The following is a 57671-nucleotide window of genomic DNA, read 5'->3' as shown; positions in this document are numbered from 1 at the left end:
GGAGGAAGCCGCCCGCATCATCGACGACAGCTGCACCTGGCTGGCGATCCACGACCCCATCCACGGGGTGCCGCTGTTCCTGGGCCGCACCCGGCGGCTCGCGGGTGCCCACCAGCGGTTGGCGCTGTGGCTCCACCAAAGCACCTGCGCCTACCCCGGCTGCGACGTGCCCGCCCACCGCTGCCAGGTGCACCACCTGCGCGCCTGGAAAGACGGCGGCGGCACCGACCTCGACAACCTCATCTACGTGTGCGCCCACCACCACGGCTACGTCGATGACTCCCGCTCCAAACCCCACCGCGGGTACTTCGCCCGCGACCCCGTGACCCGCAGACCCGTGTGGGTGACAGACGGGCAGCGTGAAAACACGCACCCCGCCACCCGCACCGCCGCCGCACGCCGAGTGTAGCCCCAGGGGCCCCTGGGGCTCCTCGGCATACCCTAGTGTGGGGGCCATGGACATCACGATGGTCGGCACCGGCTACCTGGGTGCCACCCACGCCGCCTGCATGGCGGAACTCGGCCACCGCGTCATCGGCATCGACACCGACGCCACCAAGGTGGAGGCACTGAACTCCGGGCGCAGCCCCTTCTACGAGCCCGGCCTCGACGAGCTCCTCGCGAAGCACACCACTACCGGGCGGCTGCGGTTCACCACCGACCCCGCCGCCGCATCCGCCGCGCGGCTGCACTTCCTCGGGGTCGGCACCCCACAGCACCCCGGCAGCGACGAAGCCGACCTCAGTGCCCTGCACGCGGCCGTCGCATCCCTCGTCCCCCACCTTGAGGGCGAACACACCCTCGTCGGGAAATCCACCGTGCCTGTCGGTACCGCCCGGGCGCTGGCCGCCACCCTCCCGCCCACCATCACCCTGCTGTGGAACCCCGAATTCCTCCGGGAGGGGCACGCCGTCGCCGATACCCTCCGCCCCGACCGCATCGTCATTGGCGGCGACGGCGACATCCTTGATGAGCTGTACGCCCCACTGGGGCGGCCCATCATCCACACCGACTGGGAAACCGCCGAACTCGTCAAAGGGGCAGCCAACGCGCTGCTCGCCACCAAGGTGTCGTTCATCAACGGGGTGGCCACCATGTGCGACGCCGTCGGCGCCAACATCACCGAACTCTCCCGCGCCCTCGGACTCGACCACCGCATCGGCCCCCACTTCCTCGCCGCCGGCCTTGGCTACGGCGGCGGCTGCCTGCCCAAAGACACCCGCAGCTTCCGCCACCAAGCAGCCAGCCTCGGCGCCGAATCCACCGCCCACCTCCTGCAGGCCGTTGACGCCATCAATACCGAACGCCGCACCCGCGTCATCGACCAGATCAGGGCCCTTCAGCCCCAACGGGTCGCCATCCTGGGGGCCGCATTCAAACCCGGCTCCGATGATGTGCGCGACTCTCCCGGGCTCGCCATCGCCGCCGCCCTTGACTGCGACGTCGCCGTCGCCGACCCCCTGGCCCCCGGATACCTCGACGTGGACTGCGCTCTCGACGGCGCCGATGTGGTGGTGCTCGCCACCGCCTGGCCCGACTACGTCAACCTTGACCCGGAATGGGCAAAGAAAAAAGTGCGCAGCCCCCGCATCATCGACGGGCGCTACGCACTCGACGCCACCGCGTGGCGCCAGGCCGGCTGGATCGTTATGTGACCTCGGCGAGGCGGCGACGACCCACCACCACAAACGACGCAATGAGCGTCGTAATCGGCACCGCCAACGCCAACGCCAACGCGCCAATCGCACTCCGGAGAAACTCCGTCGCCATGACATCAGACGTCAACACCTGGCCCATGGGGCGATCCGCCACACTCACGAGCAACAGCAGCGGCAACGCGGCACCCGTATACGACAACACCAGGGTGTACACCATGGAAGCAATGTGGTCGCGGCCCACCGTCATCGCGCCCTTAAACAGCCGCCACGGGTTCGCCTCCGGCTCAATCTCGGCAAGCTCATTGACCGTCGATGCCTGCGCGATCGTCACATCGTTGAGCACGCCCAGCGCACCAATGATGAAGCCGCACAACATCAGGCCCGTCACCGTGACGTCCGGCAAGTACAGCTGGATGAGCAAATTATCCTCATTGCCCAAACCACGAATATGGGTCGAAGCGATCGCATACTTCGCCAGCAGCGCCGCCGAGCCCATCGAAATCAGCGTGCCCGCCAACGCGGCCGACGTCTTCCACGAGAAGCCGTGCACCAGGAACAACACCAGGAACAGCACGGAAGAACCACACACCACCGCCAACAGCAGCGGGTCGCCGCCCCGCAGCAGCGCCGGCAGCAGGAACACCGCCACCGCACCCAACGTGATCGCCAGACCGATCAGCGAACGGGCACCCCGCCACGCGCCGACCACAATGATCGCCAGCGCCGTCAATGCCGCCCAGAACCACATACTCGGGGCGCGAGAATAATCAGTGAACGCGTAGCCCACCTGCCCGTCAGCGGTCTGTTGCTCCGACAGGCGAACCTTCTGCCCCTCCTCCAGCTGCGGATCGCCCGGGTGGTTACCCACCAGCAGCAACGTGCGCTTACCCGCATTGGGGCCGGAGGTGATGTCCACGATGGCGCGGCCACAGGACTCACCCACCGCCAACGGCGCCACCGGGGACGTATCAAACACGCGGCCCACCGACGGGGACTGGCAACTGCCCTCATCGCGCACCGCCACCACACCATCAACCTGCGCCTGCGGCAGGGGAGACGTGGTGGCGAACTCGGGCGCGACATTCGCCGGGGCATCCGATGGCCACAACGCCACCACGCCCACCGCCGTCGCAATGCCCGCAAGAAGCAAAAACAGACTCAACGCCCACTGCACCGGAGTAAACGGCTCCCGGTACTCCCGGCCCGTGGCACGCGCAGTGAAAGGGCGCCACTGCGTGGAACCCCACTCCGGCATATCCGGCCCGGCTGCCTTATGGTGGCGACCCATCGACCTGCTCCTTTATTGCTTGTACGAGGCGAGGAAGTTACCCAGGCGATCAATCGCCTTCGACAAATCATTCGCCCACGGCAACGTCACCACCCGGAAATGATCCGGCGTCGGCCAATTGAAGCCCGTGCCGTGCACCAGCAGAATCTTCTCCTGCCGCAGCAAATCCAACATCATCTGGGCATCATCATGAATGTCATAGACGTTGAGGTCCAGCTTCGGGAACGCATACAGCGCACCCATCGGCTTCACACAACTCACGCCCGGGATCTCGTTGAGCTTCTGCCACGCCACATCACGCTGCTCCAGGAGACGACCTCCGTCGGAGGTCAACTCGTAAATCGACTGCCGGCCACCCAACGCCACCTGAATGGCGTGCTGCGCCGGAACATTCGGGCACAGACGCGTCCCCGCCAACAACTCCAAACCCTCAATGAAACCGCGCGCACGGTTCTTCGGGCCCGTGAGAATCATCCAACCCGCACGGTAGCCCGCCACCCGGTACGCCTTCGACAGGCCATTAAACGTAATGGTCAAGATGTCGGGGGCGACCTGCGCCATCGAAATGTGCTCCGCACCGTCGTACAGAATTCGGTCGTAGATCTCATCGGCGAGGATCAGCAAGTCGAACTCGCGCGCCACCGCCGCAATATCCTCCAACACCTGGCGGGAGTACACCGCACCCGTCGGATTATTCGGATTAATGACGACGATGGCCTTCGTCTTCTCCGTCACCTTCGAGCGAATGTCCTCGATGGAGGGATTCCAGTCATTGTCCTCATCGCACAAGTAGTGCACCGCTTTGCCGCCCGCGAGCGACGTCGCCGCCGTCCACAGGGGATAATCCGGCATCGGGATGAGCACCTCGTCGCCGTCGTTGAGCAGCGCCTGCGTCACCATCGAAATGAGCTCCGAGACACCATTGCCCAGGAACACGTCATCGACATCAAACTCCGGGAAGCCCGGAATCACCTCGTAACGGGTGACGATTGCCCGGCGCGCCGGGATGATGCCCTTGGAGGTGGAGTAACCCTGGGAGGTGGGGAGGGCGGCGATCATGTCCCGCATGATGACGTCGGGGGCGTCGAAGCCGAACAGGGCGGGGTTGCCGGTGTTGAGCTTGAGGATGCGGTGGCCGTCGAGTTCGAGGCGTTCCGCTTCGGAGGCCACGGGTCCACGAATTTCGTAGAGGACGTCCTTCATCTTCTCCGACTGGTCGAAGATGCGGCGGGGCCGAAATGCGCTGTCATTCATCGTTCTAGTGTGCCACGTCGGGTGAGCGTCAGTCACACAACTATGATGAAAACCTATGTCTAGTGGTTGGCCGTGGCGTGGCATGCTTCTCTGCGCGCTGGGGGTGCTGTTCCTGGTGGTTGCGGGCACGAATACCGCCTACTGGTATGTGCGGCCCGCCTACTGGTGGGTGCTGTTGGCCGCCGGGTTCGTGTTCCTGATGTGGGGTGTGGTGGACATGCCGGGGCGGCTGCGGCCGCTGCACGCGGTGCTGGTAGTTCCTGTGGCTGCGGGCGTGCTGTTGCCGGGGCCGGTGTTGCCGGGCCCTGTCACGGCAGTGGAGGCCGGCACGGATGGTGGCGGCATTGTTGAGGTGCTGCGCCGCGACGCCGCGGGTATTGATGTTGCCGGCCCGGCCACCCTGGAGGGGCAGCTCCTTGCGCGGGATGGCTGGTGGCTGACCCGCGTTAGGATCGTCTGCTGCGCTGCCGACGCCACCACCTACGGCATCCGGCTGTCGACCCCACCACCGGTCGGCCTCCACTCCGGCGATTGGGTGCGCGTCACCGGGCAGCTCAGCACACAGCCGCTGCTTCTCACGGGCAGTATTGAACCCATCCCTCCACGTCAGCGGCCCTACCTATGAGCCGTTACTACACCGCTTTCTTGGCGGTCGCTGTCCTCGGCTTCGCCCTCGTGTGGCGCACCACCGCCCCGCCCGTGCACTCCCAGTGGCTCACTCTTTTCCTTGCCCTGTTCCTCCAGGCCGCGCCGCTCGTTCTCCTCGGCCACGGGCTTGCCGCACTGCCCTGGCGGTGGGTGCCTCGCAGCGTGCCCGCCGCCGCGGCCGCCGGCATGCTGCTGCCCACCTGTGAATGTGCCAGCGTCCCCGTCGCCCGCGGACTCATCGACAAAGGAGCCCCACCCCGCGCCGCCGTCGCCTTCATGCTCGCAGCGCCCTCCATCAACCCCCTGGTGCTGCTCTCCACCTGGCTTGCTTTCAACGACTGGCGCATCGTCGCTGCCCGTTTCGTCTGCGGCGCCGCAGCAGCCCTCATCATCGGCAGCTTCTGGCGCAGGCCCCTCGACGGCCACCACCACACCCCCGACATCCTCGACACCCTCTCTTTCGTGGTGATCGGGTGCGCCGCAGCCGCCACCCTCGCCGGCATTCCCCAGCCCGCATGGCCAGGAGGCATCGCCGTCGCCGCAGCCATGGCACTCGCCATCCTCATGAGCGTGTGCTCCGAAGCCGACGCCTTTGTCGCCGCCACCCTTCCCACAAGCGCCCTCGCCCAACTCGCGTTCATGGTCATCGGGCCCCTCGTCGACATCAAACTCATCGCCGTCCACTGGGGAACCTGGGGCCCACGCGCCGCCCTCCGCATTGTCGGCGCCTCGATTCTCACGGTGGCACTCCTCATGGCCATCGCCAGCATCTGGATATAGAAAAACTCCCGAGGTGACACACCCCGGGAGTTCAGCTCTACTCCTCGTCCGCAGACTCCGGCACGGCTGGTGACGGAACAGCGGCACCCGGTGCAGGGGGAACCGCAGCACCAGGAGCGGCAGGAACGCTGACACCCGGGGCAGAGGGAACTGCAACGCCCGGGGCGGCTGGAGTACTTGCTCCAGGAGCTGTCGGGGCGACAGGCTTCGGGGCTACCGCGCCGGGGGCCTGAGGAATGACAGAACCCGGAGCCTGCGGCGTAGCAATACCAGGGGCAGCCGGAACGCTGACGCTAGGAGCACCTGGGGCAGGGGGAGTTGCAACGCCCGGGGCCGCAGGTACAGCTGGGGTGGCTGGCTTCGGGGCTGCCGCGCCGGGGGCCTGAGGGGCAGCGGGCTGGGGAACCGCAGCGCCAGGGGCAGCTGGAACGCTAACACCAGGGGCAGCCGGAGTACTTGCTCCGGGAGCTGCCGGGGCGGCGGGCTGCGGAATAGTGTTGCCTGGAGCCGCCGGCGCGGGTGCACCTGGGGCAGGGGGAGTTGCAACGCCCGGGGCCGCAGGCATAGCCGGGGTGGCTGGCTTCGGAGCTGCCGCGCCAGGAGCCTGGGGGACAGTCGCACCGGGGGCGGCGGGAACACTGATGCCCGGGGCCTGCGGGGAAGCAGGCTGGGGAACCGCAGCACCCGGGGCAGCGGGAGTACTCGCTCCAGGAGCTGCCGGTGCGACAGGCTTCGGAGCTGCCGCGCCGGGGGCTTGAGGAATGACAGAACCCGGAGCCTGCGGGGCAGCAGCACCAGGGGCCGCGGGGATGGCGACGCTCGGAGCTGCCGGGGCCGGGGGAACCGCAACTCCCGGAGCCGCAGGGGAAGCAGCACCCGGGGCGGCAGGCACAGCAGGCTGAGGAACAGTGTTGCCGGGAGCCGCCGGTGTAGCCACCCCAGGGGCAGGGGGAGTAGCAACGCCCGGTGCCGCGGGCACACTGACGCCCGGAGGAGTAGGCGCAGCCGTGGCCTGGGGAACGACTTCGCTGGGGGCGGAGGGAACGCTCGGGGCCGGAGGAGCTGCCGGTGCGCTGTCCTGCGGCGCAGGCGTGTCGGCCCGCTTCGGCTCCCGGACGAGGGGTTCCAGGGGCTGCAGCGGCAGCGGAGCCGGGAGTGCGCCGTCGACGCGGACAGCATCGCGCATGAGCACCGCAACATCCTTGATCGCGACGCCTTGCGCGCCGTTGGCTTTCATCCCGCCGGTCAGCATGGTGTGGCAGAACGGGCAGCCCACCGCCACAGTGGTTGCGCCGGTGGATTCGAGCTCCGCGGCGCGGGCATCCGCGACGCGGGTGCCGAGCTTTTCTTCCATGAACATGCGGGCACCGCCGGCACCACAGCACATGGCATTGTCGCGGTTGCGGGGTGCTTCGGTGAGCGGCTCAATCGTGTCGAGCAGTTCGCGCGGCGGATCGAACACCTTGTTGTGGCGGCCCAGGAAGCACGGATCGTGGTAGGTGATCGGCTGCCGGTTGGCATCGGTCCGCGGAATAGGAGTCAGCCGCCCTGCCCGCACGAGACGGTTGAGGAGCTGCGTGTGGTGGAAGACATCGAAGTGGCCATCGAAGTCGGGGTACTCGTTACGCAGCGTATTGAAGCAGTGGGCGCACGTCGTGATGATTTTCCGCTGCCCGGCGGGCACACCCTCGAAGGCCTCGTTGAGGGTGGCGACGTTCGCTTCGGCCAGCATCTGGAACAGGAACTCGTTGCCCGCGCGGCGCGCCGGGTCACCGGTGCAGGTTTCCCCGTCGCCGAGGACAGCGAAGGGGACGCCTGCGGTGTTGAGGAGTTCCACGACAGCGATGGTGGTTTCTTGAGCGGCGTCGTCGTAGACGCCGGCGCAGCCCACCCAGTACAGGTACTCCACCTCGTCCATGGGGGTGTCCTCCACGAGGGGGACGGTGAGCCCGCGGGCGCGGGCGGTGTCGATCCAGGTGCGCCGCTCGGAGGCGTTGCGCCCCCATGGGTTGCCCTTGTTCTCGAGATTCTTGAACAGGCTGGTCAGCTCCTGAGGGAAGTCTGCTTCCTCGAGGACCTGGTAGCGGCGCAGCCCGGCAACGTGGTCAATGTGCTCAATGTCGACGGGGCATTGTTCCACGCAGGCACCACAGTTGGTGCAGGACCACAGTTCGTCGGCGGAGATGTGGTTGCCGACGAGGGTGAGGGAACTGCCGCCGGTGGCGGCGTCCCGCTCCGCCATGATGAGTTTCTTCGGCGACAGGGGTTTGCCGGTGTTCCAGGCGGGGCACACGTCCTGGCAGCGGCCGCACTCAGTGCAGGTGCCGGAGTCGAGGAGCATTTTCCAGGAGGCATCGCGAACGGTGCCCACGCCGACGGGCGACTCTTCCAGGTTGGGGGTGCTGAGCTTGCCGAGGGCGGGCGCGCCGTCGGGGTTGCGCTGGAAGAAAATGTTGAAGAAGGCGAGGAAGCGGTGCCAGGCCACACCCCAGCGGAGTTGCTGGCCGACGATGAACAACCACACCATGCCGGTGAGCAGTTTGATGAGGGCAAACAGGCTCACCAGGGTGGCGTTGGCGGGCAACAGCCGCGCCAGGTGGATGGTGAGGAAGTCAGTGTGGGGGTTGCCGAACAGCAGCGGCCAGGTGGCGATGCGGCCCGCTTTGACGGCCAGCATGCCGAGCCCTTCGAGGAGGACGACAGCTTCGACGAAGTGGGCGGCGCGGGCATTGGAGCCGTAGAAGCGGCTACCGCGGCCCCGTCGGGATGCGAGGAGGCGGATCGCGATGAGGACGAGGATGCCGACGACGGTGCCGATGCCGAGCAGTTCATCGACCAGGTGGTAGGCGTGCGTATCGCCGATCAGCGGCCAGGAGCCCTGCGGGTTGAAGGTCTGAATGTAGGCCTCGAACCACACGATGCTGCCCAGCAGGAACCCCACCATCACCAGCCAGTGCGCGGCGGCTACCACGGGGCGGCGCGCCAGCTCGGTGTGCAGCGCCACCTCTTTGACGAGGGTGCCGAGGCGGCGGGGCAGCTGGTTGGTGCGCGGCATGTCGGCGGGCCGGCCCGCCCGGATGAGGCGGAGAAGTTGGGCGACTCCGCGCAGAAAAAACCCCCATGCGGGGGCCGAGAGCACCACCCCTAAAATCCCCAAGGTCATCGTCTGTGCGGTGATGGTGGGGCAGGTGGTGAGCTCGAACATGCCCACAACTATATGGGCAGCGCAAGGGGGTGAAGAATCAAGTGAGACCTAAGGTCTACTTGGTGGTGCGGTCCTGTCGGGACAGGTTCGCGAGCTTTCCGCGCAGAGCATCGAGGCCCTGGGTGCCGCCCTTCGTGGAGTTGCGGGTCGCCAGCTCAATGTCCTCCAGGGTTTTCTCCCCGGCGCGGAGGCTGACGAGGTCGCCGTGGTAGCGCAGCCACACCGCGATGGTGGCGGCGACAGGCACCGCGAGGAACGCGCCGACGATGCCGAAGAGTCCGCCGCCGACGGTGACGGACAGCAGCACGATGACGGGGTGGAGGTCCATCGCCTTCGACTGCAGGATCGGCGACAGGATGTGGCTTTCCAGCTGCTGCACGGCGACGATGAGGATGAGCACCCCGATGGCGGAGGTGACACCGTTGGACACCAGGGCGATGAGCACACTGATGGCGCCGGCGGAGATCGCGCCGATGATGGGGATGAAGCCGGCGAAGAACGTGATGACGGTGAGCACCAGCGCCAGCGGCACCTTCATGAGCAGCAGGCCGATGCCGATGAAGATGGCGTCGACGAGCGACACAGCGGCCTGGGCGCGGATGAAGCCCGCCAGGGTGTTCCAGGTGCGGGTGAGCACCTCAGTGAGGTGCCAGCCCCAGGTGGAGCCGGTGGTGCTGCGCACCCACGGCAAAAAGCGGGGGCCGTCCTTGAGGAAGAAGAACGACAGCACGAGCGCGATGACGGCGGTGACGATGACCTCGGAGGCGGTCGACACGCCCGACAGCACACCGGTGGCCAGGTCGGAGGAGGAGCTCTTCAACTTGTCGACGAGCTCGTCGAGGGCGTTGTTCACCTGGTCGGTTTTGATGTTCAGCGGCGGGCCCTGGATCCACTGCTGCAGCTGGGTGATGCCGGCGAAAGCCTTGTCGTAGAGCTCCTTCGACTGGGCGGTCACCGAGGAGCCCATCGCGGAGAAGATCGCCCCGAAGGCGGCGAACACGCCCAGCAGGGTGGTCAGCACGGCGAGCGCCGGGGGGAACTTGTGCTCCGTCAGCCACCGCACCGGCGGCCACAGGACGGTGCACAACAGGATCGCCAACAGGATCGGCAGCAGGCCGCTCCACACCTTCCCCAGGCCGAGGAAGGCGATGTATGCGGCGATGGCCAGCACGATGAAGCGCAGCGCCCAGGACGCCAACCAGCGGCCATCGCGGCCGATGATGGTCATCCGGTCGATTTTTTCCGCCCCGTGGGCAGACTCTTGGGTCATGGTGGTCCTCAGAAAATACCTGCTCTATGGATATTGGATGGCGTTCACCCTACCGGGGTGTGCGGACGTTGACTAGCTGCACCTGCACTAACGCGGGCGCACGTCACAGCGATAGAAGGTTTGAGGCCTCGCCCACTAGGGTTGATGGCACAAACCATTCACTGGGAAGTCAGTAAAGGAAGACAATGACACTGTCGACACATTCGCGGCGTACCGTCCTCGCGGCGGCCGTCGCCGCGACCACCTTGTTGGGCGTGGTGCCGGCACCGCCGTTGATGCAGACGGTGGTCGAAGCCCACGCTGAAGACACCGCCCTTACTCTGGTGGGGCAGGGGGCCGCCGTGGGGGATCAGGTGACTGCGACGGCGGACTTCGGCCAGTCGTCCGGCACCGTGCAGTTCTACCTGGATGGTGTGCCGCAGGGGGAGCCGAAGCCCGCAGCGGAGGCGACGGTGACGGTGACGGTGCCCTCCCTGGGGGAGCACGTCATCACCGCCCGCTACATTGACGCCGCGGACAAGAACCCGCTGCCCGACCGGCGGGCGACGTTTGCGACGACGACGCTGCCGGAAGCCACCAACGGCAAAGAAGACTTCGGCACCTACAGTGGTACCGCCGGCGGGGAGGAACGCTCCCTCGACGAGCCGCTTGTCGTCACCCCCGGCGAGGAAGTCGTCCTCACGGTCAGCGACGTGGAGCCATCGCGGAGCGAGATCTATGAGGCGGGCATTAACCCGGCCCCGGGCCTTGAATATGTGGAGGATTCGGCGCAGCGGACCGACACGAAGGGCGTGATTGCGACGACCGGGGCGACGTACAGCAGCCCTGGTTTTGGCTACTACAACCCCCGCTGGGGTGGGGATGTCACCCCAAATGAGCAGTACCGCGGGTTGCACAGCACCGTCTCTTACAGTGTGAGCGCCGACAAGCCTGTGGGCGTGCAGGCCACGTTCACGGTGGGGGACCTCGCGCCCGGTATCTACGTATCCCAGATGGCCGTGTACAAGTACTACAGCAAGTCTGTGCTGGCGCTCGTGCCCGTGCCGGGGACCGCAGTGAAGGTGGAGCCGAAGCCGATTCCGCCGCGCGTTGATGCCAGCGGCAAGGAAGTGGAAACCTCCACCGCGGTGGTGACGTCGACGAAGACGACGACGGCGACGGAAACCACCACGAAGACGGTGACGACGACCCTGAAGGAAACCTCCACGGTTACCGAGACGGAAACCACCACCGTCACCCGCACCGCGGAACCCACGGCGGAACCCACCGCCGAACCGAAGCCCACCGACCCGGCGGAACCCACCCCGGCGGAGCCGTCGACGGCAGTGAACAAGGAAGTCCAGCTGCCGGGCGTGTGCTACACCAACGATGCACCCATGGGGCAGGACAGCCAGTTTGATCTCGCGGTCCGCCTCGACACCTCCGCCCCGTCGTCTGTGGCCCCGGGTGAGGAATTCGAGGTGGTGCTGCAGCCAAAGCCGATGACGATGGAAGGCCGCCAGGGGCAGGCCGAACTGAAGACCATTGACCGGTTGAAGTTCGACATGGCACTGCCCGAAGGTGCGGAGTTCCTCTCCGCCGAGGTCCTCGACACGGCCGTCAACGTGGGCGGCGCGCCCGCCACCGTGCAGCGCATCAACGCCGCCGGCGAGCCGGACGCCCAGGGCGGGTTCCTGCGCCTGTCGGGCGCCGGGCAGACCGTTGATCAGGAGAAAGCCCCCGGCGGGCTCAGTGTCTCCATCGACGGCAAGACGACCTCGTTTACTCTGCCGGGCGTGAAGCTGAAGCTCCGCGCCGGTGCCGCAGGCACCGACATCGTGGGCCGGATCCGCCAGGACGCGGAGAAGAACAACCCGAACAACTTCCTGTCGATGCACGTCACCGCGAAGGCGGAGGTGTTCTTCGTGGAGGTGCCCGTCGATCTGCGGGTGTTCTGCACCCCCGATGCCAAGGCTCTCCAGGCGGCACTGTTCACCACCGCCGTGGTTGATACCAACACCCCGGAGCCCACGACCCCGGACCCGGAGCCGGCGAAGCCGACCGTCACCACCGTCACCGAAACCGTGACTGTGACGCCGCCGCCCGCGGAGAAGGAAACCGTGACGACGACGGTGAAGGAAACCGTGACGGAGACCGTCACCGAGCAGGCCCCCGCCCCGGGCGCCCCGCCGGTGATGGTGCCGCGCGCGGCGAAGATCCCCACCGAGTGCACCACCAATGGCGCGCCGGAAGGCCAGGACCAGAGCTTCGCGGTCGACGTCAACCTTGATACGGAAGCCCCGAACAAGGTCGTCGCCGGGGAAGAGTTCTCCGTGGTGCTCAGCCCGCAGGCCATTGAGATGTCCGGCAAGCAGGGGCCGGCTGATGTGCTGGCGCTGCAGCGCCTCAAGGTGGACCTGCAGCTGCCGGACGCGGCCCGCGCCCGCCTGGTGCGCGCCGAACTCCTTGACGGCGGGCAGGGCCTGAGCGGCACCGCCCCCACGGTGGAGCGCGTCAACGCCGCCGGCGAACCCGACGCCCAGGGCAGCATTCTGCGCCTGTCGGGCGGTGGCGAAGTCACCGGCAACGGGCCCGCAGGAAAGGTCGCCGACGCGGAGGGCGGCATGACTGTCGCCTTCGACGGCAAAGACACCTCCTTCACCCTGCCGAAGGTGAAGCTGACGTTTGAGGCCACCGGTAATCCCGGGGACAGCATCGTCGGCACGGTGCGCAACGATGAGGCCTCCGCGCAGACGAACGCCCCGGAGAACTTCCTCACCATGCGGGTGTCCGCCCAGGTGGATCTCGGCGTGGTTATCGGGTTCCCGCTCGTCGTCAACTGCACCGCCACCCCGGCGGGGCAGAAAGCCACCCTGTTCAGCACCGCTATCGTCAAGGACCTGAGTGAGGATGCGCCGGCGACGGTGACTGTCACCCCGGAGCCGACGACGGTGACGGTGACGGAAAAGCCCGAGCCGACGAAGGATCCCGAGCCGACGAAGGAGCCGGAACCCACGAAGGAGCCCGAGCCCACCACGGACCCGGAGCCGGTGCCGACTGAGGTCGACGGCGCAATCGTTGACAAGCGCAGCGTCGTGGCCTCCGAGTGCACCACGAATGGTGCGCCGATGGGCCAGGATTCCAGCTTCGACGTCAATGTCCGCGTGGATACGAAGGCCCCGAAGCAGGTCGCCCCGGGCGAGACCTTCGACATCATCTTCCAGCCCGACGAGATGGAGATGGAAGGCAGCCGCGGCGCGGCGACCCTCAACCGTATTTCCCGGATGAAGGTGGATCTGCGCCTGCCGGACCCGGCGGTGGCCACCTTCGTCGGCGCGGAGATCCTGCCGACCGCGAAGAACGTGTCCGGCACCCCGACGGTGGTGCGCGTCAACGCCCAGGGCCTGCCGGATGCGCAGGGTGAGTTCCTGCGCCTGTCGGGTGACGGCCAGGTCGTCGCCAACGGGGCGGATGCCGCCCGCGCTGATGGTGGCATCACCGTGAACTTGAATGGCCAGGCCACGAAGTTCACCCTGCCGGGCGTGAAGCTGACGTTCACTGCCGGCGACAAGGAGCACAATGGCGAGTTCATTGTGGCGGCCCTGCGCGACCAGGGCGAGGACGGGAAGAAGAATCAGGAGACGAACTTCCTGACCATGCGGCTGAGCGCGACCGCCCACGTGTTGGGTCAGAGCCTGCCGGTGAACTTGGGCGTGTACTGCGCGCCGAAGGAGGGCTTCAGTGGCCTGAAGTTGGCGCGGGTGCGGATCGTCGCCCCGGGCAGCACCCCGCTGCCGGATGTGCCGGATGAGCCGCAGCCGTCCGTGCCGCCGACGACGCAGCCTCCGGCCGATCCGGGCCTGGGCTCCATCGGGGACCTGGGCGGCCTGGCAGGGTCGAGTGACACGGGTTCCTCCGGGGAGATCACGGGCAGTTCCGCGAAGCTCAACGGTGGTTTCGTCGGCGTGCTGGTGACGCTGCTGGGCCTCATCGGCCTGGTCGGTGTCGTGGGCCAGGTGCTGCAGAACCTGGGCTTCCGTTTCCCGGCCCCGGGTGTGCCGACTGTGCACATTCATCATTTCCATCACCACGTCTAGGTGACGTTGCCCCCACAGGTTCGCCTGTGGGGGTCTTTTTTGTCGGTTTCCCCAGGCCACAGCATTTGTGATGTAGCTCACGACAAAAAGTTGAGTCGAGTGGGAACAACTTTGGGGGCGCGCGAGTTGGGCTTAGTAGAAAGATTGAGTGGCCCACACTCAAGGCGGTTGCTATAGTGGCGGCAGTTGAGTGGGGTGCAGTCAACTTCCACTCAAAGAAACCAAGATTCAACACATAAGGAGAACATTCTCATGGGACGTGCAGTAGGCATCGACCTCGGTACTACCAACTCTGTCGTTTCCGTCCTCGAGGGCGGCGAGCCGGTCGTCATCGCGAACGCTGAAGGCTCCCGGACCACCCCGTCCGTCGTCGCCTTCGCCAAGAACGGTGAAGTCCTCGTCGGCCAGTCCGCCAAGAACCAGGCGGTCACCAACGTCGACCGCACCATCCGCTCCGTCAAGCGCCACATCGGCGAAGACTGGACCGTCGGCATCGACGACAAGAACTACACCCCGCAGGAAATTTCCGCCCGCACCCTGATGAAGCTGAAGCGCGACGCGGAAGCTTACCTCGGCGAGGACGTCACCGACGCCGTCATCACCGTGCCGGCCTACTTCTCTGACGCCCAGCGTCAGGCCACCAAGGAAGCCGGCCAGATTGCCGGCCTCAACGTGCTCCGCATCGTCAACGAGCCCACCGCGGCCGCCCTGGCCTACGGCCTGGAGAAGGGCGACAAGGAGCAGACCATCCTGGTCTTCGACCTCGGTGGCGGTACCTTCGACGTCTCCCTGCTGGAGATCGGCGACGGTGTCGTCGAGGTCCGCGCCACCTCCGGCGACAACAGCCTCGGTGGCGACGACTGGGACCAGCGCATCGTCGACTGGCTCGTCGAGAAGTTCAAGGCTGCTCACGGCATCGACCTGACCAAGGACAAGATGGCCCTGCAGCGTCTGCGCGAGGCCGCCGAGAAGGCCAAGATCGAGCTGTCCTCCAGCCAGAACGCCACCATCAACCTGCCGTACATCACCGTTGATGCCGACAAGAACCCGCTGTTCCTCGACGAGACCCTGTCTCGCGCCGAGTTCCAGCGCATCACCCAGGACCTGCTGGACCGCTGCAAGGCACCCTTCAACCAGGTCATCAAGGACGCCGGCATCTCCGTGTCCGACATCGACCACGTCGTCCTCGTCGGTGGCTCCACCCGTATGCCCGCCGTCACCGAGCTCGTCAAGGAGCTGACCGGCGGCAAGGAGCCCAACAAGGGCGTCAACCCGGATGAGGTCGTCGCCGTCGGCGCTGCCCTGCAGGCCGGTGTGCTGCGCGGCGAAGTCAAGGACGTGCTGCTCCTCGACGTCACCCCGCTGTCCCTCGGCATCGAGACCAAGGGTGGCGTGATGACCAAGCTCATCGAGCGCAACACCACCATCCCGACGAAGCGCTCCGAGACCTTCACCACCGCTGAGGACAACCAGCCCAGCGTGCAGATCCAGGTCTTCCAGGGCGAGCGCGAGATGGCCGCAGCTAACAAGCTGCTCGGCTCCTTCGAGCTCGGCGGCATCGCACCCGCTCCCCGCGGCGTGCCCCAGATCGAGGTGACCTTCGACATCGACGCCAACGGCATCGTGCACGTCACCGCCAAGGACAAGGGCACCGGCAAGGAGAACACGATCAAGATCCAGGAAGGCTCCGGCCTGTCCCAGGAGGAGATCGACCGGATGATCAAGGACGCCGAGGCTCACGCCGAGGAGGACAAGAAGCGCCGCGAGGAGCAGGAAGTCCGCAACTCCGCCGAGACCATGGCGTACCAGACCCGCAAGTTCGCCGAGGACAACGCCGACAAGCTGTCCGAGGACCGCAAGAACAAGGTCGAAGAAGCCGCCAAGGCTGTCGACGAAGCCCTCAAGGGCGACGACATCGAGGCCATCAAGACCGCTGTGGACAACCTGACCAAGGAGTCCCAGGAGATGGGCACCGAGATCTACTCCGCCCAGGCCAACGAGGGCGCCACCCAGGCCGAGGCCGACGACAACGTCGTCGACGCTGAGGTCGTGGACGAGGACGACAAGTAATGGCCGAGGACGAACTCGACATCGAGATCCCCGACACCCCCGAGGGTGCCGAGCCCGAACAGGCCGAGCAGACCGAGGACACGAACAGCGTCGAAGAACAGCTCGCTGAACGCACCGAGGACCTGCAGCGCGTCACCGCCGAATACGCCAACTTCCGGCGGCGGACCGAACGTGACCGCGCGGCCACCATCGAGCAGGCCAAGGGCGCAGTCCTCAAGGAACTGCTCCCCATCCTCGACGACCTCGCCCTGGCCGCCGACCACGGCGACCTCGAAGGCCCCCTGAAGAGCGTGAGCGACAAGCTCAACCAGACGCTGACCCACTTCGGGGTGGAAGCCTTCGGAACCCCGGGTGACATCTTCGACCCGGAACGCCACGAGGCGGTCCAGGACCAGTCCACCGGCGATGACAAGGTGTTGGGCCTCGTCATGCGCAAGGGCTACGCCCACGGCGAGCGCATTCTGCGCACCGCCATGGTGATGATCTCCGATCCGGAGAACTAACCCAACGACGAAGGGCCGGCGCAGCCGGCCCTTTTTTCAACGTCATAAATGAATCTTTATACACACGATCCGGTGGAACACCGGGAGGAGGACGCCCAGTGAATACAAGCGAATGGGCAGACAAAAACTATTACGCGGACCTGGGTGTTTCCTCGTCCGCAAGCCACGACGACATCAAGCGCGCCTACCGCAAACTCGCGCGCGATAATCACCCGGATAAAAACCCGGGCGACAAGAAGGCGGAGGAGCGTTTCAAGCGCGCCGCCGAAGCCTACGACGTTGTCGGCGATGAGACGAAGCGGAAAGAGTACGACCAGCTCAAGGCGATGCTCGCCTCGGGTGGGCCGCGCGGGTTTCGCTCGAGCCAAAACATCAATGTCGAGGACCTTTTCGGCGGAGGGTTTAGCCAGGACGGTTCTCTTGGTGACATCTTCGGCGGCCTTTTCAATCGGGGCGGCCGTGCTCCGCAGCCCTCGCGTGGGGCGGACGTCGAAGCGGACATCACGCTCGACTTTAGGGAAGCGGCGAAGGGCACCACGATTCCCCTTCAGCTGACCGGCGACGCCCCCTGCGGCAGCTGCCACGGCTCCGGCTCGGCCTCCGGGCACCCGACCCGCTGCCCGAAGTGCAACGGCACCGGGTTCCTCAGCGAATCCCGCGGCGCGTTCGGCTTCAGCCAGCCCTGCGACGAATGCCATGGCACCGGCTCCGTCGTGACCGACCCCTGCATCGACTGCCAGGGCACCGGCACCGTGCACAAGCAGCGCAACATTCGCGTGCGGATCCCCGCCGGTGTCGTCGACGGGCAGAAGGTGCGGCTCGCCGGCCAGGGCGAAGCAGGCCCCAACGGCAAACCCTCGGGCGACCTGTTTGTGACGGTGCACGTCACCCCCGACAAGATCTTCACCCGGGAAGGCAACGACCTGCACGTCACCGTGCCGGTGTCGTTCACCGAACTGGCCCTCGGCGGCACCATCACCGTGCCGACCCTAGGCCAGCCGGTGCGCGTCAAGGTGCCCGCCGGCACCCCGAACGGCCGCACCCTGCGAGTGCGTGGCCGCGGCGTGGAGAAGGGCTCCTCGAAGGGCGATCTCCTCGTCACCGTGGACGTGAAGGTGCCGACGACCCTCGACGCGAATGCGACGAGCGCGCTGCGCGCCTACGCGCAGGCGGAGAAGGACTCCGGTTTCGATCCGCGAGCGGGGTGGAATGGCAGTGAGTGATGACAGGGAGGTCTTCGTGATCTCCGTGGCCGCGGAACTGGCCGGCATGCACGCCCAGACGCTGCGCACCTACGACCGCATCGGGCTCGTCACCCCGGAACGCACCCGGGGCGGCGGCCGCCGCTACTCGAAGCGGGATGTGGAAACGCTGCGCACGATCCAGAGGTTGAGCCAAGAAGAAGGCGTCAACTTGGCCGGTATCAAAGAAATCCTGCACCTGCAGGAGGAAAACGAGCGGCTCCGCGCCGAAAACGAACGCCTCAAAGCAGATAACGCCCACCTGGCCCGCAGTGGCGGGCGGCCCCGCGGCGAACTGGTTCACGTGCCCCGCTCCACGGCGGTGGTGATGTGGGAGAAACGCCGCGGCCGCCGCGACGAACGGTCCTAACACGCAGCAGCGCCCCTGTACGTCATATGTACAGGGGCGCTGCGGTCTATTCGAAGGTGGAGAGAATCTCGGTGCATTCGGCGGCGAGCTGCTGCGGCGACAGCCCTTGCGCGCGGCCCAGCGCCAACACGGTGGTGAGCTGCGCGGAGAGTTGCTCGCGGGTGCGGCGGGTGGCGCGGGCGGCGGCAATGGTGGTGCCCTCCCGCGGGTGGGTGACCACCACGCCCTCCTGCTTCAACTGGTCGTAGGCCTTCTTCACTGTGGCCGGGTTGATGCCGAATTCTTCCGCGACGGCCCGCACGGAGGCGAGCCGGGTGCCGGGGGTGAGTTCGCCCAGGGCGACGGCTTCCACGATGCGGTCGTGTAGCTGGGTGAAGATGGGTACCTGGCTATAGGGGTCGATCGTGATCACAAGTCCTCCACAAAACGCGTGTGTCGGACTTTATCGTACAAGATTGGCGGAAGGCGTCTGCCTCCGTCGGCGGCAGCTGGGCGGCGATGCGTTCCACGCTGGCGGGTACCAGAGGGTAGTTCGCCAGAGTCCACAGTGGTTCGACGCGGGCGCCGCGGCGCACCTTCGCTTCGAAGGATTCCATGCCGAGGAAGATGCGGCGCAGGCCGTTGTCGGCGGCGTAGGCGAGCGGTTCGAAGATGGCGAGTACCCCGTAGGCGCCGACGTGGCCGCGCTGACGATCGAAGCCGACGAGCCGGACGTAGAGGTCCTCGCCGAAGCGGTAGCAGAGGCTGAACCCCGCCACAGCTGTGTCGCGGGCGAGGAACACCACGGAAGAGTCGGCGAGCTCGTCGCGTTGGCGGCACAGCAGGTCGGTGAGGATCTCGTCGGAGTGGTCGTGCCCGTAGGCGCGCTGCACCTGCCCGAGCAGCGGCCCGAGGGCCTCCGGGGTGGCGGGCCCTTCACCCAGGCGGTGGCGGGTCACTGTCAGGCCCGCCTCGTGGAAGCGGCGGAGTTCCCGGCGGGCATTGGTGCGGCGCTGCCGGGACGACATGGCGTCGATGTGGTCTTCGACGGGGCTGACGTCGAGGACGCAGTGCGCGCCCGCCAGCAGCGGCACCTGCCCGGTGTCGCGGGCCACCCGCGCCGCAGCGGCGGTGGGCAGGTAGGGCCACGCCCACGTGTCCACGCCGTGGTGGGCGCAGGCCGCCGCAATTGCCGGGGCTACGTCGCCGCCGCCCAGCACGGGGGAGAGGTAGCCGCGCCGGCCGCCGAGGATGAGGCCCTTCGGGTAGAAAGCATTGTTTTCCTGGGGGCTGTAGTGCGCCGCCAGATACACGTCGCCTTCGATGATGTAGGCGGGCTGGCTGATGTGGTCGCCGTCGGCGCTGCGCAGCCACTGGGGGCTGAGGTAGAACCCGCCGGGCACCCGGCAGGCGTCCTCCCAGGCGGGCGGGGGTGTCGGTGTGATCATGCGTCCTCCAGGAGTGCGCGGGCGGCGTCGATGGCGCCCGGGTCGACATAGCAGCAGCCGGCGTTGGTGGCTGAATAGAATCCGGGGCCCGCGGCGGCGCGGGTGGTCTCCAGGTGGCCGGGGAGTGCCGCCAGGCGGGCGCGCTGCTCTTCGGTGATGGTGGCGGGCAGCGCCAGGTGCGCGATCGGCCGGTACTCGTGGGGCTGCCACTCGGGCCGTTGGCCGCAGTCGAACTGCCAGGAGGCACGCACCAGGTCCACCCCGTAGGCCAGCTGCAGGGCGCGGGGAATGCCGCCGCCGGCGGGCCGGCAGGCAATTTCGGAGACAACCCACCCGCTGGGGGTGGCGAACAGTTCGAGGTGGAACACGCTCGCCCGCAGGCGGACCGCCGCCACCGCCCGCCGCGCCAACTCCAGTGCCTCCCCACTGTCGGCGGGGTCGATGGTGGTGGAACTGTAGGGGCGCTGTGCCCGCGCGGAGGTGAGCATCGGCTCGTGGTAGCGGGACACCGCCGCCCAGAACTGCCCGTCATCGACGATGCCGTCGACGTGGTATTCGGCCAGCACACTGGCGGCGTCCTCGCAGAGCACCGGGTAGCGGTAGTCGGGCAGTTCCGCGCCGATGCGGTACACCCCGGCACTGCCGCCACCGAACAGCGGCTTTGCGACGACGTCGCGGTCCTCGGCCCACGCGCGCAGCTGCTGCGGGGAGTGCACCACCCGGAACGGCATGATGGGCAGGCCCGCGGCCCGGAAGCGGCGCTTCATGATGAGTTTGTCGCTGGCCGCGACGGCACTCGTCACGGGCGTGCCCGGCAAGCCAAGCACAGTGCGGGCGTAGGCGCCGGCGGGCAGCCCCGTCTCGTAGGGGGTGATGATCGCCGTCGCGCCCGCCGCCTGCGCGGCGCGCGCCACGGCCGGGCCGTCGGCGACGCTCACCTCTGCTGTGTCGGTGATGACGTGCGCTGCGGGGAATGCTTGGGCGAGTGCGGGGGTGAGGGTTCGTGCCGCGGAGAACACGACAGCGACCGGCGCATCCGTTATGAGCAACGCAACCTCCAGTGGGTGATGATCTCGTCGGCGATGGCCTCCATATCGGCGGCCGTGAACAGGCTGCGGCGCGCCTGGATCTCCAGCCAGTGTTCCGCGCCGTGCTGGAGCAGGTAGGCCATCGCATCGAACTTCACGTCGACGTCCATGGGGTGCACCCCGGGCGTCGGCGGGCGGCCGGTGGTCATGCTGCTGGTGAACAAGCCCGTGATGGGGAACCGGTCCTCGTCCTCCGGCTGGCCCAGATCGTCCATGATGCGGTCGAACTGGTAATCCTGGTGGTCCATCGCCCCCAGCAGGCGTTCCTGCAGCACCTGGGGGCGCAGTTCGGTGGCGCGGAGCCGCAGCAGCACGAGGCTGATGAAGTTGCCGACGGTGTGCTCCACACCGGGCACGGTGCGCCCCAAGGCGGGGGTGCCGATGAGGAGATCATCCAGCCCGGTGCGTTCCATCATGGCGCTGAACATCCCGAGCAGCATCCCCTGGAACGGGGTGGGTCCCAGCCGGAGGAGATCGGCGGGCAGGGGCACGATGATGCGCCACGCGCCCGGCTCGTCGGTGACGGCGGGTAGGTGCTGGGGGAGTGCCGGCGGGTCCCGGAGGATCTCCTCCCACCACTCGTCGCGGGTGGGGCGGGGCTCAATGGTGGCGAACTGGGCGTACGACAGTCCCGGGTGGTGCTCCCCGAGGGCGTGGCGGCGCAGAATGTCCTGGCTATGCCCGTCGCAGAACAGGTGGTGGATGACCCAGCGGAGTTCGCCGTCGACGACGGCCCAGCGGTGCGGCGGCCACACGGCCGGGTCGATGGGTTCGGCCACCAGGCGGGAGAACTCTTCTTCCTCCATGTGCGCAACGGGCACGGGGCCTGCGTGGGGGCGGATGTGGAGTTCCCCGTGTACCACCGTGGCGCGGAGCGCATCGTGGGCGGCAATGAGGCGGGCGGCGACCTCCTCGGGGTTGTCGACGCGCACCCCGGTGGTCATGTTGGCCCAGTTGCGGTTCCCGCGCGGCAGGTACACCCGCTGGTAGCGGCGCTGCCGGGCCGTCATCGGCTGCCGCTCGGGCGCCGGCCCCGGGGTGAGGGTGGTGAGTGCTGTGAGGTGGGGTGCGACGGCGCGGGGCGTGCGCTGTTCGAAGAGGGTGCGCAGGGATACGTCGAATCCTGCGGCGCGGAGGCCCGCGTGCCAGGCGGCGACTTCGAGGGAGGTGCCGCCGGCGGCGAAGAAGTCCTCCTCGGGCCCCAGTGCGGCGCCGAGTGCCGCGCTCGCGGCGGCGATGACCTGCTTTTCCTGGGGGTGGGCGGCGGCTGTGGGGGCGGCGGTGTGCGCGAGGAGGGCAGCGCGGTCGACTTTGCCGCGGGCAGTCACGGGAAACTCGGGCACAAGCAGCAGCGTGTGCGGCAGGTGGGTGCTGGGCAGCAGCCCCGCCACCTCGTGGAGGATGTCGGCGCGCTCGCGGTGCGGGGCGACGAGGAATGCGGCAAGCTGCACCCCGACGGGTCCCTCGTGGTGCACGACGAGGGCTTGGTCCACGCCGTCGAGGGACGTGAGCGCGGCGGCGACGTCGTCGGTGTTGACCCGCACGCCCGCGACCTTCACCAGGTGGTCCCGCCGGCCCCGCAGCACCAGCCCCTGGGGTGTGTCCTCTCCGAGGTCGCCGGTGGAAAACCACGAGCGCCCCTCGCGGACTGTCAGTGCCGGGGTGGGGGTGTGGAGGTAGCCGGCGACGGGAAAATCGGGGCTGATGACGACCTCGCCGCGGTCGAGTTGCCACTTCACCCCGGGTAGCGGGTGCCCGACGGGGGCGGTGCCGGTGGTGACGTCGGTGGCGTCGAAGACGAACTTCGCCAGGGTGGTCTCCGAGGGGCCGTAGAAGTTGATGACCCGGGTGTGTGGTGCGAAGCGACGCAGCCCAACGACGAGCGCCCCGGGCAGGGGCTCCCCGGCGAGGAACGCCCACCGCAGGTGCGGGGCTGTGCCGTGGGCGCGGCGCAGCCAGCGCGCCACCAGCGATGGCACCCCATGGAAGGCGGTGATCTTCTCCCGCTGGAGGAACTCCGGGACGTCCTCCCCGCGGGGGAACACGAGGCAGGCGCCGGCGACGAGGGGAGTGAGGGCGTCGCGGAGGAACACGTCGAAGCCGGGCGGGGTCAGGCATGCGCAGCGATCACCGGCGCCCAGGTTGAAGGTGTCGGCCTGCCAGGTGACGAAGCGGGCGACGCCGACGGCGCTGCCGAGGATCCGTTTCGCCGGTCCGGTCGTCCCGGAGGAGACGACGATGTAGTCAGCCCGCAGGGGTGTGCGGGGTGCCAGCGGGGTGCAGTGGCCGCGGCTGACGTCGTAGACGGCGCTAAGACCCCACTCGGCGAGGTCGGCGTCTGTGATCTCGGGCGGGCAGATGAGGAATCCGCAGTCGGCGGCCATGCAGCCCACGACGGCCGCCACCATGTCGGGGTGGGCGGTGGCCGGGCCGCGCAGCGCCACCGTCGTGCCGTGGGGGAGGCGGGCAGCAACTGTTTCCCAGGCGGCGCGCAGTTCCTCGCGGGTGAGCACAGTGGCGCCGTCGCAGGCGGGTGCTGCCGGGTCGGCGTCGGCGTGGGCGTGCAGGCGCTGCAGGATCTCGTGGAAGCCGGGTCGTGGGGCCACGGGGTCCTCCTTCTAGGTATCGATGCTGTGCGCCAACAGGAGATGAACTATACCGCAGGCTGCATAGATTGCGGTGAGGGTGAGCCAGCCCGCCGCCCCGGTGAGCACCACCCAGCCCAAGGTGATGGGCGCGGCCGCGCGGGCACAATTGCGGCCGAAGGCGTAGGCCGCCTGGTATTCCTGGTGGTTATTATCCGGGGCGGCCGCGTAGGAGATGTCGAACTCGGCGCTCGACTGCCACAGCTCACCGACGGTGAGGGCGACAACGCCGGCGAAGAGCACGAGGAGAGTGCTGTGGGTGGCGCCGATGGCGAACAGCAGGCTCATGGCGACCGTGGCGCCGGCGGCGATGGCGACGACGGTGCGGCGGCGCAGGCGGCCTGCCGTGGCCGTTGTCGGCACCTGCAGCAGCACCACCGCCACGGCGTTGAGGGCGGTGCATAGGCCAATGACCCAGTCGCCCATGGTCGCGCTCAACGCCACCATGGCGGGCAGTCCGTAGGTGAGGACCTCCGTGTGGGTGCTCAGCACCCCATTCGTCAGGGCCAGGCCCGCGTAGCGGGGATCCCGGTACGGGCTGCGGGGTGTGGCAGCATGCGCGGTGGCTTTCGTGGGTGCGGGCACTGCCACCGTGCGGCGCACCAGCAGGTAGGCGGCGAAGGTGCACGCCGCCGCCAGCCCCACGGCGGCCCGGGGGCCATGGTCGCCGAAGCGGAACAGTCCGGCGGCGATGAGGCCGCCCGTGCCGATACCGATGTTGGTGATGGTGCGCAGGCTGGCGCGCGCGGACGCCATCTGTGGTGCCGGGATGCCAAGCTCGGTGATAAAGCTTCCGATCGTCGCTCCCACCGCCGCTGTGGCCACGGAGGAGGCGATGAGGACCGCGCTTGCCACGAGGCTGCCGCTGGCAGCCTGCCATGCGAGAAGGGTGGCGGCCTGCACCACCAGCGCAGCCCGGTAGATACGGGTCGCCCCGTAGCTGCGGGCCAGGCGCCCAATCCAGGGGATGGTGGCCAGGCCGGTGAACGTGCCGATGGTGGCCGCCCGCGCAATGCCTGCCGTGTCGAGGGCCGTCGCGTGGAGGAAGAACAGCACCGTCGTGGAAATCAACAACCCCGTCGAGCAGGTCGCCAGCATGTTGGCGCGGGCAAACGCGGTGGTGGCCGCGTTGGGCCACGTGGCGCGGTGGAACAGACGCAGAAGAAACATAACAACGCTCCACGGGTCGGTCGATGGGGTGGCATTGAGCTTCTCACAGCGACCGCCGGCGCCCACCGCGGGGGTAGTCCATTGATGTGATGTGTAAGGGCAGTAAAGCGGGAACGCGCATGCTCAAGTGTGGTGTGCGCTGCCACGATGTGTGGCTCTGTGAAAGTTGCAAACATCCGGGCGGGGGTGGCGCAGGCCATATGATTGCAGTCACATATGCGCGTCATTAGGTTGGTGGCACACGCCACAGCCCGCACCGATGGTTGTGGCCCACACGTCAAGGAGGACCCATGACCGTCTACGCCCGCCCCAACACCCCCGGCGCGATCGCGAACTACCGGGAGCGCTACGACAACTACATCGGCGGCGAGTGGGTGCCGCCGGTCGGCGGCGAGTACATGGACAACATCACCCCCGTCACCGGCGAGGTGTTCTGCCAGGTCGCCCGCGGCCAGGCCGCCGATATTGACCTCGCCGTCGCTGCAGCGGAAGCCGCGAAGGACTCCTGGGCGGCCGTCAGCGCCCAGCGCCGCGGTAACATCCTGCTGAAGATCGCCGACCGCATGGAGCAGCACGCCGAAGAACTCGCCGTCGCCGAAACCTGGGAGAACGGCAAGGCTGTGCGCGAAACCCTCGCCGCCGACATCCCGCTCGCTATCGACCAGTTCCGCTACTTCGCGGGCGTGGTGCGCACCGCCGAGGGCACCATGAGCCAGATCGACAACAACACCGTCGCCTACCACTTCCAGGAGCCCATCGGCGTTGTCGGAGCCATCATCCCCTGGAACTTCCCGCTGCTCATGGCGGCGTGGAAGATTGCGCCCGCCCTCGCCGCCGGCAACTGCATGGTGCTCAAGCCCGCCGAGCAGACCCCCGCCTCCGTCCTCTACTGGCTCGACCTCGTCGGCGACCTGCTGCCCCCGGGCGTCCTCAACGTCGTCAACGGCGTCGGTGCGGAAGCCGGCGCGGCGATCACCGCCCACGACGGCATCAAGAAGGTGGCGTTCACCGGCTCCACCGCGGTCGGCAAGCTCATCCACACCGCCGTCGCCGACCGCATCATCCCCGTCACCCTGGAACTCGGCGGCAAGTCCCCCAACGTGTTCTTCCCGGACGTCATGGAGCAGGACGACGACTTCCTCAACAAGGCCGTCGAAGGCGCCGCCATGTTCGCCCTCAACCAGGGCGAGGTGTGCACCTGCCCCTCCCGCGCCCTCGTCCACGAGGACATCGCCGAGGAGTTCATCGCCCGACTCGTGGCCAAGGTCGAGGAGATCCGCACCGGCAACCCCCTCGACACCGACACCATGATGGGCGCCCAGGCCTCCCAGGAGCAGATGGACAAGATCGCCGGCTACCTCACCTCCGGGCCGGCCGAAGGCGCAGAGGTCCTCACCGGCGGCAAGGTTGCCAGCATCGAGGGCCTCGACGGCGGCTACTACATTGAGCCGACGATCCTCAAGGGCCACAACGGCATGGCCTGCTTCCAGGAAGAAATCTTCGGCCCCGTCCTCGCCGTGACGACCTTCAAGGACTTCGACGAGGCCATCGCCATCGCCAACGACACCGAATACGGCCTCGGCGCCGGCGTGTGGACCCGCGACCAAAACACCGCCTACCGGGCGGGCCGCGCCATTCAGGCCGGCCGCGTGTGGGTCAACAACTACCACTCCTACCCGGCGCACGCCGCCTTCGGCGGCTACAAGGAGTCCGGCCTCGGCCGCGAAACCCACAAGATGATGATGAGCCACTACACGCAGACCAAGTGCATGCTCGTCTCCTACGACGAGCGGCCCACCGGCCTGTTCTAATCGCCACGGACGAGGCCATCAAGCACCCCGAGGAACGCCTCGTCCGTGAAGTAGTCGCTATGGCCGCCAGCTGTGCGCACCACCCGTGCCCCGAACGCATCCGAGGCAGGGGAGGTGTTGTGCAGCTCGGCGGTCCACGCAATCGGATCCTCCTCACCCAACGCCACAACCACCGGCGCCCCCGCCCGGTCAAGGTGGAACTCGGAGACATTACCCGCCGTCGTCCCCGGGGAACCCGCCACCACCAGCGCATCAGCCGCCAGGCCTCCCGTGGCGGCAGCGCCCGCCACCACACTGCCGTAGGAGTGGCCCAGCACAATGAGCCGCTGCGCCCGCCCCCGCAGGCTGTCCTGGAACGCCCGCAGGTCACCGGCGGCGCGCCGGGCGGGCTGGGGGTTGATGCCGCCGACGACACGGGGTGGGGTGTCGTATCCCCACCAGCACACCACCGCCGCCCCGGTACGTGCCCGGAGTGCTGCGGCGCGGTCGTAGGTCGCGGCCCAGGACGCGGGATCGCTGGACCCCACCCCGGAGACCAGGGTGATGACCGCTGGCGCGGTCTCAATGTCGCCGAGTGCGAGCACCAGGGTGTTCTCGCTGGCGCTGAGGACCTGGCCGGGGCGGCGGAGGACCTCCTCAAATCCGGGGTGTAGCTGCGCGTCGGCGAGGTGGGCGCGGTGGATGGCGTCGACGTGGGCGGTGGGGATGCCGTCGAGGTCGGCCAGCTCGATGCGGGGTGGCGTCACGGGCAGGGGGCATAGGCCGGCGGCGAGTGCGCTCAACTCGTCGAGTGCGAACGCGCAGTGCTGGTCCAGTTCCGCAGCGGAGTCCGTGAGGAACCGCCCGATGGGTCCCCGCAGGTCCGGGATCTGCTCCGCCCAGCGTCGCAGGTCCTCCCAGGTGTCTGCTGCCGCCTGCAGGATGTGGCGCGCCTGGGCGTAGAGCTCGTCGAGGTTTGCCTCTGCGCGGCGGATGCGCCGCTGTTCGGCGTGGGCGGCGTCCACCCATGCGCCTTCTCCTACGAGCGCAGCAGCCGGCGCGGGCAGTGGTGCCCGGTGCAGGAGGGTGGCGGCCGCGGTGAATTCGGCTGCGTTCACAGCTGCTCCAAGCGGCGTGCAAGGTCGGCATCTGTGTCGTCGATGGCGGCACAGACGCGGCGGATGCCGTCCGCGAGGCCGCGGGTGGCTGCGTGCGCCCGCAGCTCGGCGGCATGGAGGGCCTCAAGAAGCCGGTCGAGGGCGGGGCCCGACTGGGGTGCGGCAAGCGGCGCGGCGATGCGCGCGGGAGTGGGGCGGTCGGGCAGGCGTGTGGTGGTGGCGGTGGTGTCGATGAGCATGCGCACAGGCTAAGAAGCAGCCGCCGCCCCGTCGAGGATCCCACCCGCACGCCTGTGGATAACTTCTCCTGTGGGGTGCGCACTGTGGAGAGTCTGCGAGGATCGCTAGGGTTGGGGCATGCGAATCTCCCTGGTGCAGTTCTCTTCCGGTGTCGACGTCGACGACAATGCGTCCCGCGCCGCCCGGCGGGTAACAGAGGCCGCGGACGCCGGCGCGGACCTGGTGGTGTTCCCTGAGGCCACCATGGCGTCCTTTGCCGCCGGCCGCCTCGACGTGGTCGCCCAGTCGGCGGAGCGTTTCGCCGCCGCGATGGCGGCCGCCGCCCGCAGTGCCGGCGTTGTCGTCATCGCGGGCATGTTCCTCCCGGCCGATGCGGTCGGTGGGAAAAACCGCATCGATAATGTGGCGGCGGTGTTTTATCCCGACGGCCGCCGGGAGACTTACGCGAAGATGCACTGCTACGACGCGTTCGGCTACCGGGAGTCGGCGACGGTGCGCCCCGGGACGAACCTCGTCACCTGTGAGGTGGCGGGCACCACGGTCGGGTTGGCGGTGTGCTTCGATATTCGCTTCCCCGAGCAGTTCGTGAAGCTGGCCGCCCGCGGCGCGGAGCTCATCGTGGTGCCGGCGTCCTGGTCGGCGGGCCCGGGGAAGACCGAGCAGTGGGAGTTGCTCGCGCGGGCCCGTGCCCTGGATTCGACCTCTGTAGTGGCGGCGGTGGATCAGGCGCTGCCGGAGGGCAGTGACCCGGAGGAGCCGACGGGCCCGCCGCTGGGGGTGGGGCATTCCCTCGTCGTCGGGCCGGACGGGCAGATTGTGGCGTGCGCCGGCCGGGGGGAGGGGCTGCTCACCGTCGATGTGGACCTGGAGGCGGTGGCCCGGGTGCGGCGCGCGATCCCCGTGGTGGCGTTGCGCGGCTCAGAGCCGCTCGTCGAGGAGTAGTTCCTGGATACGTGCGGCGGGCGTGCCCGCCGCCGTGAGTGCCCGCGAGGAGGCGGCGACGTCGGCGGCCGCGCCGGCGATGATGATGGAGCGGTCCTCCCAGGTGCCGTAGCTGGCGGCCACCTCACCCGCCTGGCCAGTTTGGGGCAGGTGCAGGCCCCGCGGCGGGCGGGAGTACTCGCTGGGCCGCACCCACCACTCGTCGTCCTCGTGTGCCGCCACCGGGGTGACCGACAGGTACGGGGCGCTCGCCGCCTGATGCCACAGCGACATCAAGTCGTAGAGCTCGCCGGGGTAGTCGGCGCCGACGAACATGTGAATGCGTGGCGGGTGGGCCTGCAGCATGACGTCCGCGGCGATGGCCCGCAGGGGAGCTAGCCCCACCCCGTGGCTGATGAGTAGGAGGTCGGCGTCGGTGCTCAGCTGGATGGGCTGGTAGGGGGCGGCGATGCGCCACCGGTCGCCCACCTTCGGGGCGACGATGAGGGCGTCTGCGCCGGGGGAGGAGTAGGGCACGTGGAATTCGAGTTGGCCGAACTCGTTGGCGGGGATCGCGGGGCACAGGGTGCGCCAGATGCCGGGGTCGAGTTCGCCCGCCACGGCGAGCGCCCCGCCCGCAGGGTAGGCCACGGGTTCGTCCGCCTGGACGCGGATGACGCTGATGCGGTGGCAGCGGCGCTCCACCTGGGCGACGGTGCCGCCAATATACGGTGGCAACTGCTGGGCGTCGGCGGCCAGGGCTGCGTCCCGCATGAGTGTGCAGCAATGCTCCAGGAGGTGTGCGGCGTGGGCGACGTCGGCGGGCTCAAGATCGTCTTCGGCGGCGACGGCGTCGAGGCCCGCCCGCAGGGCCCGGGCGAACAGCGCGTAGTGGGCGGGGTCGGTGGAGGAGCGGCGGTGCTCGCAGCCGAGCTGGCGGATGACGGCGGCCGCGTAGTCGCTCACCTGCTCTGCGCTGTTGCGCAGCACCCACGCGCAGGCCACGGGCAGGTCCGCGTGGGCGGCCGGCTGGGCGATGAGGACGCCCGCCGCGGGGCACAGGCCGGTGAAGGTGGCGGTGACGGCGCGGCGGAAGAGCTCCGGGTGGCGGGTGAGGGCGTCGGCGACGCGGGTGGGTGCGGGCATTGCCCCATTGTGCCACCGGGGGTGGTTGAGCCGGGTGCGCTCAAGGGCCACCAGGATATATGTGACGCAGCTCATGCAAAATTCTAAACCTGAGCGGAATAGACTCAACTTAAGCGCGGTTGCAGTATGTGACACCTCGTGTGGTGGGCAGTGTGTAGCCATGCGGGGAGAAGAAAACATAAAGACACACAGAGAAGAAAAGAAGACAGAACACGTATGAACGCTTTTAATCCCACGACGAAAACGTCGGAGGCCATGCAGGCAGCCCTGCAGCTTGCCAGCTCGAACGGCAACCCCGACATTCGCCCCGCACACCTGCTCGTCGCGATCCTTGACCAGCAGGACGGCATCGCCGCCCCTGTGCTCAAGGCCGCGGGCGTCGACCCCGCCACCGCCCTGGCGAAAGCCAAGGCACTGGTGGACTCCTACCCGAAGGCCCAAGGCTCCGGGATGGCGAACCCGAACTTTAACCGCGACGCTCTCAACGCCCTGACCGCCGCCCAGGAATTGGCCGGCGAGTTGGGCGACGAGTACGTCTCCACCGAGGTCCTCATGGCGGGCATCGCCCGCGGCGAATCAGACGCCGCGACGATGCTCCACGGCCTCGGCGGCACCTACGACGCCATCAAGGGTGCTTTTGCCACGGTGCGTGGCTCCCAGAAGGTCACCAGCGAGGACCCGGAGGGCCAGTTCCAGGCCCTGGAGAAGTACTCCACCGACTTAACGAAGCGGGCCCGCGAAGGCAAGATCGACCCCGTCATCGGCCGCGATGAGGAAATCCGCCGCGTGGTGCAGGTGCTGTCGCGCCGCACGAAGAACAACCCGGTGCTCATCGGTGAGCCCGGCGTCGGTAAGACCGCGATCGTGGAGGGCCTAGCCCGCCGCATCGTCGCCGGCGACGTGCCGGAGTCCCTCAAGGGTAAGACCCTGATCAGCCTCGACCTGGGCTCCATGGTGGCCGGCGCGAAGTACCGTGGCGAGTTCGAGGAGCGGCTCAAGGCCGTGCTCGACGAGATTAAGAACGCCGAGGGTGAAATCATCACCTTCATCGACGAGATCCACACCATCGTGGGTGCCGGCGCGACCGGCGACTCCGCGATGGATGCGGGCAACATGATCAAGCCGCTGCTCGCCCGCGGCGAGCTGCGCCTGGTCGGCGCCACCACCCTCGAGGAGTACCGCAAGTACATCGAGAAGGACGCCGCCCTGGAGCGCCGCTTCCAGCAGGTCTACGTCGGCGAGCCCTCCGTCGAGGACGCCATCGGCATCCTGCGTGGGCTCAAGGAACGCTACGAGGTGCACCACGGTGTCCGCATCCAGGACTCCGCCCTCGTCGCAGCCGCCGCCCTGTCGGACCGCTACATCACCTCCCGCTTCCTGCCGGACAAGGCCATCGACTTGGTCGATGAGGCTGCCAGCCGCCTGCGGATGGAGATCGATTCCTCCCCGCAGGAGATCGACGCCCTCGAGCGCCAGGTCCGCCGCCTCGAGATTGAGGAGATGGCCCTGGAGAAGGAAACCGACGCCGCCTCCGCCGACCGCTTGGCGAAGCTGCGCCAGGAACTGGCCGACGAGCGCGAGAAGCTCGGCGAGATGACCGCCCGCTGGCACAACGAGAAGGCCGCCATCGATAAAGTGCGCGGCGCGAAGGAGGAACTGGAGCAGCTGCGCCAGGAATCCGAACTCGCCGAACGCGACGGCGACCTCGGCAAGGTTGCTGAGCTGCGCTACGGGCGCATCCCCGCCCTCGAGAAGGAGGTCGCGGAAGCCCAGGCGCAGGTCGAGGCCGACGGCGGTCAGTCGATGCTGACGGAGGAAGTCACCCCCGACACCATCGCCGAGGTCGTGTCCTCCTGGACCGGCATTCCCGCCGGCAAGATGATGCAGGGCGAGACCGAGAAGCTCCTCGAGATGGAGGCCTACCTCGCCAAGCGCGTCGTCGGCCAGGGCGACGCCGTGGTGGCGGTCTCCGATGCGGTGCGCCGCGCACGGGCCGGTGTTGCCGACCCGAACCGCCCCACCGGCTCCTTCCTCTTCCTGGGCCCCACCGGTGTCGGTAAGACGGAGCTGGCGAAGTCGCTCGCAGAGTTCCTCTTCGACGACGAGCGCGCCATGGTGCGCATCGACATGAGCGAGTACGGCGAGAAGCACGCCGTCGCCCGCCTCGTCGGTGCTCCCCCCGGGTACGTCGGCTACGACCAGGGTGGTCAGCTCACAGAGGCCGTGCGGCGCCGCCCCTACACGGTGGTGCTGTTCGACGAGGTGGAAAAGGCCCACCCGGACGTCTTCGACATCCTCCTGCAGGTGCTTGATGAAGGCCGCCTCACCGACGGCCAGGGTCGGACCGTGGACTTCCGCAACACGATCCTCATCCTCACCTCCAACCTGGGCGCCGGCGGCACCCGGGAGCAGATGATGCAGGCCGTCAAGAGCGCCTTCAAGCCGGAGTTCGTCAACCGCCTCGACGACGTCGTCATCTTCGACGCCCTCTCCGCTGAGCAGCTGACCAGCATCGTTGACATCCAGATCGCCGCGCTGGCCCGCCGCCTGGAGGGCCGCCGCCTGGTGCTCGACGTCGACGACGCCGCCAAGCAGTGGCTCGGCGAGCGCGGCTACGACCCGGCCTACGGTGCCCGCCCGCTGCGCCGCCTCATCCAGCAGGCGATCGGCGACCAGCTCGCCAAGAAGCTGCTGGCCGGCGAGATCCGCGACGGCGATATCGTGCGCGTCACCCTCAACGAGTCGGGTGAGCACCTCGATATCAACTCCGCTGCGACGGACGCCCACCTCGACCACGAGGACTAACCGCACCCCCTGCCCCCGAGGGTTTTCCCTCGGGGGTTTTCCCTATCCTCACCCGGGCGCGACTACACTTTTGCCCCATGGGCATCACGATCACAGCACAGGAACTCGCGGCCGATATCCGCCAGGGGCGCAAGAACACCATCCTCGCGTCCTTCTGGCTTCCCGGGGAGGGCGCCGGGTTCGCGAAATACACCTCCGAACACATCCCCACCAGCCTGTTCTGTGATCCCGCGACCGCGCTCGCGAGCGTCCCCTCCTCCTCCAAGGGGCGCAACCCGCTGCCCGATCAGGAGATCCTGCAGCGCGCCTTCCGCACCTGGGGCATCGACGCCGACCACACCGTCGTCGTCTACGACGGCGGCAAGGGCCTGTTTGCGGCCCGCGCCTGGTGGACGCTGACGTGGGCGGGCCTGCCGGAAGTGAAAATCCTCGATGGCGGCATGGCCGCCTGGGAGGCCGCCGGCTTCGACGTGGTGGGCGGCCCGGGCAACCTGCACGGGCACTGCACTGTGCGCGCCAACCCCGGCCAGCTGCCGGTGGCCACCATTGAGCAGGTCACCAGCGGCGATTACCTCCTCATCGATACCCGGGAAGCGAACCGCTACTACGGGCGCAAAGAGCACCTCGACTTGAAGGCCGGCCACATTCCCGGCGCCGTCAACGTGCCCACCCGCAGCCTGTTCAACCCGGACAACACCTACCGCAGCCCGGAGGAGTTGGCCCGCATCTTCGCCGAGGCGGGCGTGACCGACCCGGCGAAGGTCATCGTGTACTCCGGCTCCGGCATCCACGCCGCCGTCGCCATTGCGGCGATGCACCACGCGGGCCTGCCCGGTGCCGCGGTGTACGTGGGCGGCTGGTCGCAGTGGTGCGCCAACCCCTCCAACCCTGTGGAGCGCGGCGAGTGATCGCGCTCATCGCCGGCGCCCTCGTCGCCGCCGCGGCCCTCGCCCTGCTGCTGCTCGACCGCAGCCGGGGTGCGGCGCCCAAGGATGTGGCCCCAGCAGCAACCGCCCCGGAGCCCACGGCCGCGCAGCAGCGCGCCGCCGCCCTCGAGCAGGCCCACGCAGTCGACGCCGACAACGACGCCGACGCCAACAACACTGTGGATGCGGTGGTGGTGGACGAGGTCGCCGAGACGAGCTCGCCCGTCGATTACGAGGAACTGGACCGCCCCCTGGTGCGCGACCTCGTCGACGCGGACCTCGCCGAGGACCCCGCCGAGGGCTTCGCCGTGCCCGCCAACCCCTACACGATGAGCCCGCGTGTGGCGGACATTGATACAGACGCCGAGGCGGCACTCGGGGCCGTGCCGGTGTACCGCACCCTCGCCGAGGAACCCACCCCGGTGGCGGATGCCGACCTCGACGTCGATGTGGATGTCACCCCCCAGCCCGAGACCGCTGTATCGCCTGTGGCGACACAGGAGGTGGAGACGGACACCGTCGAGGCCGCTGTCGATCACGACGCTGCAATGGATGCTGAGACCGTCGAGTCTGCCGAGGAACCCGAGGTGGCCGAGGAGCCCGCGCCCAGCACCCCGAAGGTGCAGGTGCTGCTCGCGGCGTTGCCCGGGGCGGCCCGCCGGGAACGCAAAGCCTGGGCGGAGGCCAACGGCTTCGACTACGTCAAGGACGATCCTTACCTGGCGGACGAGTGGTCGCGGGGCCCCGCGACCGAACCGGGCACCGCCCGCGACATTGTGTCCGGGGTGGCGTGCGGCTACGACTGCCACGTCGTCGACCTCGGCGGCCGCACTCTCATCGCGGTGCGCCGCGCCCACGCCTCCGACGTGGTGGTGGAAATGACCCGCCCCGGCACCCCCGTGGAAGCCGACCAGTTCCCCGGCGGTGACCTCGAGGGTTTCACCCTGTCCGCGAGCGAAGAAAACCTGGTGCCCCGCCTCATCGACTCCCGGCTGCGCACCGCCCTGCACACCATGCCGCCGGTGGTGGAGCTGGTGTGGGCGGAATCGGACTGGGTGGTAGCCGCACTGCCGCGCACCTCGAAGCCCAGCGACTGGGACGACACGCTCGCCCCGTTGGCGATGGTGGCGGACGTGGCCCACGCGCTGCCGGCGCGCGGCATCCTCGCCCACTGGCCGGACGACATTGTCGGCGATCCGACCCGGGCGCTCCCCGCCGCCGTGGTGGAGGACGAGGCGGTGGAGATGCCCGCCGTGCCCGTCGTGGTGCGCCCCGAGACCCCGCCGGTGCTGCCGACACGGGCGGTGCACCACCAGATGGGGCACGTGCCCTTAAAAGACGTGGGCGGCGACGAGTTGGAGCCCATCGCCTCGAGTCTTCAGGCCCCGCAGCCGAGCGCGCAGCGCCTCGTGCGGAACCAGCCGACCGATTCGTCGATCTTCCACGACGCCGACGAGCGGCCAGAGGACGTAGAATAACCGTCACGCCTGTTCTCTCTTCACCCCCTTTGTTTCACGTTGTTATCTGTTGCTTCAAGGAGCCTGCTGTGAGTGACCGTGCCCGTCTCGCCGAACTGGTCAAGGACCTTGCCGTGGTGCACGGCAAGGTGACGTTGAGTTCCGGGAAGGAGGCCGACTACTACGTGGACCTGCGGCGCGCGACCCTGCAGCACGAGGCCTCCCCGCTCATCGGCAAGCTGCTGCGGGAACTCACCGCCGACTGGGACTTCGACGCCGTCGGCGGGTTGACGTTGGGCGCCGACCCTGTCGCCACCGCCATCATGCACGCCCCGGGCCGCCCCATCGATGCGTTCGTGGTGCGCAAGGAGGCGAAGAAGCACGGCATGCAGCGCCGCATTGAGGGCACCGATGTGGAAGGCAAGCGGGTCCTCGTCGTGGAGGACACCACCACCACGGGCAACTCGCCGCTCACGGCGGTGGCCGCCCTGCGGGAGGCCGGCGCGGAGGTCGTCGGTGTCGCCACCGTCGTGGACCGCGCGACGGGTGCCGGCGACGTCATTGCCGCGGAGGGGCTGGAGTACCGCTACCTTCTCGGCTTGGGCGACCTCGACCTCGCCTAATGGGGGAGTCTCCCTTCGTACCGCCCGCTCTGCGGGGCCCCACCGAGTGGTTCCCCGCCCGGCAGGGCGTGGGCCCCTGGGTGGAGGAACACCCCGATGAGCCGCTGCCCACCGACCCCCGCTTCGACCCGGAACTCCTCGCCGAGGGCGACCGCCGCAACGTTGTCGACGCCTACCGCTATTGGACCCGCGAGGCCATCGTCGCGGACATCGACACCCGCCGGCACGGGCTGCACATCGCGATCGAGAACTTCGAAAACGATGCGAACATTGGCACGGTGGTGCGCACCGCGAACGCGTTCGCCGTCGACACGGTGCACATTGTGGGCCGCCGGCGCTGGAACCGGCGCGGCGCGATGGTGACCGACCGCTACCAGCACCTGCTGCACCACGCCACCGTGGCGGACCTCCACGCGTGGGCCAGGGACCACGACCTGGAGGTCGTCGCGATCGATAACACCCCGGGCAGTGTGCCCCTGGAAACCGCGGCACTGCCCGCCCGCTGCCTGCTGCTCTTCGGGCAGGAAGGCCCCGGCGTGAGCGCGGACGCGCAGCAGGCGGCCCGCATGACGTGCAGCATCGCCCAGTTCGGGTCCACCCGCAGCATCAATGTCGGGGTGGCGGCGGGCATTGCGATGCACACGTGGATTCGGCAGCACGCCGACCTGCACCAGGCCTGGTAGGTGCCGGTGGCGGCCACCCGCTAGGGTGGATGCTCAGGGCACCAGCAGATGGTGGACACCCCAAGGGATCAGGTTTATTTAACTTTTCGCGAAAGTATGTGTGGCAACGTGGCTGAGAAATGGGCGCACCGGGCCGACCTCGCGGAGGCGGCAATTAACGAGCGGCACTCCTCCCGCGTGTGGGGGATCCCGCGCACCAACCTCGCGGTGGTGTCGTGGCCGCCGACGGCGAAAGATCGGGCGTTTTTCCGCTGGCACTACTGGTGGCAGGCCCACTACCTGGACTGCCTGGTTGATGCGGCGGCGCGGCGCACGACGGCTGCCCGGGTGCGGATCATTAACAACACGCTGCGTGGTATTCGCCTGCGGAACCTGCGGGGATTGTCCGCGAACCGTTACTTTGACGACAAGGCGTGGCTGGCGTTGGCGGGCGGCCGGGTGGGCCGGGTGAAGAAGCTGCGCACCCCGGGCCGTATCCGCGACCTGGAGCTCGACATCATCTCCGGCAAGGATGGGTTGACCGGGGTGCTGCCGTGGCGCAGCAATGAGACCTTTTACAACGTGCCGACCAATGGGCCGGCGGCCATCATGATGGCCCGCACGGGCCGGCTGGACCAGTCGATGGCGATCACGGACTGGGTGTTCGATCACCTGCTGGACCACCGGGGTTTGGTGATGGATGGGGTGCGGATGCGGATGCACGGCCCCGACGTCGTCAAGGACGTCCACCCCTACTGCCAGGGCGTGATGATGGGCGCCTGCTTGGAGATTTCCAACCGCCTGCGGGAGCACTCCGGGATCACGGACTTGAGTGATGCGGCGGATGCGGCGAAGGCGGATGATGTGCTGCGCTACGTCACCCGCCTGCGGGACCTGGTGCACGCCGTTGCGAAAGACATGGCCACCCCCGCCGGTGTCATCGATTGGCCGACGACGGGCGGCGATGGGGGCCTGTTTAAGGGCATTTTGGCGCGCTATCTCGCCGACGTGGCGGTGCAGCTGCCCGACGATTCCCGGCTGAATAAGGCGACGAAGAAGATCGCGGCGCGGCTGGTGCTCGCCAGCGCGGACGCGGTGTGGAACAACCGCCTCGAAGTCGACGGCCTGCCGGTGTTTTCCTCCGACTGGACCACGGAGGCGCGGCTGCCGCAGAACTCCGGGGCGGTGGGCCACAGCACGGCAGGCTCGATTACGGGCAGCGCCATCCCCGAGCGGGATCTCTCCGTGCAGCTGTCCGGCTGGATGCTGCTCGAGGCGGCGGCCCGGGTCGCGGCGGCCGGCTACACGAAGTAGCGGCGCAGCCGCCGCACACCCACCCCGAGCAGCATGACGGCGGCCGTACCGACACCTGCCACGATGAGTGCCGTGCGGGCGCCCAGGGTGTGCACCACCGGGGCGCCGACGACGTAGCCCGCGAGCATCGCGGTCGTGTTGACCGTGCCCATCGTCGACAGCGCGTGCGCCCGGGTGGACTCGGGTACCGCGCCGACCACGATGAGGCGCAGCGCTGCCACCTGGACGGCGTTGCACACCCCGCAGAGGGTGAAGCAGGCGATTGCGACGAGAAGGTGGGCGGCGAGACCTGCCACGGCGAGTCCGCCGCCCATGAGCACTCCTGCGGCCACCAGCCACCCCAGCGCCCGGGGTGCGGGCACGCGCCCGCCCAGGCGGCTGCCGAGGAGGCGGCCGATGACGAAGGCCTGCAGGAGTAGTGCGTAGCCGAGCCCGCCGGCGTGGAGTGTGTCGACGGCGAAGAACACGAGCGCCACGTTGAAGATCGAGGTGAATACGATCGCCGCCCACATTGAGCCCAGCGCTTCCCGGCAGGCGGGGTTGCGCAGCAGCAGCCGTGGGGCGCGCACCAGGCGGGCGGTGAAGCTGTCTGCTGCGGCCAGGGGGTCGGTGGGGGACGTGCGGGCTTGCAGGGCGAAGCCCGCGGCCACCAGGAGGGAGGCGGCGATCTCCGCGGCGAAGGCAGCGCTTAAGCCCGCGGTCTGGGCGAGCCAGCCGCCGAGGAGGGGGCCCAGCAGGCTGCCGGTGAGGCGGGCGGTGTCCAGGCGGGCGAACAGGACCGCGTCGGCGTCTTCCCCGGGGTGGGCCTGCTGCACCGTGGTGTAGATCGCGGGGATGACCAGGGTGCTCGTCGCGGCGGAGGCGACCGCGCCGGCGATGAGCACCGGGGGAGAAGGTACGGCCAGCAGCACCCCCAGGATTCCGACATCGGCGAATGCGGCGATGCTGCCGAGGGTGCGGGCGGGGTAGCGGTAGAACAGGGGCGCGAGGAGGGGGCCGAGGAAAATCTGCGCGAGTGCACTGCCGAGAAGGGTGCCCGTGACGACGAGCGCGCCCTCGTTGCGATCGGCGAAGTGGACGGAGATCGCGACCGAGGTCATGGAGGAACACACCGCCGCCAGGAAGAAACAGGCGACGAGGATCCAGCTGCGGGAGGAAGAATTCAGCATGGGGGATAAAAGGGGGAGAAAAAGAAACTCCCCGGGGGCAACCCGGGGAGTGCGTGGCCGGTGGGGCTACTTCGCGGCCTTGGCCTTCTGGCGGCCCTTGATCGCGCCGAAGACGCCCGGCAGGATCGACACCAACACGATGCCGATGAAGATGATCTCAATGTTGTCCGCAACGACCTGGTACTGGCCCAAGTAGTGGCCCAGGGTCGTCACGCCCGCACCCCACAGGATGGCACCCGTGACGGAGAACGGCAGGAACACCCGGTAATCCATGCGGCTCATGCCGGCGACGAGCGGGGCGTAGGTGCGCACGATCGGCACGAAACGGCAGATGATCACCGTGATCGGGCCGTGCTTTTCAAAGAAGGCGTGCGACTCGTCCAAGTACTCCTTCTTGAAGATCTTGCCGTCCGGGCGGGACTTCAGGTGCTCCCCGAACTTCCGGCCAATCCAGTAGCCGCACTGGTCGCCCAAGAAACTCGCCAAGGGCAGGAAGATGAGCAGCTGCCACAGCGGGGCGAAGGGGTCCGGCTGGGAGGAGAACATGCCGGCGGTGAACAGCAGACTGTCGCCAGGCAGGAGGGGGAACAGCAGGCCGGACTCGATGAAGACGATGGTGAAGACGGCCGGCAGGATGAAATCGCCGAACGGACCCGACCCGCTGAGCAGGTACGTGGGGTCCATCCACTGCGGGCCCAAGGCCATGGTCATACAGTCGGCAACGCACGCGGGGTTCATGAGTAGGCATCTTAGCCTGAATGGGGCGGGTTCCGGCCGGGTGCGCGACACGCGTGCTGTGCCCTAGGCGGCGTACCCGGGGTGTGCGTGGCGTAACTCACGTTGGCTTTTCCGCCATGGGATGGCGCTCAAAGGTGCAGGTCACGCCACCCTGTCACATGGCAGATTTTTAGTCGGGCATGTCCATGGGGTGCAAACGGGTGCAATCGGACACGCAAGCGGGCACTGTCCGGGGCATAATGAAGGGCAGATTGTTCGTCCCCTTTTGGAGGTCTTAACTCATGCCCATCGCAACTCCTGAGGTCTACGCCGAGATGCTGACCAAGGCCAAGAAGAACGGCTACGCTCTTCCGGCCATCAACTGCACCTCCTCCGAGACCATTAACGCCGCCCTCAAGGGCTTCGCTGACGCCGAGTCTGACGGCATCATCCAGTTCTCCACCGGTGGCGCTGAGTTCGGCTCCGGTCTGAACGTGAAGAACATGGTCAAGGGCGCAACCGCGCTGGCCGCGTTCGCTCACGAGGCAGCCAAGAACTACAACGTCAACATCGCGCTGCACACCGACCACTGCCAGAAGGAGAAGCTGGACACCTACGTCCGCCCGCTGCTGGCCATCTCCCAGGAGCGCGTCGACCGCGGCGAGCTGCCCCTGTTCCAGTCCCACATGTGGGACGGCTCCGCCATCCCGATCGACGAGAACCTCGAGATCGCCCAGGAGCTGCTGGCGAAGGCTAAGGCCGCCAACATCATCCTCGAGCTGGAGATCGGCGTCGTCGGCGGCGAGGAGGACGGCGTGGAGGCCAAGGCTGGCGCCCAGCTGTACACCTCCCCGGAGGACTTCGAGAAGACCGTCGACGCGATCGGCCTCGGCGAGAACGGCCGCTACCTGCTGGCCGCCACCTTCGGCAACGTCCACGGCGTCTACAAGCCGGGCAACGTCAAGCTCCGCCCCGAGGTGCTCCTCGAGGGCCAGAAGGTCGCCGCGAAGAAGGCCGGCCTCGACGAGGGCGCAATGCCCTTCGACTTCGTCTTCCACGGCGGCTCCGGCTCCGAGAAGGAGAAGATCGAGGAGGCCCTGCGCTACGGTGTCGTCAAGATGAACGTGGACACCGACACCCAGTACGCGTTCTCCCGCCCGATCGTCGGCCACATGTTCACCAACTACGACGGCGTCCTCAAGGTCGACGGCGAGGTCGGTAACAAGAAGGCCTACGACCCGCGCTCCTACATGAAGCTCGCGGAGGCCGGCATGGCTGAGCGCATCGTCGAAGCCTGCACCGACCTGCACTCCGTCGGCACCACCCTGACGAAGTAACACCTCCCCGCGGCAGGGCGCAGCCCTTTTCCCGGCCACCTGCCGCTATTCCCCCAAGTCTTCGCACACCCCCGCCCCGTGGTTCCTGGGCCGGGGGTGTGCGTGTCTGCATCTACCCGACGCTTCGTTCCCTTTGGTGCTTCGCGATGTTTTCCTCCCCCTTCACCCACCGTGGGCACGAGATGCTCACCACCCGCCTGCTGCGGCTGAAAAGCTCCATGTTCCCCATCCTGCAGGCCGGCGTCGCCGCCGGCATTGCCTACTGGGCGGCACAAAACCTCTTCGGCCACGACCAGCCCTTCTTCGCCCCGATGGCCGTCGTCATCGTGCTGGGGCTCACCGGAGGGGACAGGCTGCGCCGCGCCTTTGAACTCAACCTCGGCGTGTCCATCGGCGTGGGCATCGGCGACCTCTTCGTCGGCCACTTCGGCACCGGCTGGTGGCAAATGCCCGTCCTCGTGATCCTCTCCCTCATGGGGGCCGTCTTCGTGGAGAAGGGCGTGCTGTTGGCCACCCAGGCGGCCCTCGGCGCGGTGCTCATCGCGACGATCATGCCGCCCGGCACCCACGGCGGCGCGGGCCGCATGCTCGATGCCTTCGTCGGCGGCCTCGTCGGCGTCATCGTCATCGCCCTGCTGCCCTCAAGCCCGCTGAAGGCAGGGCGGCAGGAAGTGTCGAACATTTTGTTCCTCACCTCCAAAACCCTCGGCACCGTCGCCGGCGGCCTGCGGGAGGGACAGCCCGAACTCATCCACAGTGCGCTCAACGAGGCCCGCGGGTCCCAGGGGGCGATCAACGCGATGATCGCCGCGGCGAAGGAAGGCAAAGAATCCCTCGCCGTGTCCCCGCTGCTGTGGCGGCAGCGCCACAAACTCAACTCCCTGGTGCGGATCCTCAACCCCGTCGACAACGCGATGCGCAACACCCGGGTGCTGGCGCGCCGCGCGGAAGTGCTGGCCCAAGACCACGACGAGGTCAGTGAGGAACAGCTCCACGTCATCCAGCGCCTCGCGGCGGTCGCCGATAGGCTCGCGCACCTCTACGCCGGCACCGGGGACACGAGCGCCAACGACGAAATCCCCCAGCTGGTGCGGGAACTGAAGTCGCTCGCCGCCCGCTCCGGGCTGGAACTCGCCGAAGGGCGCGTGTTGAGCGCCCAGGTCATCCTCGGGCAGACGCGCTCCATCATCGTCGACATGCTGCAAATCTGCGGCATGTCCCGCCGGAGTGCGCAGGCCGCGCTGAAGCCCACCAGTGAACACCCCGCACTGCCCCCGGAGGTGGCCGGCAGCTAGGGGCGCACCGCCTGCAGGTCGCGCAGGTGCCGGTAGATGGTGACTTTCTCCACCGCGCGGGGGCGCGGCACCCCATCGACCGTCACCCGCAAGGCGGGGCCACCGGCCTGTGCGGCGCGGCCCGCCACAATGGTGGCCGCATCCGCCCGCAGGTCCTCATCCACCAGGCGGGTTCCCACCAGCCCGGGGGCGGTGGTGGTGGCCACGATGCGGGCCCCGCGGGGGCCGGTCCGCTTCGGGCGGCCCCACAGGCCTGTGGTGGCCTGGTGGCTGGTGAGCACCTCATTGTCGACGACGATCTCCCCGGTGAGCTGGCCGGGGCCGTCCTGGAGGATCTCCGCCTGGCCGACAACGACGACACCGGCATCGTCCCGCAGCATCGGGGTGGGCCGCGCCGCACCCGTCACGGCCAGCACCACCGCCTCGGAGGGCACCTCCGGGATCCCCCACGTCGCCGCCACCGTCGATGGTGCCATCGGCACGTACGCCAGCTCGACCCAGGGGGTATCGGCGCGCATCATCCTCGTGGCCACCGCCGACAGGGCCGCATCAGTGCCCACCACAATGACCCGCAGCGCACCCGTGAGGTACGGGGCCTGCGGGGCCGGCTGGGGGGCCGCCTGCTCCGGAACATCCGGCTGGGCGGCAATCTCCTCCAGGGTGGGCGTCGGGTCCTCGGGCAGCACGCTGCGCGCAAGGTCGTCAAGGAATTTCAGGTCCCGCTGGCTGGGCACCTCCGCCAGGTGGTGCGTGTCCGCACCCGGAATGCTGAGGGAAAAGTCGCCGCACAGCAGGACCACAAGAGTAAGGGGCATACCGGCAGATTGTACTTCGCGTGTAGGATTTCCCTTTGGCCGTAAAGATTTCATTCCACACCATGGCAGGGAGAACCTCATGGCAGCAATCGTCATCGTCGGCGCCCAGTGGGGCGACGAGGGCAAGGGCAAAGCGACCGACATTCTGGGCGGTGTCGTCGACTACGTCGTCAAGCCCAACGGCGGCAACAACGCCGGCCACACCGTGGTCGTCGGCGGCGAAAAGTACGAACTCAAACTGCTGCCCGCCGGCGTCCTCAGCGAGAACGCCACCCCGATTCTCGGCAACGGTGTCGTCATCAACCTGGAGGCACTCTTCGACGAGATCGACGGCCTGGAAGCCCGCGGCGCGAACGCCTCCCGCCTGCGAATCTCCGCCAACGCGCACGTCGTCGCCCCCTACCACCAGGTCCTCGACCGGGTGCAGGAACGCTTCCTGGGCAAGCGTGCCATCGGCACGACCGGCCGCGGCATCGGCCCCACCTACGCCGACAAGGTCAGCCGCGTCGGCATCCGCATCCAGGACATCTTCGACGAGTCCATCCTGCGGCAGAAGGTCGAATCGGCCCTGGACATCAAGAACCAGATCCTGGTGAAGATGTACAACCGCAAGGCGATCGTCGCCGATGAGATCGTGGACTACTTCCTGTCCTACGCCGACCGGCTGCGGCCCATGGTCATTGACGCGGAACTGGTGCTCAACCAGGCGCTCGACGAGGGCAAGCACGTCCTCATGGAGGGCGGCCAGGCCACCATGCTGGACGTCGACCACGGCACCTACCCCTTCGTCACGAGCTCCAACCCGACCGCCGGCGGCGCCTGCGTCGGCGCGGGCATCGGCCCGACGAAGATCACCTCCTCCCTCGGCATCATCAAGGCCTACACCACCCGCGTCGGTGCCGGCCCGTTCCCCACGGAACTGTTCGACAAGTGGGGCGAGTTCCTGCAAACCACCGGCGGTGAGGTCGGCGTGAACACCGGCCGGAAGCGCCGCTGCGGCTGGTACGACTCCGTCATCGCCCGCTACGCCTCCCGCGTCAACGGCTTCACCGACCTGTTCCTCACCAAGCTCGACGTGCTCACCGGCATCGGGGAAATCCCCGTCTGCGTCGCCTACGACGTTGATGGTGTGCGCCACGATGAGATGCCGCTGACCCAGTCCGAGTTCCACCACGCCACCCCCATCTACGAGACGATGCCGGCGTGGGACGAGGACATCACCGGCTGCACCACCTTCGAGGAGCTGCCGCAGAAGGCGCAGGACTACGTGCTCTTCCTGGAGCGCATGTCCGGCTGCCGGATCTCCTACATTGGTGTCGGCCCCGGCCGCGACCAGACGATCGTCCGCCACGACGTCATGGACAACTAACACCACCCCTTGTCACGCACTCACCCCCGCCCCATGAACCATGGGGCGGGGGTGAACGCATGAAAAGGGGGGAAGAAGTGCTACACGTAGGCGTTGACCTTCGCGAAGACTTCCGGCCAGTGGGTGTCCAAGCGGCGGCCCGCCAGGCGCAACCCGCCCCACAGCAGGCCTGCCCCGATGAGCAGTGTGAGCACCGCGCCGGCGGTGAAGTTCCACAGCACCATGACGATGACGCCCGGCAGCAGCGGCAACGCGCCGCCACCCAACCCCGCGAAGGCGGAAATGAACGCGCCACCGGACTGCTGCGAACGATCCTTCATCGCCGGGGTGCCGGGCCGCGCCGTCGGGTACGGGTTGTACACGCACAACACCACCGACACCGCCAGGTTGCTCAGGCACATCGCCGGCATGACCACCACCACGTAGGGCAGGAACTGCGAGTCCGGGTCAACGAAGTACAACGCCAGCAGGAACACCGGCACGAGCGGCGCCATGAGGGAGGAGTACGCCACCACATAGTTGCGCAGCAGCACCCGCGGCGGCACCCCGCAGCTGATGTGAATCCAGTTCGCCGGGCCATCCAAACCCAGGGCGTTGATCATGAGGGTGCCGACCGCCATCGCGAGGAAGAAGCCCGCCACATAGGGCATGGGGGAATCCTCCATCACCAGGCCCATCGCGACGAAGCCCGTGGCCAGCACCGGCATGACGATGAGCGACTGCGACAGGCGGGTGTCCCGCCGGGCGTAGCGCCACACGCGGCTGCGCAGGGCACCACCCGGGGTGGCGGACTGGCCGCGCAGGAGGATGGTGTCCGAATCGGAGCGGGCCGAGGTGTCCACATCATTCGCCGTCGGCTCCGCGAGCGCGGTGCGGAAGGAGCGCACCCACAGCCACCACAGGAACACCACCGTGGCGACGGCGATGATGGCGGCACCCGCGGCGAGCCACCACTGGCCCATGATGATCGCCGGCACAATACCCGTGAGCGCGCCGAAGGGGGTGAGTGCCGCATAGCGGCCGAAGGTGAACACCCAATCGCCCAGCAGGTTGCCGTTGGTCACCATGCTGAACGCGAACCACACCCCCAAAAACGCGATCGTGGCGATCATGCCGCGGCGTTCCTTCGACTTCCGGTTCGTCGCCAGGTTCGCGGTCTGCGCAATCGCCTCCGCGCCCAGGATCGCCAGCCCGCAGGCGCCCACATTTGTCAGCACCCACGCGGGCACCCACCAGCCCTGCCCGTTGAGCGCGAGCCCCACGCTGCCACCAATGATGGTGATGAGCGTGCAGAGCATCGCGATCCCGGACCGCAGCTGCAGCAGCGTCGCCACCGCCATGCCGCGGCCCAGTGCCGCAGGGGAGATGGGAAGCGTGGCGAACTTCTCCGGCTGGATCTGGAACTCCGTCGACGGCATGATGCCGGCAAACAGCCAAAACATGAGCACACCGAGGGCCGGTGCCGCGATGAACGCCTCCGGGGCGGCCAGCTCGCTGACCGCAAGGTAGAGGGCTGCACCCGCAGCGATTGGCAGCGAGTACATCAGCATGAACACCAACTGCACGATGGTGGCGGTCGCGCCCCGCATACTGTGCCGCCACAGGCGGCGGTGCAGCGCCAGGATCGTGCGGGTTACCGACTTCGGTCCCGCCGGCGCCGCAGCGGGTGTCGGGGCAAGCTGTGCGGCGATGGTCTCCGCGGCGTGCGCGGTCTCCGCCGCAGACGAATGCATGTCAGTCACGGTGTGCCCCCATGTCGCCCAGCCAGCCCAAGGCCCCATCATCGAGGTCCCCGGCACCAATGAGATCGACGAAGACGTCGTCGAGGGCGCGACCCTGCCGCACCTCATCAATCGTGCCCGCCGACAGCACCTGGCCCTGGGCGATGATCGCCACATGATCGCACAAGCCCTCCACGAGCTCCATGACGTGGGAACTCATGACCACCGTGCCGCCCGCATCCCGGTAGGCGTGCAACAGCTGCCGAATATGGCGGGCGCTGACCGGGTCGACGGCCTCAAAAGGCTCATCCAAGATCAGCACCTCCGGGCGGTGCAGCATCGCACCCGCCAGGAGAATCTTCTTCGTCATACCCGCCGAATAGTCGACGATGAGCTTATTGTCCGTCGGCAAATCCAACGCCGCCAGAAGCCCCCGGGCGCGGGAAGAAATCGTCGCCTCGTCCATGCCGCGCAGCAACCCCAGGTAGGTGAGGTACTCCATCGCCGACAAGCGATCGAACACCGGCAGCCCATCCGCCAACAGCCCGTAGGCGGCCTTCGCCTGGGCGCTGGCATCGCGGTCGCTCCACACGGGGTGGCCGGCAATCCACGCCTGCCCCTGGGTTGGCCGCAGCAAACCCGTCGCCATCGTGATGGTGGTCGTCTTGCCCGCACCATTGGGCCCGACCACGCCGTAGAAACTGCCCCGCGGCACATCCATGCTCAAGTCATCGACGGCGCGGTGCTCACCGAACACCTTCGTGAGGTTGCGGATCGCGATCGCGGGTGTGGTGGGCTCTGGGGCGAGGGGCGAAAGATATGGGTGCATGATGAACAGCCTATAGAAAGTATGGCCTTTGTGTGGCCGATTGAAGTACGGGGGTGGGAAAAGCCCCCGCACGACAAGGTGCGGGGGCTTGACCTCACGGTGAGTGAAGGGGGTGCCTAGTTGGCGGTCACCGGCGGCTCCGCCGACCAGGGGAACACAATCCACTCGTCGGTGCGCTTCCACACATAATCCGGGTCGATCTCCGAACGGGACTTCGCGTACAGGACCGCCGACTTACACGACGCACCCTCCTTGCTCAGCAGCTCCAGCACCAGCGCCAGGGTGCGGCCGGAATCGGCCACATCGTCGACGACGAGCAGCTTCTTGCCGCGGATCGAATTGACGTCCAGCAGCGGCTCCAGCAGCACCGGGTCCGGGAGGGTTTCCTCGACGTCGGTGTAGAACTCCACATTGATCGCGTCGGACAGCTTCACCCCCATGGCGTAGCCGAGGGCGCCGGCGGGCAGCAGGCCGCCGCGGGCCACCGCGATGATGATGTCGGGCTCGAAACCGGAGTCCGCGATCTGCTGCGCCAGCTCGCGGGATGCGGCACCGAAGCCATCCCAGGTGAGAATTTCCTTGACCTCAAGGTCGGATGAGTCTGCGTGGTAAGCCATAGTCTGATGGTACAGCCCCACACCGCTCGCGCGCCCGCGCAGCAAACACGCAGACCGCGCCCGCTGCAGGCGGTAAAGTTGGCTCCATGTTCACCCCCGCTGCTCTTGGTACGCCCCTGAACCCCTCAGCCACGAAGGTGCTGCTGCTGGGATCGGGGGAACTCGGCAAAGAAGTCGCGATCGCCTGCCAGCGGCTCGGCGTGGAAGTCCACGCCGCCGACCGCTACGACAACGCCCCCGCCCAGCAGGTCGCCCACTACGCCTACACCCTCGACATGTCGGACCCGGCGGCGTTGCGCTCCCTGGTGGAAAAAATCCGCCCCGACCTCATCGTCCCCGAAATTGAGGCGATCGCCACCTCCGCCCTCGCCGAGCTTGAGGAGGAGGGCTTCACCGTGGTGCCGACGGCGCACGCCACGAAACTGACGATGAACCGGGAGGGCATTCGCCGGCTCGCGGCCGAAGAACTCGGGCTGCCGACCTCCGCCTACGCCTTTGCCTCCACCTTCGAGGAGTTCGAAATCGCCGTCGGCCAGATGGGGTACCCCTGCGTCGTGAAGCCCGTGATGAGCTCCTCGGGGAAGGGGCAGTCGGTGGTGCGGGACGAAGCCGACATTGTGCCCGCCTGGGAGCACGCCCTCGCCGGCGGCCGCGTCGCCGCCGAGAAAGTCATCGTGGAGCGCTTCATCGACTTCGACTACGAAATCACGCTCCTGGCAGTCCGGTCCATTGATCCTGCGACCGGTAAGCCCGCCACCTGGTTCTGCGAGCCGATCGGCCACCGCCAGTCCGGCGGCGACTACGTGGAAAGCTGGCAGCCCATGGCGATGAGCGCCACTGCCCTCGACACCGCGCGCAGTGTGGCCGCCCGCATCACAGGCGCCCTCGGCGGGCGCGGCGTGTTCGGCGTCGAACTGTTCATCCACGGCGATGACGTGTACTTCTCCGAAGTGTCCCCCCGCCCCCACGACACCGGCATGGTGACGATGGCGACGCAACGCTTCTCCGAATTCGAACTCCACGTCCGCGCCATCCTCGGGCTGCCCATCGACGTCACCCTCACCTCCCCCGGTGCGAGCGCCGTCATCTACGGCGGCGTCGACGCCGCCGACGTGACCTACACGGGATTAGCTGAAGCGCTCGCCCTGCCGGAGGTGGAAGTCCGACTCTTCGGCAAGCCCGAATGCTTCAGCCGCCGCCGCATGGGGGTGGCGCTCGCCACCGCCGAAGACACCGACACCGCCCGCGCCCGGGCGGCAGAAGCCGCCGCAGCGATCGTCGCCCACGAAGTCGACTAGGGGGAGGCGCGGGGGTGCCACCCCTTGACGTAGCAGGTCAGGCGAATCTAACCTGGCGGCCACGCGGCGAAAAAAGCCAGGAAGGCAGGCCAAGAGATGCGAGTGATTCGTCAGCTGAGCCTGCTGCTGTGGGTGGTGGGCCTTCTCGCCGGTGGGGTTGCCGCGCTGCAGATCGCCGGCATGGAACGGAGTAACTCCTTCTATGTCGTCCAGCACGGGGTCGTCCACGCCATGTCGGGGGATCGGCTGCCGGATGACGCCCAGGCGGTGGCTGGTCTGCAGCGCATCGCCGCGGCCCACCCGGAGGTCACCTTGGTGCGGGTTCGCACCGCGGCCGACGGAGACTCCGGCAACCAAGACATCACCTACGCCGGTGATCCCTCTCGGTTGCCGGACGGGGGCTTCACCCCCGGGCTGCGCTATGAGCACACCCCCGTCGAGGCGGCGAACAACCTGTTTGGCTTTTGGGCCTACCGCGGGCACCCGGAGGACGGTGGGGGTGCCGTGCTCGCGGAGATCGCCGAGGTGCTCAGCGGCGCCGGCTATGAAGCACAGGTGCATCGGCTGCCGCCGGCGGTGGAATGGTGGGGCGGAACCTCCATCACGTTTTTTGCGCTGCTGCTGAGCCTGGCGCTGTTGGCGGGGGCGGCATACGCCCGGGCGTGGGCGCGGGCAGTCGCCGTCGTGGTCGCGGGCGGCGGCCGCCGAAGTCAGCTCTTTGTTCACCCTGCGCCCGTCGTGGCGCTGTTCGGCGGCGTGGTGACTGCCGGGGTGGTGCTCGCCGCGGCGGGCGCGCGCCCCCTGGAACTGTTTCCCCTTCGTGCCGCGGTGATTGGTGCCGTGGCGGCAGCTGCTGTGGCTCTCGGAGTCGTGCTCGGTGTTGCGAGGGTGACCCCGGGGCGGGTGCGGGCCGCCATGGGCGGTGATGTTCCGGAGCGTCTCGTCCGCCGCGGGGCGATCGCGCTGCGGCTCGTGTTGACCGTGGCTGTGGGGTTGCTCCTGCCCGCGGCGGCGCGCGCCCAGAGCCAGGTTGTCCCTTATATTCTCCCGGAGCACCCCGGCTATGCGGTGACGCTTGCCGGCGGGCCGAAGGGCTATCACGAACTCCTGGCCAAGGAGATCCGCGGCAAGGACATCGACCTGGCGGCCCTGGGCGGGGTGGCGGAGTGGCAGCGCACCCCGAACGGGCCGGCGATCGTGAGCACAACGGGCACCCCTTCCCACGTGGTGTGGGTGCCGTCCCGCGCGGCCGCGCACGCAGCCTCGGTCGGGGAGAAATACCCCGACTATGAGGTGCGGATCTATGACGAGGCCACCGATCCCCGCCGGGTGGTACCCCGGGTGCCGCCCCGCACCGCCGGCGCCGCACTACCTATCGACAACCCAGTGCTCATCGTGCACGACCCCAGCCTGCAGGACGTGCCCGACCGGGAGATCAGCGCGGCACTGAGCTCCGGGCAGCTGACGTTCCGCCACGAAGCGGACGCCTATGCCGTGCTGCGTAGTGCCGGCGGCACGCCGGTGAGCGGCGCTGTCTACAGCGTCGACAAGCAGTTCCGTGACACGGCGGCGGCGCGGCGCGCCGAGCGGGATATCGCCGTCATGCAGGTGGCTGCCGCCACCGGCGGCCTGTTGCTCGCCGCCATCCTCCTCGGCGTGGCGCAGGGCAGCCGCCGCCGGGAACGCGCGCGCATCCGGCATGCCTGCGGCTGGCCTTGGTGGCGCACCCACAGCCGCCCCCTGCTGGAGGAAACCACCCTGATGATTGTGCTGCTGGTGCCGGTGATTCATGCCGCCGCGCAGCAGCTGCCACCCCTGCCCGCCTGGGCACACGACATGGACGCCACCAGCAGCTGGGTCACCGTACCGATCGCCGCGGCGATCGGGTGCGTGGCCACGGTGCTGCGGCTGCGCGCACTGAAGGAGAAGCCATGGACATCGACCTTGAGGCCGTAGGCTACCGCCTCCACGACACGTGGATCCTGCGGGACATCACCGCCACCATCACCCCGGGGCTCACCGCCATCACCGGGCCGAGCGGCTGCGGGAAATCCACCCTCTTGGGCCTCATCGGTGGCCTCCTGGAGGGCACCGGCACCATCCGCGTCGACGGGCGCCCCCACCCCGGGCCCCACGGCCGGCGGGGTCGCATCTTCCGCCGGGATGTCGCCGGCTGGCTGTTCCAAGACTATGGGCTCGTCGGCGGGGACACCGTCGCCGCCAACGTGGGCCTCGCCCGCAGGAAAGTCGCAGCCTGGGAAATTGAGGAGGCACTCACCCAGGTCGGGTTGGCGCGGCGGGGGACAGAACTCGCCGGGGTGCTCTCCGGAGGGGAACAACAGCGGGTGGCGCTCGCGCGGCTCATTGTGAAAAACCCGCCGCTCATCCTCGCGGACGAGCCGACGGGCTCCCTCGACACGGCGAACGAGGACCTGGTGCTCGGCATCCTGCGGCGCCTCGGCGGCACCGTCATCATCGCCACCCACTCGCCGCGCGTCGTCGCCTCCTGCGACGCCGAACTGCGGCTGCCTGCGCGCGCAGCCTAAGCTGCGGCCCGCAGCATCGGGGTGTGCATGATGCCATCCCAGTCGAAGTCCTCCCCGATGCGGGTGAAACCGAACTGGGAGTAGAAGTCACCCAGGTGCGCCTGGGCAGTGATCACGATCGGCAGGCCCGGGTAGGTTTCCTCCGCCAGGCGCAGCGCCTGCTCCATGAGTTCCTTCCCCAATCCCGTGTTGCGGGACTCCAGGTCGACGCACACCCGCCCGATCTCCGCCACCTGGGCAGAGTCCGTCGGCACCGACTCCAGGCCGCACTCGCGGGCGAACGTGGCCGTATCCACCGCGTAGACGCGGGCCGTGCCGCGCAGCACCTTGTTGCTGTCGAAGGCCTGCATGTGGGCCGTCGAGTCGAGCGCATCAATGTCGTCGATCTCGGCGTAGGGGCAGCGCTGCTCGTGCACGAACACGTCGACGCGGAGCTTGTACAGGTTGTGCACCTCCAGCGCGGAGAGTGCGGACAGCGGGGACACCGCAAAAAAGTAAGACATAGCGGGTCAACGTAAACCACCGGGCGGCCAATCACCAAGCCGCTGGCGGGAAATATCGCCAAAAACAACCCCACCCCACGCCCGTGACTCTCATCACGGTGCGTGGGGTGGGGTGGTGGCGGGTTAGGCGCGGGAGTGCTTGACCATCTCGTCCCACTCGACGATCTTCTTCCGCTCGCGGCCCTCCGCCTCGCCGAGGCGACGCTCCTCCGCATCGAGCTGGTGCCACCCATTCCACGTGGTGTACGCCAGGCCCTTGTCCTCCAGGAAGGTGATCACGTCCTCCTTGGCGGGGCGTGCGGGCGCGTCGAGGGCACCTGCCGCGTAGTCGGCGAGCAGCATCTCGATGGTTTCCTTCGCGTCGCCCTTCGTGTTGCCGATGAGGCCGACGGGGCCGCGCTTAATCCAGCCGGTGGTGTACAGGCCCGGCACGATCTGCCCGCCCGGGGCGTCGAGCACGTGGCCACCATCGTTGGGGATGACGGCAGCTTCGTCATCGAAGGGCACATCGTTGACGGCGTCGGAGCGGTAGCCGACCGCGCGGTACACCGCGCCGACAGGCCAGGTGGTGAACTGGCCGGTGCCGCGCACGTTGCCGGTGCCGTCGAGCTCGGTGCGCTCCGTCTTCAGGCCCACCACCTTGCCGTCCTCCCCGAGGATCTCCACCGGGGACTCGAAGAAGTGAATGAACAGCTTGTGGGGCGCGCCCTTCGGGTCGCGGATCGCGTACTGCTCCAGGGTGGAACACACCAGGTCCTGGGTCTTCGACTCGCGGCGGGCGGCCTCGGAGGCCTCGTCGTAGTCAATATCCTCCGGGTTGACGACCACCTCAATGGTGGGGGAGTGGTCCAGCTCCTTGAGCTCCAGGGGAGTGAACTTCGCCTGGGCGGGGCCACGGCGGCCGAAGACGTGCACCTCGGTGGCCTTGTTCGTCTTCAGCACCTCGTACACATTGTCCGGGATCTCCGTGACGTGGAGCTCCTCGCCCGTCTTCGCGAGGATGCGGGCCACATCCAGGCCCACGTTGCCGACACCCACGACGGCGACCTTCTCCGCCGACAGATCCCAGTCCCGCTTGAAGTCCGGGTTGCCGTCGTAGAAGCCCACGAACTCCGCCGCGCCATAGGAGCCCTCAAGGTCCGCGCCCGGAATGTCGAGATCGCGGTCGCCGGTCGCGCCCGTGGAGAACACCACCGCGTCATAGAACTGACGCAGCTCCTCCACGGTGACATCCTCGCCGACAGCGATGTTGCCGAGGAGACGCAGCTCCTCCTTCTCCATCACCTTGTGCAGCGCATTGACGATGCCCTTAATGCGCGGGTGGTCGGGGGCCACACCGTAGCGGATCAGGCCGAACGGGGCGGGCATCCGCTCGTAGAGATCAATCTCGACGGGAGTGTCCGACTTCATCAGCAGGTCAGAGGCGTAGATGCCGGCGGGGCCGGCGCCGATGACAGCAACGCGCAAGGGACGAGACATAAAACAAGGAATCCTTACAACACACGGGTGTGCGCGCACCTGGCTATCCGGGGCGTGCAGACACGGCAGGAACAAATAGGGTCATCTTAGTCTAGCTGCACTCGCGGTGGGGGTGGGTGGGGCGAACAACACCCTTGCCGCGGGTGGGGTTGCCTGCTTCCATGGGAGGGGAACTACTGACGCAGTCCTGACAGATAAGGGGGCTTGTTGTATGCACACCACTTTCGGCGCATCCCTTCCCGCACTCCCCGGGGTCGATGCGGACCTGCTGCTGCGCGTCGCCGGCGGCGTCGCCGTGGCGATTGCGGCGGTGCTTGCGTTGCTGTTCGGCGGTGGGAGCTCCACCCCACCGGCCGCGCCCGCGGCACCGTCGGCACCTGCCGCGCATCCCCAACCGCCGGTGGCGACCAGCGTGGCGCCGACGACGTCTGCGCGGCCGCCGTTCCCTGCCGAGCCCACCATCACGATCCCGACGGTGCATCGCCCGGTGATGTGAGGCCATCCACCCCCGAATGCGGTGCCGGGGGTGGATGCAACACGGTAGGATTATGCGTTGAATCACGCACGCCCAGCTGGCGCGGCCCATGACACACACCCCCTGTTGGGGGTGCCACGCACCGTGGGCCCCACACACTTGAAAGGACACTACGTGACTGCCTCCGCGCCCTCCGTTCTGTTCACATCCATCGGACGCACCTGCGAAGGAGTCGACGTCGTCGACTTCGCCCGACGCCTGGGGCTGGCGCACCGGCCCCTCGTGACGGGTGAGCCGACGCTGGCCGCCATCATTGCCTCCGAACCGCTGGCGGACGGGCCGGTGCTGCTGCAGGGCACGGGATCCCTGGACTTCGATTCGAAGGCGGCGGCCGCGCTCGGGGTGCCGCTGGTATTCCTCGTGCACACCCGCGAAGACGTGGGCGACTACCGGGTGGAACTGTCGTACCTGCACGCCGAAGAACTCGGGGCCACGGTCGCCGGGCATTTCCACGTCGCCGACATCAACGAGGGTGATAGTGAGGCCATTCGCGCCCAGATTGAGCGGAATGCTGCCGGGGTGGCGCCGGTGATGAACGCAGACCTGTTTGAGCACTGGCTGCTCAAGCAGGCGAAGGACTACCAGGCGCACATCGTGCTCCCCGAAGGCGATGACGATCGCATCCTGCAGGCCGCCGACCAGTTGCTCGCGCAGGGTATTTGCGAGTTGACGATCCTCGGCAACCCGGAGTCCATGCAGGCCCGCGCCGCAGAGCTGGGGCTGGATATCTCCGCCGCCCACCTCAAGGACCCGGAGACTGACCCGCAGCGCGAAGAATTCGCCGCCCAGTTCGCCGAACTCCGCAAAGCCAAGGGCGTGACCCTGGAGCAGGCCCGGGAGACGATGCGGGACATTTCCTACTACGCCACCATGATGATCCACAACGGCCTGGCCGACGGCATGGTGTCCGGGGCGGCGCACACCACCGCGCACACCATCAAGCCGTCGTTCCAGATCATCAAGACCGCGCCGGGCGCGTCCGTGGTGTCCTCCATCTTCCTCATGGTGATGCGTGGCCGCCTGTGGGCCTTCGGTGACTGTGCCGTCAACCCCAACCCGACGGCAGAGCAGTTGGGTGAGATTGCCGTCGTGTCGGCGAAAACCGCCGCCCAGTTCGGTATCGACCCGAAGGTTGCGATGCTGTCGTACTCCACCGGCACCTCCGGTGCCGGCCCCGATGTGGAGCGCGCGGCCGCCGCAGTCGCCCACGCCCGCAGCCTCGACCCGGAGCTGAAGGTGGATGGCCCGCTGCAGTTCGACGCCGCCGTCGACATGGGTGTGGCGAGCAAGAAGATGCCCGGCAGTGAGGTCGCCGGCCAGGCGACAGTGTTCATCTTCCCCGACCTGGAAGCCGGCAACATTGGCTACAAGACCGCGCAGCGCACTGGCCACGCCCTCGCCGTCGGCCCCATCCTGCAAGGCCTCAACAAGCCCGTCAATGACCTGTCGCGCGGTGCCACCGTTCCGGACATCGTCAACACGGTCGCCATCACCGCCATCCAGGCAGGAGCAGCGAAATGAGCCTCGCCCTCGTTCTCAACTCGGGATCCTCTTCGATCAAGTTCCAGCTTGTCGACCCCGCCACCCATGCCACTGACGAACCCTTCGCGTCCGGGCTGGTGGAACAAATCGGGGAACCGCAGGGCACCATCACACTGAAATACCAGGGGGAGAAGCACCAGGTGCAGGCCCCCATCCCGGACCACTCCGTGGGGCTCGACATGGCGTTTCAGCTCATGGCGGACCATGGGTGCGGGCTCGCCGACGTCGACATCAGTGCGGTCGGCCACCGAGTCGTGCACGGCGGCATCCTGTTCTCCCAGCCGGAGATCATCACCGATGAAATTCTCGACATGATTCGGGACCTCATCCCGCTGGCGCCGCTGCACAACCCCGCCAACATCAACGGCATTGAGGTGGCGCGCGAACTGCTGCCCGACGTACCGCACGTCGCCGTCTTCGACACCGGCTTCTTCCACTCCATGCCGCCTGCCGCCGCCCTCTACGCCATCAACGCGGACATTGCCGCGCAGCACGGGGTGCGTCGCTACGGATTCCACGGCACCAGCCACGAATACGTGTCCTCCCACGTGCCGGAACTCCTCGACATGCCGGCGGGTGCGGTTAACCAGATCACCCTCCACCTGGGTAACGGTGCCTCCGCCGCCGCAATCCGCGGCGGGCAGGCCATCGACACCACCATGGGGATGACGCCGCTCGCCGGCCTCGTCATGGGCACCCGCTCCGGCGACATTGACCCCGGTATCGTCTTCCACCTCCACCGCAGCGCAGGGATGAGCATTGACGAGATCGATCAGCTGCTTAACCGCGACTCCGGTGTCAAAGGCCTGTGCGGGGTCAACGACTTCCGCGACATCAAAGCCCGCATCGACGCCGAAGACCAGGACGCGTGGTTGGCGTACAACGTGTACATCCACCAGCTGCGCCGCTACATCGGCTCGTACATGATCGCCCTCGGGCGCGTCGACGCCATCACCTTCACCGCGGGTGTCGGCGAAAACGCTGTTGATGTGCGCGCCGATGCTCTGGCCGGGCTGGAAGGCTTCGGCATCAAGATCGACCCGGAGCGTAACGCCCAGCCCAACACGGGCACGCGAGAAATTTCCGCCGACGATTCCCAGGTCAAGGTGTTCGTCATCCCGACCAACGAGGAGCTCGCGATCGCCCGCTACGCCGTGGCGCTTGCCGGGCAAAGCTAAATACCCGCCACCCCACACGAAAGGGGGTCGGGGCACCACACCAGGTGCCCCGACCCCCTTTTTCTATGCCCGCACAACACCGCGACAAGACACCGCACACGCACACCCGCAACCCCACACATGCAAAACCACTCATGATTCCACGGGCCCGGAAGACCCCTCCCGAAGAAAGAAAAACAACACCATCAAATCAAGCGACAGATAAACACCCCCGCATCCCACCCCAAACGTCACACCCCACACACACCCACACGACCAGCACACCACCCCACAAACGTCACACCCCCATACACCACACCCCAGGAACCACCACCAAAACACCCCAAAGTTATCCACAACCAGCTCGAAAAACCCTTCGGTTATCCACAACGTCAAAAAAGTTGCCCAAAACCCTCGACAACACCCCACAAGCCCCCATACAGTGGCGTCCAACAAACGTTCGACCCACTCCTAAGGAGGTCCGGCAACCATGGCGTACCGCAAGAGCAAGAAGCTCAACAAAACCCCCTTCCTCGACCCCCGCAACTACACCCTCATCCCGGAAGAAGACCTCGGCCCCATCACCGACGGGTCGAACACCCCTGCCACCAACAACACCACGCGCAGCACTACCGGAACGCCGACCATCGCCCACCCCGGCACGCAGCCCACCGCTGTCGAGTGCCGTGATGTGCGACTCGAGCCGGCACTTGCCGCCGACAGGACGGACAAGCCTGCCGACGCGATTACCGTCAACATCCCCGCCATCGATAAGACGACCACCCCTGCCCACGACACGTCCGACTCAGCCGACGATGCAGCCGTCGGCGAGTCCGCTGATGCCGTCGACACCTCTGCCGCCGATGCTGCCGGCACTGGTGCTGCCGTGGGCGAGTCCGCTGATGCCATGGACGCCTCTGTCGTCGAGGAGGCCGACACCCCTGCCGTCGGTGAGGGCTCCACCCCCGCTGGTGTTCAGGCTAGTGACGTCATCGATGCCGAACCGATCTTCGGCCCCAACCTCCCCGCCACCTGCCGCGCAGACAT

At 67.9% G+C, this 57671-nt stretch carries 46 protein-coding genes and 1 pseudogene (1 of these 47 running past the window's edge); 27 read left to right on the top strand and 20 right to left on the bottom strand.

The window, feature by feature from the left end:
- Together C1Y63_RS04090 and C1Y63_RS04085 are read left to right on the top strand one after the other, a co-directional pair.
- Positions 1-409 carry the final stretch of an HNH endonuclease signature motif containing protein gene (locus tag C1Y63_RS04090; protein WP_106015198.1) on the top strand. Its footprint begins 758 nt before the window's first position, so 409 of the gene's 1167 nt are visible here — the last part of the coding sequence; its start codon lies beyond the left edge, outside the window; the stop codon is at positions 407-409.
- A 46-nt stretch (positions 410-455) separates the two neighbouring features.
- Positions 456-1655 carry a UDP-glucose/GDP-mannose dehydrogenase family protein gene (locus C1Y63_RS04085; RefSeq protein WP_106015197.1) on the top strand — a complete coding sequence of 400 codons (1200 nt, stop codon included), beginning with the start codon at positions 456-458 and terminating at the stop codon, positions 1653-1655.
- Here C1Y63_RS04085 and C1Y63_RS04080 read toward each other — a convergent pair.
- Complete coding sequence (locus tag C1Y63_RS04080; protein WP_233195570.1) at positions 1648-2946, bottom strand: YibE/F family protein; 1299 nt, start codon at positions 2944-2946, stop codon at positions 1648-1650. The two genes, C1Y63_RS04085 and C1Y63_RS04080, sit on opposite strands and share 8 nt — an antisense overlap.
- 12 nt (positions 2947-2958) lie before the next feature.
- Positions 2959-4200, bottom strand: coding sequence for a pyridoxal phosphate-dependent aminotransferase (locus tag C1Y63_RS04075; RefSeq protein WP_106015196.1), 1242 nt, complete (start codon positions 4198-4200; stop codon positions 2959-2961).
- 55 nt (positions 4201-4255) lie between these two features.
- Between C1Y63_RS04075 and C1Y63_RS04070 the strand changes: the two genes are divergently transcribed.
- Together C1Y63_RS04070 and C1Y63_RS04065 are read left to right on the top strand one after the other, a co-directional pair.
- Positions 4256-4825: a hypothetical protein gene (locus tag C1Y63_RS04070; protein ID WP_146128854.1), complete on the top strand. Its 570-nt coding sequence runs from the start codon at positions 4256-4258 to the stop codon at positions 4823-4825.
- Positions 4822-5628, top strand: coding sequence for a permease (locus C1Y63_RS04065; protein ID WP_106015194.1), 807 nt, complete (start codon positions 4822-4824; stop codon positions 5626-5628). The genes C1Y63_RS04070 and C1Y63_RS04065 overlap by 4 nt, the downstream gene beginning before the upstream one ends.
- A gap of 37 nt (positions 5629-5665) precedes the next feature.
- On the opposite strand, the gene C1Y63_RS04060 is transcribed toward C1Y63_RS04065, so the two are convergent.
- Together C1Y63_RS04060 and C1Y63_RS04055 are read right to left on the bottom strand one after the other, a co-directional pair.
- Positions 5666-8833 carry a (Fe-S)-binding protein gene (locus C1Y63_RS04060; RefSeq protein ID WP_106015193.1) on the bottom strand — a complete coding sequence of 1056 codons (3168 nt, stop codon included), beginning with the start codon at positions 8831-8833 and terminating at the stop codon, positions 5666-5668.
- A gap of 55 nt (positions 8834-8888) precedes the next feature.
- Positions 8889-10103 carry an AI-2E family transporter gene (locus C1Y63_RS04055; protein ID WP_106015192.1) on the bottom strand — a complete coding sequence of 405 codons (1215 nt, stop codon included), beginning with the start codon at positions 10101-10103 and terminating at the stop codon, positions 8889-8891.
- Between the two features lie 185 nt (positions 10104-10288).
- On the opposite strand from C1Y63_RS04055, the gene C1Y63_RS04050 reads away from it, so the two are divergent.
- From C1Y63_RS04050 to C1Y63_RS04030, 5 genes and pseudogenes are all read left to right on the top strand, one after another.
- Positions 10289-14179 (top strand): Ig-like domain-containing protein, encoded by a 3891-nt coding sequence (locus tag C1Y63_RS04050; protein WP_106015191.1) that lies wholly within the window; start codon positions 10289-10291, stop codon positions 14177-14179.
- A 252-nt stretch (positions 14180-14431) separates the two neighbouring features.
- A complete protein-coding gene (gene dnaK, locus C1Y63_RS04045; protein WP_106015190.1) occupies positions 14432-16249 on the top strand; it encodes a molecular chaperone DnaK in 1818 nt (605 codons plus the stop codon).
- 8 nt (positions 16250-16257) lie between these two features.
- A pseudogene (gene grpE, locus C1Y63_RS04040) lies at positions 16258-16752 on the top strand (nucleotide exchange factor GrpE); the annotation flags it as partial.
- 98 nt (positions 16753-16850) lie between these two features.
- Positions 16851-17975, top strand: a complete 1125-nt coding sequence (dnaJ, locus tag C1Y63_RS04035) for a molecular chaperone DnaJ (protein WP_106015188.1) — start codon at positions 16851-16853, stop codon at positions 17973-17975.
- On the top strand, positions 17968-18363 hold the full coding sequence (locus tag C1Y63_RS04030) for a heat shock protein transcriptional repressor HspR (RefSeq protein WP_369831016.1): 396 nt from the start codon (positions 17968-17970) through the stop codon (positions 18361-18363). The genes dnaJ and C1Y63_RS04030 overlap by 8 nt, the downstream gene beginning before the upstream one ends.
- Positions 18364-18409: 46 nt before the next feature.
- On the opposite strand, the gene C1Y63_RS04025 is transcribed toward C1Y63_RS04030, so the two are convergent.
- From C1Y63_RS04025 to C1Y63_RS04005, 5 genes are read right to left on the bottom strand one after another with little or no spacing between them, the layout of a single operon-like run.
- Positions 18410-18775 (bottom strand): GntR family transcriptional regulator, encoded by a 366-nt coding sequence (locus C1Y63_RS04025; protein ID WP_106015186.1) that lies wholly within the window; start codon positions 18773-18775, stop codon positions 18410-18412.
- Positions 18753-19790 (bottom strand): GNAT family N-acetyltransferase, encoded by a 1038-nt coding sequence (locus C1Y63_RS04020; RefSeq protein WP_106015185.1) that lies wholly within the window; start codon positions 19788-19790, stop codon positions 18753-18755. Before C1Y63_RS04020 ends, C1Y63_RS04025 begins: the two co-directional genes overlap by 23 nt.
- On the bottom strand, positions 19787-20839 hold the full coding sequence (locus C1Y63_RS04015) for an acetyl-CoA carboxylase biotin carboxylase subunit family protein (RefSeq protein ID WP_146128853.1): 1053 nt from the start codon (positions 20837-20839) through the stop codon (positions 19787-19789). The genes C1Y63_RS04020 and C1Y63_RS04015 overlap by 4 nt, the downstream gene beginning before the upstream one ends.
- Positions 20830-23484 (bottom strand): AMP-binding protein, encoded by a 2655-nt coding sequence (locus C1Y63_RS04010; RefSeq protein ID WP_106015183.1) that lies wholly within the window; start codon positions 23482-23484, stop codon positions 20830-20832. The genes C1Y63_RS04015 and C1Y63_RS04010 overlap by 10 nt, the downstream gene beginning before the upstream one ends.
- A gap of 12 nt (positions 23485-23496) precedes the next feature.
- Entirely contained in the window at positions 23497-24693 is a 1197-nt protein-coding gene (locus tag C1Y63_RS04005; protein WP_106015182.1) for an MFS transporter, read from the bottom strand.
- Between the two features lie 290 nt (positions 24694-24983).
- Here C1Y63_RS04005 and C1Y63_RS04000 point away from each other — a divergent pair, with 290 nt between their 5' ends.
- Positions 24984-26504, top strand: coding sequence for an aldehyde dehydrogenase family protein (locus C1Y63_RS04000; RefSeq protein WP_106015181.1), 1521 nt, complete (start codon positions 24984-24986; stop codon positions 26502-26504).
- Here C1Y63_RS04000 and C1Y63_RS03995 read toward each other — a convergent pair.
- Both C1Y63_RS03995 and C1Y63_RS03990 read right to left on the bottom strand, forming a co-directional pair.
- Entirely contained in the window at positions 26501-27601 is a 1101-nt protein-coding gene (locus tag C1Y63_RS03995; RefSeq protein WP_158256079.1) for an alpha/beta hydrolase, read from the bottom strand. The two genes, C1Y63_RS04000 and C1Y63_RS03995, sit on opposite strands and share 4 nt — an antisense overlap.
- Positions 27598-27840 (bottom strand): hypothetical protein, encoded by a 243-nt coding sequence (locus C1Y63_RS03990; protein ID WP_146128852.1) that lies wholly within the window; start codon positions 27838-27840, stop codon positions 27598-27600. Before C1Y63_RS03990 ends, C1Y63_RS03995 begins: the two co-directional genes overlap by 4 nt.
- Before the next feature lie 118 nt (positions 27841-27958).
- Here C1Y63_RS03990 and C1Y63_RS03985 point away from each other — a divergent pair, with 118 nt between their 5' ends.
- Positions 27959-28783 carry a nitrilase-related carbon-nitrogen hydrolase gene (locus C1Y63_RS03985; RefSeq protein WP_106015178.1) on the top strand — a complete coding sequence of 275 codons (825 nt, stop codon included), beginning with the start codon at positions 27959-27961 and terminating at the stop codon, positions 28781-28783.
- Here the strand turns inward: C1Y63_RS03985 and C1Y63_RS03980 are convergent.
- On the bottom strand, positions 28760-29983 hold the full coding sequence (locus C1Y63_RS03980) for an oxidoreductase (RefSeq protein WP_106015177.1): 1224 nt from the start codon (positions 29981-29983) through the stop codon (positions 28760-28762). The two genes, C1Y63_RS03985 and C1Y63_RS03980, sit on opposite strands and share 24 nt — an antisense overlap.
- Positions 29984-30124: 141 nt before the next feature.
- Between C1Y63_RS03980 and clpB the strand changes: the two genes are divergently transcribed.
- The 6 genes from clpB to C1Y63_RS03950 all read left to right on the top strand — a co-directional run bounded on the left by clpB (position 30125) and on the right by C1Y63_RS03950 (position 37695).
- Complete coding sequence (gene clpB / locus C1Y63_RS03975) at positions 30125-32713, top strand: ATP-dependent chaperone ClpB (RefSeq protein WP_106015176.1); 2589 nt, start codon at positions 30125-30127, stop codon at positions 32711-32713.
- A 77-nt stretch (positions 32714-32790) separates the two neighbouring features.
- Positions 32791-33621, top strand: coding sequence for a sulfurtransferase (locus tag C1Y63_RS03970; RefSeq protein WP_106015175.1), 831 nt, complete (start codon positions 32791-32793; stop codon positions 33619-33621).
- Positions 33618-35117, top strand: coding sequence for a hypothetical protein (locus C1Y63_RS03965; RefSeq protein ID WP_106015174.1), 1500 nt, complete (start codon positions 33618-33620; stop codon positions 35115-35117). Before C1Y63_RS03970 ends, C1Y63_RS03965 begins: the two co-directional genes overlap by 4 nt.
- A 68-nt stretch (positions 35118-35185) precedes the next feature.
- Complete coding sequence (gene pyrE, locus C1Y63_RS03960) at positions 35186-35719, top strand: orotate phosphoribosyltransferase (protein ID WP_106015173.1); 534 nt, start codon at positions 35186-35188, stop codon at positions 35717-35719.
- Complete coding sequence (locus C1Y63_RS03955) at positions 35719-36402, top strand: RNA methyltransferase (protein WP_106015172.1); 684 nt, start codon at positions 35719-35721, stop codon at positions 36400-36402. The genes pyrE and C1Y63_RS03955 overlap by 1 nt, the downstream gene beginning before the upstream one ends.
- Before the next feature lie 108 nt (positions 36403-36510).
- Complete coding sequence (locus C1Y63_RS03950; protein ID WP_106015258.1) at positions 36511-37695, top strand: glycoside hydrolase family 76 protein; 1185 nt, start codon at positions 36511-36513, stop codon at positions 37693-37695.
- Here the strand turns inward: C1Y63_RS03950 and C1Y63_RS03945 are convergent.
- Both C1Y63_RS03945 and C1Y63_RS03940 read right to left on the bottom strand, forming a co-directional pair.
- Entirely contained in the window at positions 37683-38864 is a 1182-nt protein-coding gene (locus tag C1Y63_RS03945) for an MFS transporter (RefSeq protein ID WP_106015171.1), read from the bottom strand. The genes C1Y63_RS03950 and C1Y63_RS03945 overlap by 13 nt on opposite strands.
- A 66-nt stretch (positions 38865-38930) precedes the next feature.
- Entirely contained in the window at positions 38931-39602 is a 672-nt protein-coding gene (locus tag C1Y63_RS03940) for a DedA family protein (RefSeq protein ID WP_106015170.1), read from the bottom strand.
- A 281-nt stretch (positions 39603-39883) separates the two neighbouring features.
- Between C1Y63_RS03940 and fbaA the strand changes: the two genes are divergently transcribed.
- Both fbaA and C1Y63_RS03930 read left to right on the top strand, forming a co-directional pair.
- Positions 39884-40918 (top strand): class II fructose-bisphosphate aldolase, encoded by a 1035-nt coding sequence (gene fbaA / locus C1Y63_RS03935; protein ID WP_106015169.1) that lies wholly within the window; start codon positions 39884-39886, stop codon positions 40916-40918.
- Between the two features lie 146 nt (positions 40919-41064).
- Complete coding sequence (locus C1Y63_RS03930) at positions 41065-42213, top strand: aromatic acid exporter family protein (protein WP_106015168.1); 1149 nt, start codon at positions 41065-41067, stop codon at positions 42211-42213.
- Here the strand turns inward: C1Y63_RS03930 and C1Y63_RS03925 are convergent.
- The gene (locus C1Y63_RS03925; protein ID WP_199189057.1) at positions 42210-43028 is read right to left on the bottom strand and encodes a hypothetical protein; all 819 of its coding nucleotides are present in this window, start codon (positions 43026-43028) and stop codon (positions 42210-42212) included. The genes C1Y63_RS03930 and C1Y63_RS03925 overlap by 4 nt on opposite strands.
- A gap of 79 nt (positions 43029-43107) precedes the next feature.
- Between C1Y63_RS03925 and C1Y63_RS03920 the strand changes: the two genes are divergently transcribed.
- Positions 43108-44397 carry an adenylosuccinate synthase gene (locus tag C1Y63_RS03920; RefSeq protein WP_106015167.1) on the top strand — a complete coding sequence of 430 codons (1290 nt, stop codon included), beginning with the start codon at positions 43108-43110 and terminating at the stop codon, positions 44395-44397.
- A gap of 80 nt (positions 44398-44477) precedes the next feature.
- On the opposite strand, the gene C1Y63_RS03915 is transcribed toward C1Y63_RS03920, so the two are convergent.
- From C1Y63_RS03915 to C1Y63_RS03905, 3 genes are all read right to left on the bottom strand, one after another.
- The gene (locus C1Y63_RS03915) at positions 44478-46139 is read right to left on the bottom strand and encodes a hypothetical protein (RefSeq protein WP_106015166.1); all 1662 of its coding nucleotides are present in this window, start codon (positions 46137-46139) and stop codon (positions 44478-44480) included.
- Positions 46132-46947 (bottom strand): ABC transporter ATP-binding protein, encoded by an 816-nt coding sequence (locus C1Y63_RS03910; protein WP_199189056.1) that lies wholly within the window; start codon positions 46945-46947, stop codon positions 46132-46134. Before C1Y63_RS03910 ends, C1Y63_RS03915 begins: the two co-directional genes overlap by 8 nt.
- A 116-nt stretch (positions 46948-47063) precedes the next feature.
- Entirely contained in the window at positions 47064-47564 is a 501-nt protein-coding gene (locus C1Y63_RS03905; RefSeq protein ID WP_106015165.1) for a phosphoribosyltransferase, read from the bottom strand.
- Between the two features lie 86 nt (positions 47565-47650).
- Here C1Y63_RS03905 and purT point away from each other — a divergent pair, with 86 nt between their 5' ends.
- The 3 genes from purT to C1Y63_RS03890 all read left to right on the top strand — a co-directional run bounded on the left by purT (position 47651) and on the right by C1Y63_RS03890 (position 51408).
- Positions 47651-48862, top strand: coding sequence for a formate-dependent phosphoribosylglycinamide formyltransferase (purT, locus tag C1Y63_RS03900; RefSeq protein WP_106015164.1), 1212 nt, complete (start codon positions 47651-47653; stop codon positions 48860-48862).
- A 96-nt stretch (positions 48863-48958) separates the two neighbouring features.
- Positions 48959-50818, top strand: coding sequence for a hypothetical protein (locus tag C1Y63_RS03895; RefSeq protein WP_146128851.1), 1860 nt, complete (start codon positions 48959-48961; stop codon positions 50816-50818).
- Positions 50794-51408 carry an ATP-binding cassette domain-containing protein gene (locus C1Y63_RS03890; RefSeq protein WP_106015162.1) on the top strand — a complete coding sequence of 205 codons (615 nt, stop codon included), beginning with the start codon at positions 50794-50796 and terminating at the stop codon, positions 51406-51408. The genes C1Y63_RS03895 and C1Y63_RS03890 overlap by 25 nt, the downstream gene beginning before the upstream one ends.
- On the opposite strand, the gene C1Y63_RS03885 is transcribed toward C1Y63_RS03890, so the two are convergent.
- Both C1Y63_RS03885 and C1Y63_RS03880 read right to left on the bottom strand, forming a co-directional pair.
- Positions 51405-51911: a GNAT family N-acetyltransferase gene (locus C1Y63_RS03885; protein ID WP_106015161.1), complete on the bottom strand. Its 507-nt coding sequence runs from the start codon at positions 51909-51911 to the stop codon at positions 51405-51407. The two genes, C1Y63_RS03890 and C1Y63_RS03885, sit on opposite strands and share 4 nt — an antisense overlap.
- A gap of 123 nt (positions 51912-52034) precedes the next feature.
- Complete coding sequence (locus tag C1Y63_RS03880) at positions 52035-53390, bottom strand: FAD-dependent oxidoreductase (protein ID WP_106015160.1); 1356 nt, start codon at positions 53388-53390, stop codon at positions 52035-52037.
- Positions 53391-53601: 211 nt separating this feature from the next.
- Here C1Y63_RS03880 and C1Y63_RS03875 point away from each other — a divergent pair, with 211 nt between their 5' ends.
- The 4 genes from C1Y63_RS03875 to C1Y63_RS03860 all read left to right on the top strand — a co-directional run.
- Positions 53602-53886 (top strand): hypothetical protein, encoded by a 285-nt coding sequence (locus tag C1Y63_RS03875; protein WP_106015159.1) that lies wholly within the window; start codon positions 53602-53604, stop codon positions 53884-53886.
- A 153-nt stretch (positions 53887-54039) separates the two neighbouring features.
- Positions 54040-55446, top strand: coding sequence for a phosphate acetyltransferase (gene pta, locus C1Y63_RS03870; protein ID WP_106015158.1), 1407 nt, complete (start codon positions 54040-54042; stop codon positions 55444-55446).
- Positions 55443-56645 carry an acetate kinase gene (locus C1Y63_RS03865; protein ID WP_106015157.1) on the top strand — a complete coding sequence of 401 codons (1203 nt, stop codon included), beginning with the start codon at positions 55443-55445 and terminating at the stop codon, positions 56643-56645. The genes pta and C1Y63_RS03865 overlap by 4 nt, the downstream gene beginning before the upstream one ends.
- A 469-nt stretch (positions 56646-57114) precedes the next feature.
- The coding region (locus C1Y63_RS03860) for a hypothetical protein (RefSeq protein WP_369831015.1) at positions 57115-57671 on the top strand (557 nt) is incomplete at its 3' end.

The organism is Corynebacterium sp. 13CS0277 (assembly GCF_002994655.1).
Lineage (GTDB): Bacteria > Actinomycetota > Actinomycetes > Mycobacteriales > Mycobacteriaceae > Corynebacterium.
Note: the sequence above shows the minus strand (reverse complement) of the source record. Positions and strands in the feature narration are given on the sequence as shown.

What these genes read in the sequence shown, in the direction of transcription:
- C1Y63_RS04085 (WP_106015197.1), top strand. Translation starts at nt 456, where the DNA reads ATGGACATCACGATGGTCGGCACCGGCTACCTGGGTGCCACCCACGCC.
- C1Y63_RS04080 (WP_233195570.1), bottom strand. Translation starts at nt 2,946, where the DNA reads ATGGGTCGCCACCATAAGGCAGCCGGGCCGGATATGCCGGAGTGGGGT.
- C1Y63_RS04075 (WP_106015196.1), bottom strand. Translation starts at nt 4,200, where the DNA reads ATGAATGACAGCGCATTTCGGCCCCGCCGCATCTTCGACCAGTCGGAG.
- C1Y63_RS04070 (WP_146128854.1), top strand. Translation starts at nt 4,256, where the DNA reads ATGTCTAGTGGTTGGCCGTGGCGTGGCATGCTTCTCTGCGCGCTGGGG.
- C1Y63_RS04065 (WP_106015194.1), top strand. Translation starts at nt 4,822, where the DNA reads ATGAGCCGTTACTACACCGCTTTCTTGGCGGTCGCTGTCCTCGGCTTC.
- C1Y63_RS04060 (WP_106015193.1), bottom strand. Translation starts at nt 8,833, where the DNA reads ATGTTCGAGCTCACCACCTGCCCCACCATCACCGCACAGACGATGACC.
- C1Y63_RS04055 (WP_106015192.1), bottom strand. Translation starts at nt 10,103, where the DNA reads ATGACCCAAGAGTCTGCCCACGGGGCGGAAAAAATCGACCGGATGACC.
- C1Y63_RS04050 (WP_106015191.1), top strand. Translation starts at nt 10,289, where the DNA reads ATGACACTGTCGACACATTCGCGGCGTACCGTCCTCGCGGCGGCCGTC.
- dnaK (WP_106015190.1), top strand. Translation starts at nt 14,432, where the DNA reads ATGGGACGTGCAGTAGGCATCGACCTCGGTACTACCAACTCTGTCGTT.
- C1Y63_RS04020 (WP_106015185.1), bottom strand. Translation starts at nt 19,790, where the DNA reads ATGATCACACCGACACCCCCGCCCGCCTGGGAGGACGCCTGCCGGGTG.
- C1Y63_RS04005 (WP_106015182.1), bottom strand. Translation starts at nt 24,693, where the DNA reads ATGTTTCTTCTGCGTCTGTTCCACCGCGCCACGTGGCCCAACGCGGCC.
- C1Y63_RS04000 (WP_106015181.1), top strand. Translation starts at nt 24,984, where the DNA reads ATGACCGTCTACGCCCGCCCCAACACCCCCGGCGCGATCGCGAACTAC.
- C1Y63_RS03990 (WP_146128852.1), bottom strand. Translation starts at nt 27,840, where the DNA reads ATGCTCATCGACACCACCGCCACCACCACACGCCTGCCCGACCGCCCC.
- C1Y63_RS03985 (WP_106015178.1), top strand. Translation starts at nt 27,959, where the DNA reads ATGCGAATCTCCCTGGTGCAGTTCTCTTCCGGTGTCGACGTCGACGAC.
- C1Y63_RS03980 (WP_106015177.1), bottom strand. Translation starts at nt 29,983, where the DNA reads ATGAGCTGCGTCACATATATCCTGGTGGCCCTTGAGCGCACCCGGCTC.
- clpB (WP_106015176.1), top strand. Translation starts at nt 30,125, where the DNA reads ATGAACGCTTTTAATCCCACGACGAAAACGTCGGAGGCCATGCAGGCA.
- C1Y63_RS03970 (WP_106015175.1), top strand. Translation starts at nt 32,791, where the DNA reads ATGGGCATCACGATCACAGCACAGGAACTCGCGGCCGATATCCGCCAG.
- C1Y63_RS03955 (WP_106015172.1), top strand. Translation starts at nt 35,719, where the DNA reads ATGGGGGAGTCTCCCTTCGTACCGCCCGCTCTGCGGGGCCCCACCGAG.
- C1Y63_RS03945 (WP_106015171.1), bottom strand. Translation starts at nt 38,864, where the DNA reads ATGCTGAATTCTTCCTCCCGCAGCTGGATCCTCGTCGCCTGTTTCTTC.
- C1Y63_RS03940 (WP_106015170.1), bottom strand. Translation starts at nt 39,602, where the DNA reads ATGAACCCCGCGTGCGTTGCCGACTGTATGACCATGGCCTTGGGCCCG.
- fbaA (WP_106015169.1), top strand. Translation starts at nt 39,884, where the DNA reads ATGCCCATCGCAACTCCTGAGGTCTACGCCGAGATGCTGACCAAGGCC.
- C1Y63_RS03930 (WP_106015168.1), top strand. Translation starts at nt 41,065, where the DNA reads ATGTTTTCCTCCCCCTTCACCCACCGTGGGCACGAGATGCTCACCACC.
- C1Y63_RS03925 (WP_199189057.1), bottom strand. Translation starts at nt 43,028, where the DNA reads ATGCCCCTTACTCTTGTGGTCCTGCTGTGCGGCGACTTTTCCCTCAGC.
- C1Y63_RS03920 (WP_106015167.1), top strand. Translation starts at nt 43,108, where the DNA reads ATGGCAGCAATCGTCATCGTCGGCGCCCAGTGGGGCGACGAGGGCAAG.
- C1Y63_RS03910 (WP_199189056.1), bottom strand. Translation starts at nt 46,947, where the DNA reads ATGCACCCATATCTTTCGCCCCTCGCCCCAGAGCCCACCACACCCGCG.
- C1Y63_RS03905 (WP_106015165.1), bottom strand. Translation starts at nt 47,564, where the DNA reads ATGGCTTACCACGCAGACTCATCCGACCTTGAGGTCAAGGAAATTCTC.
- purT (WP_106015164.1), top strand. Translation starts at nt 47,651, where the DNA reads ATGTTCACCCCCGCTGCTCTTGGTACGCCCCTGAACCCCTCAGCCACG.
- C1Y63_RS03895 (WP_146128851.1), top strand. Translation starts at nt 48,959, where the DNA reads ATGCGAGTGATTCGTCAGCTGAGCCTGCTGCTGTGGGTGGTGGGCCTT.
- C1Y63_RS03890 (WP_106015162.1), top strand. Translation starts at nt 50,794, where the DNA reads ATGGACATCGACCTTGAGGCCGTAGGCTACCGCCTCCACGACACGTGG.
- C1Y63_RS03885 (WP_106015161.1), bottom strand. Translation starts at nt 51,911, where the DNA reads ATGTCTTACTTTTTTGCGGTGTCCCCGCTGTCCGCACTCTCCGCGCTG.
- C1Y63_RS03880 (WP_106015160.1), bottom strand. Translation starts at nt 53,390, where the DNA reads ATGTCTCGTCCCTTGCGCGTTGCTGTCATCGGCGCCGGCCCCGCCGGC.
- C1Y63_RS03875 (WP_106015159.1), top strand. Translation starts at nt 53,602, where the DNA reads ATGCACACCACTTTCGGCGCATCCCTTCCCGCACTCCCCGGGGTCGAT.
- C1Y63_RS03865 (WP_106015157.1), top strand. Translation starts at nt 55,443, where the DNA reads ATGAGCCTCGCCCTCGTTCTCAACTCGGGATCCTCTTCGATCAAGTTC.